A 57,671-nucleotide genomic window follows, 5' to 3' on the forward strand; every position below is an offset into this window, starting at 1 on the left:
CCGGATAGAGAACGGCGCCGGCCGAAAACGTAATGGTTACGGCTAGGGACAGAATCGCGGCGGTGCGCCCAGCTCGGCTTTGGTTTTTGGAGTAGTTGCGGATCGATTGCATGTAGTGCCTCATCATCAGAGCTCCTTTTACCGAATATTAGTATGTCTACCAGACTAGCAAAACGTGCCGGAGAATTCAAGAGGCTAGGCGGGCGATCAAGGCGGACTCCCGCTTATCTCGGCGCCCGCTCGTTTGCCCTGTGCTCCGCGCCTTACTGTATGTTACAATAGTCGTTAGAGGTGATCGTGAACGTATGTTTTTGAAACGGATCGAGCTAGCGGGTTTCAAATCATTCGCGGACAAGACGGAAATGGAATTCGTCCGCGGCATTACCGCTGTAGTAGGACCAAACGGCAGCGGTAAAAGCAATATTTCCGACGGTATCCGCTGGGTGCTCGGGGAACAAAGCGCCAAATCGCTTCGCGGCGGCAAGATGGAGGATATCATTTTTGCCGGCAGCGATGCGCGCAAGGCGGTGAACTACGGGGAGGTTTCGCTGACGCTGGACAACGGCGACCAGGCGCTGCCGCTCGATTTCAGCGAAGTGACGGTAACCCGGCGGGTCCACCGCAGCGGGGAAAGCGAATATTACATCAACAAGCAGGCCTGCCGCCTGAAGGATATTACCGAGCTGTTTATGGATACCGGGATCGGCAAAGAGGCGTATTCGATCATCGGACAAGGCCGGATCGAGGAGATTTTGAGCACGCGTTCGGAGGATCGCCGCGGTATCTTTGAAGAGGCTTCGGGAATCGTGAAGTACAAGAGCCGCAAGCGAGACGCCCGCCGCAAGCTGGATGACACGGAACAGAACCTGCTGCGGATTCACGATCTGATCAGCGAGTTGGAGGATCAAGTCGGACCGTTGAAGGAGCAATCGGAAAAAGCGCTGAAATACAAGGAACTGCGCGAGCAGCTGAAAAATAAAGAGATTTCGCTGTACGTCCATCAGATCGAGCAAATTCATGAGTCCTGGAGCGAGGCCAACGCTAAACTCACCAAGCTGCAGGAAGAACAGCTCGCTTTGTCCACGGTCGTATCCGCCCATGACGCCAAGCTGGAAAGCGACCGCTTGGCGCTGCGTCAGGTCGAAGACCGGATCGAACAGCTGCAGGCGCAACTGCTAGAGTACAGCGAAAGCTACGAAAAAAGCGAAGGCTACGGCGAGGTGCTCAAGGAACGGGCCAAAAACCTGGCCCAGAACCGGGAGCAGCTGCGGCAGTCTTTAGCGGTCAGCGAGGAGCGCTACGCTCAGCGTTCGCAGGAGCTGGAGCAGCTTACGGCCAAATTCGCCGCCGCCGAGCAGCAGCTTCAGGAGCTGCGCCGCGAGCTGGCGGATGAAGAGGCGAAGCTGATCGGGGTAACCGGCGGCATCAGCCAGGCCCAGGAGGAAGGCCTGAAGGGCCAGCTGCTGGAGATCATGAATCAGATGGCGCAGGCGCGCAACGAAATCCATTATGCCGAGCAGCAGAAGGAAAGCGTAAAGCGGCGGATGGATCGGGCCGAAGAGGAAGGCGTCAAGTGGACCGAGGAGCAGCAGCGCCTGAAAGCGCGCAAAAGCGAGCTGGAAGCGGCGCTGGAGAAGCTGGGCAAAGAGATTTCCGATTTGCGCAGCAAATATATCCAGGAAAGCGAACGCCACCAATCGCTGCAGAAGCTCGTGGAGGAAAGCCAGGGCGGCATCCGCAAATGGGAGCAGAAGCGCGAAGGCTTGGTGTCGCGCCGCGATACGATGAAGGAAATGGAAGAGGATTACGACGGCTTTATGCTTGGCGTCAAGGAAGTGCTGAAAGCCGCCAAGAAATCGATGCTGCCCGGGGTGCACGGGGCCGTGGCCGAGCTGATCCGCGTTCCCGAAAAGCTGGAAATCGCGGTGGAAACGGCGCTCGGCGGGGCGATGCAGCACATCGTCATGGAGAACGAAGCCGTATCCCGGCAGGCGATCGCCTTTCTGAAGCAGCGGCAGCTTGGGCGGGCTACGTTCCTGCCGCTCGACGTCATCCGCCCGCGGCAAATTTCTCCGGCGGACAAGCGGCTCATGGAGGACGCCGAAGGCTTCGTCGGCATCGGCGCCGAACTGGTCGGCTATGAACCGCGTTACGCCGATATCGTCGGCAGCTTGCTGGGCAACGTCGTGTTTGCCACCGATTTGGAAAAAGCGAACAAAATGGCGGCCCGCTGCCAATACCGCTTCCGGATCGTTACGCTCGAAGGCGATGTCGTTAACGCCGGCGGTTCGATGACCGGGGGCAGCCAGCACCGCAAGAACAGCAACCTGCTGGGCCGCAAGCGCCAGTTGGACCAATTGGCCGCCGACATCCGCGAAAGCGAGGAAATGCTGGATAAGCTGCGCAAAGGCCTGGCCGATGTCCGCAGCCAGGTCGCCAAGTCGGAGAGCGACCTGAACCGGCTGCGCGAGGCGGGCGACGCCAAGCGGGCGGAGGAACAAGCCGTCGCCGGCGATTTGAAGCAGGCTCAGCACGAATGGCGGCATGTATCGGAGCAGTTCGAGCTCTACGGCCAGGAAAAAGGCCATTACCAGAAAGAGCTGGAGGAGCTGGAGGCGACGAAAAAAGCGGCCGAGGAACGCCTCGCGGAGCTGGAAAAAGAGGAGCAGTCCGTGCAGCAGTCTATCCGCGCGGCCGAATTTGCCCGCAAAGCGAGCGAATCGGCCAAGGAAGAGCTGCAGGACTTGCTGACCGGACTCAAGGTCCGCGAAGGCAAGCTGGACCAGGAGTGCTCCTCGCTTCGCGAACAGCTGCGGCGCGCCGAGGAAGAATACAAAATCCAGCAGCGCGAACTGGAGCAAAACCGCACGATCCTGCAGTCGATCGAAGCGGATTTGCAGCAGAACGAAGAGCAGAGCGTGCGGCAGCGTGAAGAGCTCAACGATTTCAAGCTGAAGAAGGAGCGCGCCGGCGAGCAGTTGGAAATGGAGCGGGCTTCGCGGACCGTGCTCGTGAAGAAGCTGGAGGAAGGCGAAAGCGAGACGAAAGAGCAGCGGATCGGTCTGAAGGCCGTGGAAGAGCAGCTGCGGCAAACGGAAATCCAGGCCAACCGGCTCGACGTGGAGCTGGACAATATTTTGCGCAAGCTGTCGGAAGACTATGAGCTGAGCTACGAATTGGCCAAGCAGCGCTACGCGGTGCCGGAGGACGTGCCGCAGACCCAGGCCGAGGTGAAGGAACTGAAGCGGCAGATCACGCTGCTCGGAGAGGTGAACCTCGGCGCGATCGAGGAATACAACCGCGTCAACGAGCGGTATCAATTCCTGACCGAGCAGAAGGACGACCTGGTGGAAGCGAAAACGACGTTGTACCAGGTCATCCGCGAGATGGACGAAGAAATGTCCAAACGGTTCAAGGTCACGTTTGACGCCATCCGGCGCGAGTTCGTCATCGTCTTCTCCAAGCTGTTTGGCGGCGGCCGCGCCGATTTGGTGCTGCTCGATCCGGACAACCTGCTGGAGACGGGGATCGATGTGGTCGCCCAGCCGCCGGGCAAAAAGCTGCAGAACCTGCAGCTGCTCTCCGGGGGAGAGCGCGCATTGACGGCGATGGCGCTGCTGTTTGCCATTCTGCAGGTGAAGCCGGTGCCGTTTTGCGTGCTCGACGAAGTCGAGGCGGCGCTGGACGAAGCGAACGTGTCGCGGTTTGCCCAATATTTGCGGGAGTTTTCCGAGCAGACGCAGTTTATCGTCGTGACGCACCGCAAAGGCACGATGGAGGAGGCCGACGTGCTGTACGGCGTGACCATGGAGGAAGGCGGCGTTTCCAAGCTCGTTTCGGTCAAGCTGGACGACGAGGATACGATGGAAATCGCTTGATCCGGGGATGCAAGGCCCCTGAAGCAACTGGCGCAAAATTGCCTGGCGGCAAGCATTGTGCGATAATGAAGAGGGCCGCCCGAAGCGAATTAACGGCATTTTATGGCCTTATTTCAGGGCAACCGAGCGTCTTTTCAAAATTAACGGTAATCCATGGCGCTATTTTGGAGACAAGCGTGAATAAAGCGGATTTTGCGTAGGTTTTCCAGGGATAGCGCCATATTATTGCGCTATGTTGCGGGGGACGTCCGAATGGATTTAAATAACGCCCTTTTTTCCTTTAAGTTGTGATAGGATCGCTACATATACATACCCGGACAGACCAAAGGAGGATATAGCTTGTATGAGTTTCTTTAAGAAACTGCGGGAAAGCATCGCGGCAAAAACGGAATCGGTAACGAAACAGTTCAGGGACGGTCTGGAAAAAAGCCGCAAGGGCTTTGTTGAGAAGGTTGCGGAGCTGGTTACCCGCCGCAAAAAAATAGATGAAGAATTTTTCGAGGAGCTGGAGGAAATCCTTATCGGCGCCGACGTGGGCGTGAATACGGTGCTGAAGCTGATCGACGATCTGCGCAAAGAAGTCAAGCAGCGCCGGATCGAAAACCCGGCCGAGCTGCAGCCGCTGCTGTCCGAGAAGCTGACCGGGCTATTGCGCGGCGATGAGGACAACGAAATACATCTGAGCCAAGACGGGATCAGCGTTATTTTGTTCGTCGGCGTCAACGGCGTCGGCAAAACGACGACGATCGGCAAGCTGGCGCATTACTACAAGCAGCAGGGCAAAAAAGTAATTCTGGCGGCGGGCGATACGTTCCGGGCCGGGGCGATCGAACAGCTTGAGGTGTGGGGCCAGCGGGTTGGCGTCGATGTGATCAAGCAGCAGGCCGGGTCCGATCCGGCGGCGGTCATGTTTGACGCGGTGCAGGCGGCCAAGCAGCGGGGAGCGGACATTCTGCTCTGCGATACGGCGGGCCGGCTGCAGAACAAGTCCAACCTGATGGAGGAGTTGAACAAGATTTACCGCGTCATCCAGCGGGAAATTCCCGGCGCGCCGCATGAGGTGCTGATGGTGTTGGATGCGACGACCGGCCAAAACGCTCTGAATCAGGCCAAGCTGTTCGGGGAAAAAAGCGGCGTCACCGGGCTTGTGCTCACTAAGCTGGACGGCACGGCCAAGGGCGGGATCGTTGTCGCGATTCGCCAGGAGCTGAGCCTGCCGGTGAAATTCGTCGGCCTCGGCGAGAAGATCGGCGACCTGCAGAAGTTCGATTCCGAGCAGTTCGTACACGGACTGTTCGCCGGGCTGATCAATGACGAAGAGGCTTCGGCGGAAGCCTGATTCGGAGATGGGCGAAGCTCATGCACCGTATGAAGGCCGATAACGTAGAATGGTAATAGCCCAGATTTTTTAGCAAGGCAAAAATAAGGAGGTGGCAGGGATGGCGAGTACGCATACTTTTGACCGCAGGGAGGAAATCGCCAACGCCGTGACGCACGGGATCGGAGCGCTGTTGAGCGTGGCCGCCCTGGTGCTGCTGATCGTGTTTTCCAGCATCAAGGGCACGGCTTGGCATGTTGTGAGCTTTACGATCTACGGGGCCAGCATGCTGCTGCTCTACCTGTGCTCGACGCTGGTGCACAGCTTTAAAGAAGGCAAAGCGAAGGATTTGTTCGAGTTTTTGGACCACTCCTCCATTTACATCTTCATTGCCGGGACGTATACACCTTTTTTGCTGGTGGTGCTGCGCGGCCCGCTCGGGTGGAGCCTGTTCGGGACGGTGTGGGGGATTGCCCTGCTCGGCGTCGTGTTTAAAGCTTTTTTCGTAAAAAGATTCCTGTTTTTGTCGACGGTATTTTACCTCATTATGGGTTGGCTGATCGTGATTGCGTGGGGGCCGTTAACGGCGGCTGTCGCGTCCCAGGGCATCGTTTTGCTCGTTACGGGCGGCGTTTTGTACACGCTGGGCACCGTGTTTTACGTCTGGCGGGGATTTCCGTACCACCATGCGATCTGGCATCTGTTCGTGCTGGGCGGGAGCGTTACTCATTTTTTTGCGATCCTGCTGTATTTGCTTCCCCATCACTGAGTTTACATCTTTGACAGCCGCTTTGCGCCCCGTTCGCAAGGCGGCTTTATTGTTGTTTTCGGGATGTTTATTACTGCGTAAGCGGCGGTGTACCGGGCTTTTCAACATGTTAAGGGAAAATGCTTGACATCTTATCCGGCACTGAGGTATCATAGGAAAAGTTGATGCGCTGTAAAGTGTTTTTCCTTGACGGAGGGGGAGTGCCCAAATGAGTCAAGAGAATAGACTTGAGAAGACGAACCGGATCAACCTTTTGTTTGATTTTTACGAAGCGCTGCTGACGGAAAAGCAGCAGACTTTTTTACGATATTATTTTCTGGACGACTTTTCGCTCGGCGAAATCGCCGCGGAGTTTGAAATTAGCCGCCAAGCGGTGTTCGAGCACATTAAACGGGCCGAAGGCATGCTGGAAACGTATGAAGAGAAGCTTGGGCTGCTTAAGAAGCACGAGGCGCGCAGCGGCGTATTGTCCCGCCTGGAGAAGCTGGTGGAAGGCAGCGCGATGTCGGCGCCCGATAAAGAAGAAGCGAAAAATTTGCTTCGCCGGGCGGAGCAATTGTAATATGGCGTTAGGAAACAAATTTTAGCGAATGGAGGTGACGGCAACATGGCATTCGAAGGATTGACGAGCCGGCTGCAGAGCGTGTTCAGCAAGCTGCGGGGCAAGGGCAAGGTTTCGGAAGACGACGTCAACGAAGCGATGCGCGAGGTCCGGCTGGCCCTGCTGGAGGCCGACGTCAACTTTAAAGTCGTCAAGGAATTCATCGCCAAAGTCAAGGAGAAGGCCGTCGGCAAGGAAGTGATGGAGAGCTTCACGCCGGGCATGGTCATCATCGACATCGTCAACAAGGAACTGACCGAGCTGATGGGCGGCAGTCAGGCAAGGCTAGCCAAGAGCAACCGTCCTCCGACCGTTATCATGATGGCGGGCTTGCAGGGGGCCGGGAAGACGACGACATCGGCCAAGCTGGCGAAGCTGCTGCTGAAAGAAAACCACCGGCCGCTCCTGGTGGCCGGAGACATATATCGTCCGGCGGCGATCAAGCAGCTGCAGGTGCTGGGCGAACAGATCAAGGTGCCGGTGTTTACGCTGCCGGAAGGCAACAGCCCGGTGGAGATCGCCCGTCAGGCGCTGCAGCATGCAAAGGACAACGGCAACGATTATTTGCTGATCGACACCGCGGGCCGGCTGCATATCGATGAGGAGCTGATGGAAGAGCTGCGGCAAATCCATGAGGTGACGAAGCCGGACGAAGTGCTCCTGGTCGTCGATGCGATGACCGGTCAGGACGCCGTCAACGTCGCCGAAAGCTTTAACCAGCAGCTTACTTTGACGGGGGTCGTGTTGACGAAGCTGGACGGCGATACCCGGGGCGGGGCCGCGCTGTCGGTTAAAGCGGTCACCGGCTGCCCGATCAAGTTCGCCGCGCTTGGCGAGAAGATCGATGCTCTTGAACCGTTTCATCCTGAGCGGATGGCTTCGCGGATTTTGGGCATGGGCGACATGCTGTCGCTGATCGAGAAAGCCCAGGCCAACATCGACGCCGAAAAAGCGAAGGAAATGGAACGGAAAATGCGCAACGCGGAATTTACGTTCGACGATTTCCTCGAGCAGATGGATCAGGTGAAGAAGCTGGGTCCGCTGGATCAGCTTATGGACATGATTCCGGGCATGGGCAAGATGAAGCAGATGAAGGACATCAAGGTCGACGAGAAGCAAATGGGCCGGGTGGAAGCCATCGTTCATTCGATGACCAAAGCGGAGAAGCAAAATCCGGAAATGATCAATCATAGCCGCCGCAAGCGGATCGCCGCCGGAAGCGGGACGACGCTGGCCGACGTCAACCGCCTGATCAAGCAGTTTGACGAGATGCGCCGGATGATGAAGCAGTTCTCAGACATGATGGGACCGAAAGGCAAAGGCAATAAAATGATGAAGCAGCTGAGCAAAGCCGGCAAAGGCATGCGCTTCCCGTTCCGTTAATGCGGCGGATCGCGCTTAAGTGGAGTTCAAAAAGTCAGACTTTTTGAACTACCTCTATCATTGATTTTTTGAAGGAGGTGAATTTCGTGGCAGTTCGTATTCGTTTGAAACGTATTGGTGCTCATAAAGCTCCTTTTTACCGCGTCGTGGTATCGAATTCCCGTTCCCCGCGTGACGGCCGTTTTATCGAGGAGATCGGTTACTACAACCCGGTTGCACAGCCGGCTGTAGTTAACATCGACGAAGAGAAGGCGCTCAAATGGCTCCAAAACGGCGCGCAAGCATCCGATACCGTTCGCAATCTGCTGAGCAAAGCAGGCGTAATGAAGAAGTTTCATGAGCTCAGACAGCAGAAATAATTGCTGATTCGGAGGGTCGTAAGTGGAACAATTAGTCAGCGTTATCGCGAAGGCTCTTGTTGACCATCCGGACGATGTTCGTGTGGAGGTTGTGGAGAAGGATCACCTGATTGTCTATGAGCTGTCCGTGCATCCCGACGATGTGGGGAAAGTGATCGGCAAGCAGGGGAGAATCGCCAAAGCGCTCCGCACGGTCGTAACATCGGCAGCGGTCAAGATGGATAAGCGGGTTTCCGTGGACATCATGTCTTAAACAACCTCTTATAGATGTACGAAAGCGGGTTAGGATGTTTGTCCTAGCCCTTTTTCGTACATGCTGAAGCGTAAAGGACACGGTGTTAAGGATACTATGGCTATTATACTTGAAATAAGGCTTTTAAAGCGGCTGGATGGTTTCCCTGGGTTTCAGCCTCAGCCGTTTATAATACTGGGAGGTTGTTATGTCGAATTCATTGTTGACGGTTGGTAAAATCGTAAATACGCACGGGATCCGCGGTGAGTTGAAGGTGCTGCTGCAAACGGATTTTCCGGATGTCCGGTTTGCACCGAAAAACCGTCTTCTGATCATTCACCCGGAGAGCGGGGAACAGTTGGCGGTCACGGTGCAATCGTCAAGACCGTACAAACAGATGTATATTGTAAAATTCAATGAATTTTCCGATATTAATGAAGTTGAAAAATTTAAAGGCCGGGATTTAAAGGTAACGAAAGCGGAGTCGGTGGAATTGCCGGAAAACGAGTATTATTTCCATGAAATCATCGGCTGCCGCGTCGTCAGCGACGAAGGCGAGGACCTCGGCGTGATCGAGGAGATTTTGCGTCCGGGAGCGAACGATGTGTGGGTCGCCAAGCTGCCTTCCGGCAAACAGCTGCTGCTGCCCGTTATCGACGACGTCGTGCTGGACGTAAACGTTCAGGACAAGCTGGTCAAAGTTCATCTGATGGAAGGGCTGTTGTAGGATGCGCGTGGATGTGCTGACGCTTTTTCCGGAAATGTTTGCAGGCGTGTTCGGCAGCAGCATTCTCGGCAAAGCGCAGGAAAAAGGAATCGTTGCGCTAAATGCGATCAATTTCCGGGAATATTCGGGCAATAAGCATGGGACCGTAGACGATACGCCGTATGGCGGCGGAGGCGGGATGGTACTGAAGCCGGAACCGATCTTCGCGGCGGTGGAAGCTGTATTGGAAGGGAAGCATGGTGATGCCGGGGCGAAGACCCGCTCACCGCGGGTTATTTTGATGTGTCCGCAGGGCGAGGCTTTTACGCAGAAGAAGGCCGAGGAGCTTGCCGCCGAGGAACATCTGATCTTTATTTGCGGCCACTACGAAGGATACGATGAACGGATTCGCGAACATCTCGTAACCGACGAAATATCGATCGGCGATTATGTACTGACCGGCGGCGAGCTGCCGGCGATGGTCGTGATCGACAGCGTGACCCGGCTTCTCCCGGGCGTGCTGGGGAATGAAATGAGTGCGGTCACCGACTCCTTCAGCACCGGAATGCTGGAGTATCCCCATTACACGAGACCTGCGGAGTTTCGCGGCTGGAAGGTGCCCGATATTCTGCTCAGCGGACATCATGCCAATGTGGAGGAATGGCGGCGAAAAGAAGCGCTTCGGCGCACCCTTTTGCGCCGCCCGGACCTGCTTGAGAAGCTGGAATTATCGCCTCAGGATTTGAAATGGCTGGAGCAAATGAAAGCTCATCCTCCGGAAATTAAGGATTGAGCAATTTATCTATGTCTGTGTCCGATGTGACCGTCAATCTCTTCAAGGTCATTAGCCGATCCCCGGGTTTTACGAAGCCCTGGTAGACGGTGAAGGCCATTCGATAACCGTTTTCCTGGAGATAGTAAATCATCTGCCGGGTCTTTTCTCCGAATGGGTAGGCGAAGTAAGGAGAGTCGACCACCTTTTCTTTCATCAAGGCAATATCTTTTTCCACTAACGAAGGGTCTTGTCCCGCAGCTTTCATTACCCCGCATTTCTCAAAGCCTTTGCGATGCAGATCGTAAGTATGGCTGTGAAACTCGAACACATCTCGAGCAGACTCCATTTCTTCCTTCGATAAAAACGTTTTTTTGGCGGGGTCAAAGGTTTGAGTCTGCTCTTTCAACTTACTGCCGATGACAAAAATGGCTGCTTTATATCCGTATTTTTTGAGGATCGGGTAGGCATATATATAGTTGTTTTGATATCCGTCATCAAACGTAATGACAACGGTTTTGGCCGGGAGGGAGATCTGCCCCCTGACGTATTGTTCCAGTTCGCTTAGCGAAGCCGTATAGTACCCGTGGTCATGTAGATAAGCCATATCTTGTTCGAAAGCCTCCAAATTGATGACGGATTCGTTGCCCGGATACTTATTGTATTTCTTTGGCGTGATGTAGTGATACATGAGTACGGCAACTTGCTCGGCGGTGCCGGGTTTGACGGAAAAACCTTCGGGCAGCTTAGGGTATACTTCATGCTTTTTGTGGGTCAAGGTAAACATTGTATTTTTGACCATGCCCCATGAGGTGCAAGCCTTTCGCGATAATACGTTGCTCGGATGGGTCACCGCCACCGCATAGATCAGCACCAGAATGGCCAGCGAGAATAATGCATACTGTGAGATTCTTTTTCTCATTCCTTGATAAACTCCTATCCTGTCTAATTGTCCAACATATCTATTCTATATGGTCTTAAAAAAAATGGGTTACGATTTGTTTGCAATTTGGGGTGAAATGGAGAATCGGCGATCAACGCACGTTTAAACGTTATTTTATTGGGAAAATTTTCGCAGTTATGCGCGTCTAACTCTTGCAAGGGTGCGTGTCTATAGCGTATAATAACATATGTCGCTATTCATAAGCGTTGGGCCAACGGTACGGAAACGTTGATACAATGCTTAGTATCATCGGGGTATGGCGCAGTCAGGTAGCGCGCACCCTTGGGGTGGGTGAGGCCGTGGGTTCGAATCCCGCTACTCCGATTTAAACCGATAATATCAGGGGTTTTCACTGCTTTCTGATGAACAAAAAAGAATGCGGTCGATAGCAGAAACGGTTTTGCAAAAAAAGGCCACACCTTATACCAGATTAACATCTGTTATAGGGGGTGGTCTTTTTTGTAGTTAAAACATTTGTCCAAGATCGGCAGATGAACAACATTTCGTGAAAGAAGTGACAACTCCAACGCTCAAAATACCTTCTTTATTGCCAAAATGATATGGGATTGAGGATAGTAGGGGAAGATGGGGAATAATGGAGAAAGAAACAACCGTGATGATGGTCTCAGTTTGGGGATGTCCATTCAGGCCAGGAAAAGCGGTAAGTGTATGTGTAATAAAATTAAATATAACAAAGGCTAAACCTCATAATAAGCGCTTCACAGGGAGGTCCGGTAACCGATTATGGCAAGAAATATCGGCAGATCAATATCGGCTGTCCGGACGCTTTGCACGATTATGCCGTTTGATCCGGAAGCAGAGAGGAAGATAAATTCAGGAGAAGAAAATAGGTTTGGAGCAGCAGACATGTTCGAGATCATTAGTTCGAGATGGTTAGACAGGTTTGTGAGAAGGAGATTTAGAGAAGTGAAGCAGACCCGAAGGGAGGAATGGGGCAAGACACCGGAAAAAATGAAAGGGCCGTGATTAGCCCCATCCTCTCCCCCCTGAACAAGAGGGATAATCGTGCAAAGCAGCATAGCATGCAGGGATACCATTTTGTAAAAATAGGCTGCATACCTTTGTCGGGGGCAGTCTATTTTTTCTTATGGAAATATAGACTAATTCTGTAGACCTATTTTGCCGATAATGATAATAAGGTGGAAAAATATAGGTTTGGGGGAATGTTTGGGTGAAATTGAATACTGCAACAAAAATTCTGATGGTTGGATCTCTCATTTTTTTATTTGGCATCTTCTATAATTCCTTTTTTAGTTTAGGAATCATTGAACTTAATGTTGGCAATTATCAAGTACATAATTTTCTGCTGAGTCTGGCCAATGGTATTTTTGCTGTCACAGTTCTTATATTCTCCGTCTCTTTCCTAAAAGCCCAAAATAAGAGAGGAAAATAATCATGAATTCATTGCTTGATGAAATCATTGAAGAACAAGATGAAAAAAATAAATCTAATGATAACTCAAACTCCAGTTCAATAGGCTCAGCATTACATTATGTTGGGATTGCTTTTATAGGATTAGGTTTACTAGCGGGAGTAATTGTAATCGCCTTATTGAAAGACCCGGATTCAGGTGCTTATTTTCCTGACCCTCATCCATTAAGATGGTTATATGGCAGTGGAATAATTATTTCTACATCAATAAGCGGGCTTTTATTTATGGGGTTTTCTGAAGTTATCAAATTGTTAATCAGTATTAGGGACAATACTAAAAGTAAATAATTTTCCAACCGCCAACTTTGACGGTTTTTTCACTCAATCGCATTTTACGACTAGAATATTAATATGAATGGGGATATTTTCCTGCAATGTTATTAGCGATTCAAGCTGGTAATGGTACAAATGACAGTAAGGACAGATTGGATGCAAATTTAGAGTTTGAACAATTACTTGAGTCTATTGATGAAATATCAAAAACCGCACAGTTTAATTCAACTCCTTTATTAGAATTGAAGAAAAGCCGGCCCATCCGGTGAGACGGGCATTTTTTTTATGAAAAAGGGATATGATTAGAATGACGAGGTACAAGTTAACCCCTTTAAAAAATTAGATTTTCCTTGCTATGCCTATGGAATTATGATAAAATTCTCCTTGTTGTGAATTCGGTGGTCCGCTGCGGATGATGAAGGAGAACATGGGGTTCTCCGGAAGAGGCATGAACACCTGAGTGGAAGGAGGGAGTCATAGATGAATATCGTACAAGCGATTACGCAAGAACAACTTCGCAAAGATATTCCGAGCTTTCGTCCTGGTGACACTTTGAAAGTGTTCGTTAAGGTTATCGAGGGATCTCGTGAACGTGTCCAATTGTTCGAAGGTGTTGTTATCAAGCGTCGCGGCGGCGGAATCAGCGAAACTTTTACGGTTCGTAAAATTTCCAACGGTGTAGGCGTGGAAAGAACTTTCCCGCTTCATTCCCCGAAAATCGATAAAATCGAAGTGGCTCGCCGTGGTAAAGTGCGTCGTGCGAAGTTGTACTATCTTCGTGCATTGCGCGGTAAAGCAGCGAGAATTAAAGAAGTGCGTCGTTAATTTTTTAACGAACAGGGGGCTTGTATCCATTCAAGCCCTTTTGCTGTTTTTAACGGAGGAATTTCCGTTTACATATTCCAAAACAAAGTGAGGTCGCGGTCCATGGAAAAGCATGAGCAACCAAACCATCCGGACGATCGGGAAGTGCCGGGGCAGTTGAATGATCACGAATCAAGCCCAGCGGAAACGGCACCCGCCCCTGCTTCGGGCAAAAAACAATCGAGCGAGGCCATGGAGTGGCTTAAAGCGATCGTCATCGCGGTCGTGCTCGTTCTTGTGATTCGTTGGCTTTTCTTTGCGCCGTTTATTGTAGATGGTCCCTCGATGCAGCCGAATTTTCATACGGGCGAAAGAATTATCGTAAACAAAATCATTTACGATATCCGTCAGCCGAAGCATGGGGAAGTCATCGTGTTCCACGTCCCGTCCGAAGGGCGCGACTTCATCAAGCGGGTGATCGGCGTTCCGGGCGATACCGTAAAGGTCGAAGGCGATACCGTCACGGTCAACGGGCAGGTCGTGGATGAAACTTACATTAAAGAAGCGGTAAATGCGAAGCATAACAACAATGAGCTTTATAATACGGAAGCGGATTTCCCGAATGAGCGGGTTTCCGATGGAACCGTGCCTGAAGGATATGTTTTCGTGCTTGGGGATAACCGCTCCAACAGCACGGACAGCCGGAGCATCGGCTATGTGCCGTTTGGCGACATCGTAGGAAGGGCCGATCTGGTGTTCTGGCCGCTACAGGAGCTCCATTTCATTAAGCATTAAAATCTGCGGCTAGAGGGCCATTCTCGGAAGCTAGAGGTGAAAGAACATGACAATACAATGGTTTCCCGGGCATATGACCAGGGCCCGCCGGCAAATTCAGGAGAAGCTGAAGCTGATTGACGTGGTGATCGAATTGCTCGACGCCCGGCTTCCCTTATCGAGCCGGAACCCGATGATCGACGAGATCCTGCAGGGAAAACCGCGGCTGATCGTTTTAAATAAAGCGGATTTGGCCGATCCCGCGGTGACCAGGCAGTGGATCGCGTTTTTTAAGCAGGAAGGGCACACCGCCGTCGAGGCGGACGCTTCCAGCGGCCGAGGGATCAAGGAGATCCCGCAGCTGGCCAAAGAGCTGCTCAAGGATAAAATCGAAAAACAGCTCGCCAAAGGCATTAATCCGCGCGCAGTGCGGGCCCTGATCGTCGGCATTCCCAATGTCGGCAAGTCGACGCTCATTAACCGGCTGGCCGGGAAGAGCATTGCGGCGACCGGAGACCGCCCTGGCGTCACCAAAGGGCAGCAGTGGATCAAAGTCGGCACCGAAATGGAGCTGCTGGACACGCCGGGGATTTTGTGGCCGAAATTCGAGGATCAAAACGTCGGTTACCGCCTTGCCGTAACGGGGGCGATCCGGGAAGAGATTTTGAATGCCGAGGATATCGCTTTTTTTGCCGTAAAATATTTGGCCAGATATTACTGGGAGCCGTTTAAAGAGAGATTCGAGCTTGACCAGCCTCCCCGCGACTTTGAAGACCCGGATGAAATCGTCGCCATCATGGAAGCGGTTGGCCGTAAACGCGGCTCCTTGCAAAGCGGCGGCCGGGTTGACCTTGAAAAAGCTTCAAAAATTCTGCTTCGCGAGCTGCGCGCCGGAAAAATGGGCCGATATTCGCTGGAGGAGCCGAACGTATAAGTCCGAGCGGTAAGGACATATTGCGGCGGAAGAAACGTAATAAGCGCAAGTCCCGGACACTTGGTTCGGGGCTTGCGCTTTTTAAGTTTACTTATTGTTCTAAAAGATCTATAATTGATACATATGGCATATTTTTCCAACTGTAGCCTCTCATCAGCTCTTCTTTTACATCCAATCAAAGCCAAAGGAGATGGAAAGTATGAGTACGCGTCGCTTAATCAAGAACGGTTGCGTGTTGACTATGGACAGCTCTTTAGGAACCCTTCGGAAAGCCGACATCCTGATCGAGGATTCTTTGATCGTAACGATTCAAGCTGACCTTGACGTATCGGATAGTGAGGTCATTGACGCCACGGACATGATTGTCATGCCGGGATTCGTGGACACCCATCGTCATGTCTGGGAGTCTTTATTGCGGACTATCGGCGCGGATTGGTCACTGCCGGCTTATCTGCAAAGCATTTATTATGGCGGACTCGGCAGCAGAATGCGGCCCGCGGACAGTTATGCCGCCAATTTGCTGGGAGCATTGGAAGCGCTTAACGCCGGGGTGACAACCGTTTTGGACTGGACGATGATTTATTCGCCCGATCATGCTGACGAACTGATTCGCGGCTTGCGGGATTCCGGCATGCGCGCCGTATTCGCCTATGGTGTCTCCGGTGAAACCGATTATTGGAGCCGTGACAGTCAAAAGATTTTCCCGGAAGACGTGTACCGTGTCAAAAAGGAATATTTTGCTTCCGATGATCAATTGTTGACGATGGGGCTGGCGATTAGAGGGCCTGAGTTTAGCAGTTGGGAGGCAACGGTCCGAGAAATCGGGCTTGCCCGGGAGCTGGGGGCGTTATGCTCCATGCATGTTGGTTTCGGCAGTTGGGGAGCGGACGACCGCTCTGTTGAGAAGCTTTATAAAGCCGGCTTGCTCGGTCCGGATTTGAATATGGTGCACGCCAACACGATGGGCTTTGACGAATACAAGCTGCTGGCGGATGCAGGGGCGTCGCTATCCGTTACGCCGGAAGTGGAAATGATGATGGGGCACGGCTATCCCGCCACCGGGCACTTCCTTGAGAATGGCGGTACGCCCGCGCTTGGCGTGGACGTCGTGACCTCAACCGGAGGGGACATGTTCACGCAAATGAAATTCGCGCTGCAGGCGGAACGGGCAAGAGTGAACCAGGATATTTTGGCCTCGAAAAACATGCCCGGCGAATTGAATTTGCAGGCCGGACAAGTGTTGCATTTTGCTACCGCTGCAGGAGCCAAAGCTTTGAGATTGGACCATAAAATCGGCACCTTGGCTCCGGGGAAAGAAGCCGACCTTATTTTGATTCGGACGACAGATTTGAACCTATTTCCCGTATCTGATCCTATAGGCGCTGTCGTGCAATTTGCCAACCCGGGCAACGTAGACGCCGTATTAGTGGCCGGTCGTCCGGTGAAACGGCACGGGCAGCTTCTCAATGTCGACTTGAACCATATTCGCAAACTTGCCAATGAAAGCAGACAACATCTCTTGGCCTCGTCTGCCGGTGAAAATTAGAAACCTTAAAAGCGATTAAACAAACTCTAAAAAATTAAAAGAACTCTATATTTTTCAAGCGTGTTAACCGATAAAAGATTTAGCGTCCGTAGGGCAAGGACCAAACGCTTGATAAAATGTCCGGTACCCCTTAAGCTTAGAACAGGGTTAAATCGTGAAGGAGGCACTATGGACGATCTGCTATCCTATGAAAGAGAGTATTGGTCCTCGTACCGCTGCATAGCCGGAATCGACGAGGTTGGCCGGGGATGCCTGTTCGGCGACGTAGTAGCCGCGGCGGTGATTTTGCCGCAGGATTTGCAGCTTGAGGACGTAAATGATTCAAAAAAGTTAAGCCCGAAAAAGCGGGAAAAGTTATATGATCTCATTATGGAAAAAGCGGTAGCGGTCGGGATCGGGTATGCCGATGCGGCGACGATCGACCGGATCAATATTAAGCAGGCCAGCCGGCTGGCTATGAAGCGGGCGGTGGAGCAACTTGCCGTGGCCCCGGAATTTTTACTGGTGGATGCCGAAAAGGTCGATGTCGACATTCCGCAGCTGGCGGTCATTAAAGGAGATGCGACAAGCCAGTCGATCGCGGCGGCCTCCATTATCGCCAAGGTAACGCGCGATCGGCTTTGCCAGGGCGAGTGGGATGCGCGTTATCCCGAATACGGCATCGCGGTACATAAAGGGTACGCTACCAAGCTGCATCGAGAGCAACTCCTGGCCCTTGGGCCGACGCCGATGCATCGGAAAAGTTTTCTGGGCAATTTGTTTGCCGAGGAGCAAACGTTGTTTTAAGAGGTAGTTTAAAAAGCTGGAAACTTGACTTTTTGTACTTGCACTTTAACCAACCCGCCGAAGCGATGGCGGGTTTTCCAATATGTTTTGAGGCAAGGGGGGAGTTTCATGAATATCGGGCCGTTGCTGCGCAGTATGATGGGAAATGCCCAGGCGGGGGAACCCAAAACTCTGGGACTGAAAACAGGGCAGGTGGTCCGCGGAACGGTTTTGTCCGTATCCGAAAACGGTCAGGAAGCCGTCATTCAGGTGCAGGGCGTGAAGCTGCACGCCGCGTTGGAAACACCGATGCGCCCGGGGGAAACGACTTTGCTGCAGGTTCAGCCGGAATCCAAAGACGGGCTGGCGGTGCTGAGGCCGATGAGTTCCCTTCCGGGAGCCGAGCTGTCGGCGGCTTCCCTGGCCAAAGCGTTGCAATCTTTAGGACTGGAAGATACGGCGACGAACCGCGAGCTGCTGCAGTTGATGCAAAAAAGCGGTATGCCGTTGACGAAGGAGAACGTATCGCAGATCTTGCAGGTGTCCGGGCAAAAGCCGGGCGGCGTACCGCTGTCGGAGTGGATTCAGGCGGCCGGCATCGCTTTTAGCCGGGGGCTGCCGCTGACCGGGGAGACGGTGGCGGGACTGCATCAGGCGGTGTTTGGGCCGCCGCTGCACGCGTTATTGTCTGCGCTGGACGAGCAGATTGCAAACTATCTTAGCCAGACGGCTGGGAACTTGGACGGGACGGCCACGCCCGGATCAGGGACAAGCGGCAGAAGCGCCGGAGGAGCGGCGGCGCTGGGGCAGCAGGCTCAAGCTGGGTCAAATGCTGCCACATTGACGGATACGGCATCCTCGGGTTCGGGAGCGGCCGCGATGAGCGCTGCGGCAGGTGGTGCCGGGGCGGCGGGAGCTTCCGCCCAGCCGAATCAAGCGGCCGGACTCGTGCAGATGGCGCTGCGGGGAGCGCTTGCCGAAGCTGCAGAGGGGCAAACGCCGCAGCCGGGAACTCCGGGCGGCAGCGCTGCGGCCAGCCTGTCCGGCGGCGCTTTGGTGGCGAAGCTGCAGGCGGTGCTGGCGGTGCTGGATGCGGCCATGCTGCAGGAGGGCATGGCCGAGGCGGCGCCCGGGCGTGGGACGGGCGCCGGCGGGGCTGCTCCCAGCGCGGGAACGCTGGGAGGGAGCGGCGCCGCCGCCGGAGGCGCGGCGGCAGCGCCGCAGGCGCAGGGCGAAGGGGCCGCTGGCCCTTCGCCGGCGGGCACGCGCCCCACCCCCGCGGCGGAGCCGTGGGTGGGGCGCGTGCTGAAGCTGCTCGGTGCGGAGCACGAGCAGCAGGTGCGCGCGGCCGCGCCTAGCGCAGCGGCGGCGTCGGCGCAGCGCAAGAAGCGCGCCCGCGGCGGGCGCTCGGCGAGGCACGCCGGGGGCGCGGAGCTCCCCGGCGGGCAGGCGCCCGGCAGCGCGCCTGCGGCCGCGCCGGGCGGGGACACAGGCAGCGCCGCGCCGCCTGTGGAAAGCCGCGCCGCGCAGGCGGACGCCCGCGCGGCAGGCGGCGCTGCGCCGGCCTCGACCCCGGCCCCAGCGAGCGCCGGGGAGGCGGCTGCCATGCGCAGCTCCGCCTTCGGCGTCTCCAGCGCATCAGCCGCCCCTAATGCCGCCGGCGGGGCCGTGCAGGACACGCTCAAAGGCCTGCTGCTGCAGATAGTGGCGGCCGACGATCTGCCCGCGCCGCTCCAAGAGGCGGCGCGGCAGCTGGTGCAGCAGCTGACCGGCCAGCAGCTGCTGCTCAATACCGACCGCACCGCGCCGTTTGCGCAGGTGACCATGTTCCTGCCTTTTTTCGGACCGGACGGCAAGCAAACTGCCTCGGTGCATATCGAATCGCGCCGCGGGCGCAAAGGCGAGCTGGATCCCGCCAACTGCCGCCTGTGGTTTGACCTGCAGATGAAGACGCTCGGCCAGATTATGGTCGACGTGCAGGTCGCCGACAAAAAGGTGCTGCTGAAAATATTCAGCGAGCAGGAAGCGACCGGCGCGTTCCTTGAATCCCGGCAGGAGGAGATCAGCGAAGCGTTGTCCAGCGCCGGTTACCGTCTGCTGTCCTTGAAGTCGGAGCCGTTGATCCCAAAGGAGAGCGAGGAAGGCGGCGCAGCGGACTTCAGCCTGCCGCTGACTTATGCCCCGAGCCCGTATAAAGGGGTGGATTACCGCGTATGAGCGAACAGCCGAAGCAGCCAAACCTTGCGTTTAAAAAAGCGGTTGCCCTCAAGTACGATCCCGGGCAGGGGGAGGCTCCGGTCGTCGCCGCCAAAGGAAGCGGCCTGCTGGCCGAGCGCATTTTGGAGACGGCGAAGGAGCATGGCATTCCCGTGCAGGAGGATGCGGCGCTGGTCGAGGTGCTTTCCAAGCTCGATCTGGACCAGCAGATCCCTGCGGAATTATACGATCTGGTGGCGGAAATTCTTACCTTTATATACCGGTCCGACAAAATGGCGGAAAGAAGGATGTTCCTTGAATAACCGGGAGTTAAAACCTATGCGCGGGGATGAGCGGAAAGCGCGGGGCCGCAAGGCGGAACAAGCCGCAGGCGATTATTTGAATACTCTTGGCTACACCATCCTGAAACGAAACTGGCGCTGCCGGTCCGGCGAACTTGACCTGATCGCCAAAGACGGGCACACGATCGTAATCGTGGAGGTGCGCAGCCGCAGCCATCGGGCTGCGGCTTTCGGCACGCCGGCCGAATCGATCACCCCTCGCAAAATCAAGCAGGTCCGCGACACGGCCGCCGTATACCTTCACCAAACCGGCCAAACTTTGGCCGACGTCCGCTTCGACGTCGTCGCCGTCACGTATGGCCCTGAAGACAAGCCGACAGTAGAACATATCAAAAACGCTTTTTAAGAGGCTGCTCGAAAGTCATTTTTCGAAGATGTAAGAATGCTGGTGGCACCGGAGTTCCTATATTTCCAATAATTCGGACCAGCAGGGCTGAATATGGGCGATTTGAGCACTAGCGTTACTTTAGCTTTTGAACAAGACAACTTGTAGCTCTGAAACTCCGAATTTCCCACAAAAGTTCAAGTCATCGAATCGAAACTATCGTCCGCCGGAACTCTAACGGTTGCAGCAGCCGCTATTTTGCCAAAAAATCCCCTTTCCAAATTCTAACGGTTGTGAGCGCCGTTATTTGCCTGAATCTAAGCAAAAATAGCTGGTTTTAAGTGAAATAAGCGCCAGGGCAACCGTTAGAAATTGAAATCAACGTTTTTGGAACAAATAGCGCTTGTGGCAACCGTTAGAATATTTGTGCGGATAGAAAATGTATCTTGTCAGATTCATTGCAACGTTTGTGCGATTTGAGTGAAATCGATTGGATATTTGTAATCAGGGCTCCCAATTGCGTGCGATTCCCGGCGATCCATTGGATTTTTCCTCTATTGAATTTTTCCAATGAAAAGCGGGTGATGAATGAGAGGCGGTGGAAGCTGTGCCATTACCCTCTCACATCCAACAGCCTCCGATCCAGCTGGCGGTATTGGATCGCTTCCGCGATATGCTCCGCCTGAATGGCTTGCTGGCCTTCGAGGTCGGCGATCGTGCGCGCCAGCTTGATAATACGGTCGTAAGCCCGCATGCTAAGGCCCAGCGACTCAAAGGAAGACTGCAGCAGCTTTCCGGCTTCCGGAGCAAGCGGTGCGAACCGCCGCAGCAGGCTGCCGGACAATTCGCTATTGCGGGAGATTCCGCAATTTTTATAACGTTTCGCCTGAATCTGCTCCGCCTTGAGCACCTGCCCGCGCATTTCCTCCGAGCTGAGCGGCTGCTTGTCTTCCTGCCAGCCGCTAGGCGGCGGTACTTCGATATGCATGTCGATCCGGTCCAGCAGCGGGCCGGAGATTCGCTCGCGGTATTGGGCGACGCGCCGTGGGCTGCACGTGCAGCGGGGCAAAGGCGGTTCGGCCCCGAAAAAGCCGCAGGGGCACGGATTTAACGAACCTGCCAGCAAAAACCGGGCCGGAAACGTAAACGACGCGCGCGAGCGGCTGATGGTTACTTGCCGTTCCTCCAGCGGTTGGCGCAGCACCTCCAGCACGTTGCGGGAGAACTCCGGCAATTCGTCGAGAAATAAAACCCCGTGGTGAGCCAGGCTCACTTCGCCCGGCTTGGGGATGGCGCCGCCGCCGATGAGGCCGCCCGCCGAGATCGTATGATGCGGCGAGCGAAACGGGCGCCGGGTGATTAACCCCTGCTCCGTATCGCTTAATTTGCCGGCGGCGCTGTAGATTTTGGTGACTTCGAGCGCTTCCTCCGGGGAAAGCGGCGGCAGAATGGAAGGCAGCCTGCGGATGAGCATCGTTTTGCCGGTCCCGGGCGGGCCGATCAGAACGATATTGTGAAAACCGGCGGCGGCGATCGTAAGCGCCCGTTTAATGTGGCGTTGGCCGAGTACGTCGCTGTAGTTTTCCGGCGCTTCATAAGGTGTGCGGGCGGTTGCCGGCTGCGGTTCTATTTCCAGGTGATCCAGCGATGTCAATCGCAGGGGTGCCCTTTTAGCGTCCTTGGCCCCTGCTTCTGCTGTTCTCTCTTCGGGAAAAAGCTCGTTTAAATGGCGGAGTCCATATACCCGGATTCCTTCCAGAAGGAGCGCCTCGGCGGCATTTTCCCTGGGCAGCAGAACGGAGCCAAACCCTTTCCGGCGCGCGCGGTCAACCATCGACAGCACGCCGGGAACGGGGCGCAGCGTACCGTCGAGTGAAAGCTCGCCGATAATCAGCAGCTTTTCCTGCGACGGCAGGGCGATTTGCCCGCTGGCCGTAAGTAGCGCAAGCGCGATCGCCAGATCGAAGGCGGCCCCCTCCTTGCGCAGGTCGGCAGGCGCCAAATTGATCGTCACCCGCTGCAGCGGAAAACTATAGCCGCAATTTTTGACCGCCGCCCGAACCCGTTCCACCGCCTCGCGGACTGCGGAATCCGGCAGACCAACGATGTTGGTTTGGGGGATTCCGCTGGACAAATCCACCTCCACTTCAATCATCATACCGTCGATCCCGTACAAACAAGCGCTGTACAATTTTCCATACATAACAAAAACACCCCTAATCCTGTATTTTCCGGCTTACAACAAAAACCGCCTTCAGGATAAAAGGTGCTTCCTTATTATCGCTTAAATATTATTCGCTTAGCCATTGCCAAACTTTGCTTAACAGATTATACCATAATCTATTCACCCAAGGAAAGCTCCGCTTGACATCCCGATAAATATAGTTTAGTTTTGGGACAAATTCATGCGATCATTTCGGCAAATATCATAAAGTAAGCTTTTCTAACATAACGGGAGAGAAAACGCTTGATTTTGCCTGTTTTTTATTCTCCCGGGACAATAAACCGGCGGGCCTTTTGGTAGAGGAGAACATTGTGGCCGTTCTTTTGCCTGGGTTACCATTAATGAAACTGATTGACATCAGGAGCATTGGGAGGTAACTAATAATGGCATTGAAACAGACATTGACGGTCATCGACGCGCTGGACAGCGCTCATGTAAACGGTGGAGCGGTAAAACGGTTGTTCGCCTCATTTCCCGGCGTTTCCGTTACGGTTCAAACGGTAACAGGGGAAAAAGGGAGCACGGATTTCATTAAAGTGATGATCCCGGGCGCTAACGGCAAAAGCAGCGGCGGCAGCGCGCCGACGTTGGGCATTGTAGGGCGGCTTGGGGGAATTGGCGCAAGACCAAGCCGGATCGGGATTGTTTCCGACGCGGACGGCGCGGTGGCGGCTATCGCTTCGGCTTTGAAGCTGGCGGACATGCAATTGAAGGGCGATACCCTGCCCGGAGATGTGATCGTGACGACGCACATTTGTCCCGATGCCCCAACCTTGCCGCATGAACCGGTTGATTTCATGGATTCGCCGATCGACATTCTCACCATGAACCGCCATGAAATCGTGCCGGAGATGGACGCGATTTTATCGATCGACACCACGAAAGGGAACCGCGTGATCAATCACAAAGGAATCGCCATCTCCCCGACGGTGAAGGAAGGGTATATTCTCCGCATCAGCGAGGATTTGCTGCGCATCATGGAAATGACGACCGGGCAGCTGCCGGTCACTTTTCCGGTGACGATGCAGGACATTACGCCTTACGGGAACGATTTGTATCATATCAACTCGATTCTGCAGCCTGCCGTGGCGACGGATGCCCCGGTGGTCGGCGTTGCGATTACGGCGCAATCGGCTGTTCCCGGCTGCGGGACGGGGGCCAGCCATGAAGTAGATATCGCCCAAGCGGTACGCTTTGCGGTGGAAACGGCCAAGGAAGTGGGCGGCGGGACCTGCCGTTTCTATAGTGCCGAAGAGTTTGCCCACATCACCAAACTCTACGGTTCGATGAAAGTGCTGCAAACGATGGGGAAAGAGACGGCGGTCCGGCAATGATCCGGACGGGCCTGGAACTCGTTCCTAAATTAGGCATGATTACGATCGGCCAGGCCCCGCGCACTGATGTGGCCCCGTTCTTGCTGAAGCAGCTTGAAGGACGGGCCGAACTGGTGCAGGCGGGGGTGCTTGACGGCTGGGGGCTTGAGGCAATCGAAGCCGAGTTGTCTCCAACAGGCAGCAGTTACATGTTGACCTCGCGGCTGGCCGACGGCCAGGCGGTAGTCGTGGCCCGCGACAAAATCTTGCCCCTGCTGCAGCGCAAAATCGCCGAATTGGAAGCGCAGGGGATCCGCCATATCCTGCTTTTGTGCACGGGCGTGTTTCCGGGGCTGCAGGCAGCATCGGCCCATTTGATCGAGCCGGACCGCGTTCTGACTCCTGCCGTGGCGGCGCTGGCGGGGAACCGCCGGCTTGGTGTGATCTGTCCGCTTCCCGGGCAAGCCGCTGCCCTTCAGGCGAAATTCGCGGAATACGGCATCAAACCCGTTTTCGCCGCGGCATCGCCTTATACCGGAAACTGGCAGGATTTTGCCGCTGCGGCCAAAGAACTGAAGGGGCGGGCGGATGTTTTGCTGCTGGATTGCATGGGTTATACCGAAGGGCACAGAAACTGGGTCACCGCGCTGTCCGGGCTGCCGACGATTTTGTCCAGCTCGCTGATGAGCAAACTGGTATCCGAAGTGATCGCCTGAACGAAGTAAGGCGGCTTTGCCTACGCAAAGCGCGCCAATGAAAGGTGACGACCATGAACGAGAGAATTGTGAAGTCCAGCAAAAAGCTGCTGGCTGAATGCCTGGCGCTTAAGGCCGGGGAAAACTTTTTGGTGGTGGCGGACGGACCCAAACAAACGTTGGGCGAGCTGCTGCAAAAAGCCGGCCGTGAACTCGGCGCGGAATCCGTGCTGATGGTCATGGAAGAGCGCTCCCGGTCAGGGGAAGAGCCCCCGGCGGCGGTGGCCGCGGCCATGGAGGCCGCCCAGGCCGTCGTATGCGTCACGGAGCACTCGCTGACGCATACGAACGCGCGGAAACGAGCGGCGGCTGCGGGGGCCAGGGTAGCCACGATGCCGGGGATTACGGAAGATATGTTTCTAAACGGAGCGGTGACGGCCGATTATTTGCAGGTCAAGGAACTGACCGAGCAATTAACCGCCAGACTGACCCAGGCGCGTCATGTGCGGGTTGAGAAAGCGGGCCGGGCGTTGGAATTTTCGATTGAGAACCGGGACGGGGTGCCGAGCACGGGCATGTTTGTGGAACCGGGGCAGTCGGGCAATCTCCCTTCCGGCGAGGCTTATATCGCTCCGGTAGAGGGGAGCGCGTCGGGGCAGCTGCTGGCGGACGGTTCCGTGGCCGGTTACGGCGTTCTTGCCGCCCCGCTTTTGTTGACGGTGGAGCAGGGAAGACTTGTCCAAGCGGAAGGCGACGGAGCCAAGGAACTGCTGGAAATGCTGGGCGATGGCGACGGACGCTGGCTTGGCGAGTTTGGCATCGGCACCAACGACAAAGCGCGCATTACCGGCGTTGTGCTGGAGGACGAAAAAGTATTCGGCACGATTCACGTCGCTTTTGGCAGCAACAACACGTTTGGCGGCCAAATCGCGGCCGGGGTGCATATCGATATCGTTGTGAAGGAGCCGGACGTGTATTTGGACGGCCAGTTGATCATGTCGCAAGGAAAACTTGTCTAAATGAAGTCAAGTTGTGCGAAGGGGAGGCCAGGTTCAAATGCTGGGAATAATTCGAGTCATCACTTTGCAAGACCGCCGGGACGCGGAATTGCATGGGGAACTGATCCGTCAAAAATTCGGACTTGACGTCAGGAGCGCCTGCATTCCGGACCAGCCAAGCGGGGTTTATGACGAGCGGACCGAGCGGCTGGCCGTGCCTAAGATTGTCGCCTTGGCCAAGCGGCTGGCGGATGAAGGATGCACGGCCATCGGCATCAGCTGCGCGGCCGATCCGGCCCTGGAAGAATGCCGGCAAGCGCTTTCGGTTCCGGTGCTGGGGGCGGGCTCTTGTGCGGCCCACCTAAGCCTTACCCAAAGCACCCGCGTCGGCGTGTTGACCATTTTGCAGGAGACTCCGCCGCTCATCCGTTCCATTCTCGGAGAGGCTTACGTTGGAATGGACCGCCCCGAGGGGGTCACGACCACCCTGGATTTGCGGACAGACCGGGGGCGGGAAGCGGCTTTCGAAGCGGCGCAAAGATTGGCGCGGCGGGGAGCGGCCGGCATTGTGCTGGCTTGCACCGGATTTGCGACGATCGGCTTTGCCGCGGAACTGAAGGCGCAGCTTGGGCTGACTGCGTTTGATCCGATTGATTCGCTGGGGGCCGCGGCCGTTATGGCCGAGCGGCACAACAACGGTTCTAGTAGTTTTCAACACTAGTGAACAGCGAAGGCTGATGGGTTGGCCGGAAGATCAACATCCCCTATCCGGGCGCTTTTGCACGATTATCCCATTTGATCAGGAAGCAGGGAAGAAGATCAATTCAGGTGAAGAAGATCAATTCAGGGGAAGAAGATCAACTCAGGAGAAGAAGATCAATTCAGGGGAAGAAGATATGGTTGGGAGAAGCAGACAAGTTCGAGATCATTAGACAGATTTATGAGAAAGAACCTGCAACCCTTTCCCCTGAACGAAAGGAATAATCGTGCAAAGCAGTATGCAGGAGACACCGAGACACGAATGCTATAGAGCCGCTTTAGCCGCTTACCTCAACCACCTCAGTCTGGCATCCTGGTTGTAAATTGCCACTGCTGTCGCCGGACATGCACGTTACGCACAGTAACATGAACATCCTCCATATGATCGATCCTATAACCCTGCGGGCCTTCTGAAAGTAAATAACGCGTCTTATAATTCATAACAAGCGTTCGATTGTGCTGATGGTACAAGTTGGACGCTTATTTTTTCGACATTTTTTGCCATTTTGATTTTTTTAAAAGCCGTCTTCTGGTAAACTAGCATGAAATATTATTTTCTGTGCCGGCACAAGGGGGGCGAAGATGTGGAAAAAAATACAGGAACCACCGTCAAGGAAGTGCTTAATCTTCCGATCTTGCGGCAGGCCAAAGTGCTTAGCGGGTACAAAGGCTTGGATCGCGTCATCCAGTTCATCGATATTATGGAGGTGCCCGAACTTAAGGGATGGGTTAAGGAAGGCGTGCTTATTTTGACTACGGCGTACGCGATCCGCAACGAACCGCTGCAGTTGACCGAGCTTGTCCGGATTTTGCACGCTTCCGGCGGAGCGGCGCTGGCGATCAAGCCGACCCGTTTTTTGCAGGGGATTCCGCAGCAGACCTTGGATGTCAGCAACGAAATCGAGCTGCCGATCATTGAAATACCGGCGGAAATTCCGTATACGGACATCACCCGGCCGATCATGGAGCTGATTTTGGACCGTCAGGCCGCTTTGCTTCGCCGTTCCGAAGAAGTATACCGCACGCTCACCGCCATGGTGCTGGAGAACAGCGGGATTCAGGCCGTCAGCGACAGCGTGTCCGGCTTGCTGCGCGCTCCCGTCAAGGTGGTGGACACGGAAGGAAAAACGATTGTGTCTTCGCCGGCGGATCTGTACTGGGGAGAGGCGGATTCGCCTTTGCAATGGGGGATCACGGTGGACCGCCGCCAGGTGGCCAAGCTGCTTGTAGCGAAGGACAGGCTGGATGAAATGGAAAAGGTCTGTATTGAACAAGCCCGGATTGTGCTGGCGCTGGAAATCATGCGCGGGAAAATCGTCGCGGATACGGAGCACCGGCTGCGCGGAAATTTCATCGATGAATTGCTTACCCCGCCCGTTCCTTCCCGGCATGAAGTGGAGCAGCGGGGCCGCAAGCTCGGCATGCATGTGGAACATCTGTGGGAAGTCGCCGTGATCGAAGGGGATCAGGCTCCCGCTGAGGAAGCGCTGCTGAAACGGCTTGGGGAGGAAGCCAGACTGCGGCGGGTCAGCCCGCATGTCGAGTTTCGCTCGAACCGCGCCGTCCTGTTCCTACCCAGCATGGACGTAAAAAGAGCCGAGGATTTGCGCAACCTGCCGAAGCCATGGGCGGATACTTTGCTCGAATGGGTTGGCGATAAAGCGTTGGGGGCAACGGGCAGCCTGGTTGGGGTTGGAAGCAAAAAATATTTGTGGGAGATTTACGACAGCTATATCGAAGCGCGCAAAGCGATGGCCGTCGCCCGCCGCATGCCCCGGGAAACGCCGGTCATCCGCTACGAAGAGGTGGAGATCTATCATTTGCTGGGAGAGGCGATGCAAAAGACCGATTTCAGCCAGCTGTTTGAGCGGAAACTGGGCGCTTTGCGCCGCTATGACGAAGAGCATAACGGAGATTTAATGCGCACCTTCCTTTGCTATTTGGAGACGCGCGGAAGCTTGATCGAAACCGCAAGCCGGCTGTACATTCACCGCAATTCCGTGAAATACCGGATGGAGAGGATCAAGGACATCACGGGATTTGATCTAAGCGATGCGCGGGAACAGCTCGTCTGCCATTTGTGTTTAATCTATTTTTATTTGCATGATAACGCACCCGCCGACCTATAACTTCCATTTGCAGTGTTATATATTCTAACTTTTAAAGACATATTCGTCCTAAGGATACAAACGGGGCGGGCATTTTTTAGTTGGAGGGGACGTAGTGAGCCGCTCGGAAACTATGTAGAATGAGCACAATTCAGTAAAACCTTTTTCGCAGGACACCTAACCTGACATGGACTGAACTGAAGGTGAGAGAGAGGGGGTGAGAGGTTGTTCACTTATACGATCCGGAGACTCGGACAGATGATCCCGGCGCTGATCGGCATCGTGCTGATTACGTTTATCCTGTCCCGCGTGCTGCCGGGCGATCCGGCGGTGATGGTGGCCGGCGAACAGGCGCCTCCGGAGGTCATCGAGAAAATCAGGCACGACATGGGGTTGAACAAGCCTCTGTTTGCCCAATTTTTCGACTACCTGGGGCAATTGCTGCGCGGGGATTTGGGCTTTGCGTACCACACCGGGCATACGGTGGCAAGCGATTTTGCTTCGCGATTCCCGGCCACGGTGGAGCTTACGCTGGCGAGTATCTTGATCGCCGTGATCGTGGCCATCCCGGTAGGCATCGTTGCCGCAACCCGCAAAGAATCGATCATCGACCACATATCGCGCGTATTTTCGCTGGTGGGCGCGTGCATGCCGATTTTTTGGCTCGGACTGATTTTGATTTACGTGTTCTACTCCAAGCTCGGCTGGGCGCCGGCGCCGATGGGGAGAATCAGCGGCGATCTGAATCCGCCGACGGACATTACCGGTTTGTACGTTTTGGACAGTTTGCTGTCCGCGGACTTTGTTGCTTTAAAGAGCAGCATTGTCCATCTGATTTTGCCGGCCATCTGCCTTAGCACCGGCACGATGGCGATCGTGGCCCGGATGACGCGCTCCAGCATGCTTGAGACCATCGGCCAGGATTTCGTCCGTACGGCGCGGGCCAAGGGCCTCGGCGAAGCGGTCGTGATCGGAAAGCACGCGCTAATCAACGCGCTGATTCCGACGCTTACGGTGCTTGGACTGCAGTTCGGTTATCTGCTGGGCGGCGCGGTCATTACGGAAACGATCTTTTCCTGGCCGGGGGTGGGCGGTTATATCACCGATTCCATTCTAGCGGCGGATTACGCGCCGATTCAAGCTTTTACGCTGGTCAGCGCCGTGTTGTACTGCTTGATTAATTTGCTGGTGGACTTGCTGTATGGCCTCCTGGATCCGCGTATTCGCTACGAATAGGCCAACGAAGCTCACTAGATTAGAGAAAGGGGGAAATGCCATGTCTGCCGGGTCGACGATGACGGCGGAATCTCCGGTTCAGCCGGCCAAAGCACGCAAAGCTACGTTCCTGCGGCTGCTGCTGCGCAACCGGCTGGCGACCATCGGTTTGACGTTTATCCTCTTGTGGACGATCGCCGCGATCATTGCGCCGTGGGTCGCTCCGTACGATCCTTACGTACCGGATACCGCCGCCAAATTGCAGCCGCCGAACGCCGCCCACTGGCTGGGTACGGACAACTTCGGGAGAGATATTTTCAGCCGCGTTCTTTACGGGGCGCGAATCAGCATTTGGACGGGCCTGATCGCGGTGGGAATCTCTTTTGTGATCGGAGTTCCGCTGGGCGGGTTTGCCGCTTATTACAGAGGAAAAACCGAAACGGTGATTATGCGCGTGATGGATGTGCTGCTTTCTTTTCCATCGCTCGTTCTGTCGATGGCGATCGCCGCTTCCATGGGGGCCGGTTTATCCGGGGCCATGATCGCGGTCGGTATCGTGGGGATTCCCGAATTCGCCAGGCTGATGTATGGACAAACCGTTTCGCTGCGCGAAAAGGAGTTCGTGGAAGCCAGCCGGTCGATCGGGGTCAAGGATCGCGTCATTTTGTTTAAGCATATTCTCCCGAACGCCCTTGCTCCGCTTTTGGTACAGGCAACTTTGGGCATGGGGTTTGCGATATTGACCGCGGCCAGCTTAAGCTTTCTCGGCCTTGGGGTGAAACCGCCGATCGCCGAATGGGGCGCCATGATTTCGGAGGGCCGGGAATATATCATTTCGGGCGAATGGTGGCTTGTCACTTTCCCCGGCTTGGCCATCGCCACGGCGATTCTCGGCTTTAACCTGCTGGGGGACGGATTCCGCGATATTTTGGACCCGCGCTTGCGGTCCGGTAAATAGGGGTTATTTTCTATACCATATAAAACAAAAACAAAAGGGGAGATCGAGTGATGAAGACAGGAATGAAGTATTTTCTGGCGCTGGTATCGTTATGTGTAGTATTGGCCGGCTGTGCTCCCAAAGCCAATCCGCCGGCAGCCGAAGGAAACTCCAAGGGTCAAAATGAAACGTCCGGACAAGCGGCAGGCGGCTCCAGCACGCTGACCGTCGCTTTTTCCGAAGGGGGAACGACCCTCGATCCGGCGGAAGCGAGCGACCTTACATCCGACACGTTCGTCATCGCCGCTTACGACCAGCTTGTCACCTACGGGGTGAAAAACGTCGATGGCGCGGATGTAGCCGACACCGACAATATTAAGCCGATGCTGGCCAAGGAATGGGAAGTGTCCGACGATCAATTGACCTATACGTTTAAACTGCAGGAAGGCGTGAAATTCCACAGCGGCAATCCGCTCACCGCAAAATCGGTCGTTTATACGTTTGATCGCGTGAAAAATTCCAACTCCGGCAGCTTCCTGTACGGAATGGCGGATATCAAATCGGTAACCGCGCTTGACGATTCCACCGTGCAAATGGTGCTGAACAAACCGAATCATATGTTTTTGCAAATCATCGCTTTGTACAACTTCTCCATCGTTGACGACGTGGCCATGGAAGGCAAACCTGCCGACTATTTGAACACGAACACGGCCGGTTCCGGTCCGTTCCTGCTGGAGAAATGGGATCCGGCCAGCGAAGCGGTGCTGACGGCCAACAAAGACTACTGGCAAGGCGCTCCGAAACTGGACAAGGTCACGCTCAAATTCACCAAAGAAGCTTCGAACCGCGTGATGCTGCTGAACAAAGGGGACATCGACATGGCCATCGAAATTCCGGCCAAAGATGTGGCCAGCCTGGAAGCCAACAGCGCATTGACGGTTAAGTCGAATGCCAGCAACCGGATTTTGTACCTGGCTCTGAACAACAAGGTCAAACCTTTCGATAATGCGAAGGTGCGCCAGGCGATGGCCTATGCGGTGCCTTACGATCAGCTGATCAACGATGTTATGCACGGCCAGGCGAAAATCATGAAGAGCTCCGTGGCCAGCAATACGCCGGGATACACCGACAAAGGTTATGTTTACGAGCACAATCTGGAGAAAGCGAAGCAGCTGTTGGCGGAGGCCGGTTATCCGGACGGGTTCACATTTGACCTGACGCTGGGCTCGGGCTTCCAGGACTGGGAAGACGACGCGGTGCTCATTCAAGCGGAACTGGCCAAAATCGGCGTAACGATGAACATTAACAAAGTAGCGCGCGCTCAATTCCTGGAAATGCAAAAACAGAAAAACCTGGCCGCCTATATCTCGAAATGGACGTCTTTCGTCAACGATCCTTCCTATCACCTCGGCTTTTTGATGTACGGCAAAGGATCGTCCAACTACCATAACTACAGCAATGCTGAAGTGGACAAATTGTGGGAGCAGGCCAACCTGGAGTCGGATCTGGAAAAACGCAACGAACTGTACGCTAAAGCGCAGGAAATCATTACGACCGAATCGCCGTGGCTCTACTTGTACGAATACAACCGCATCGTGGGCATGAACAGCAAAGTTAGCGGCTATGTGTACTACCCGGATGAAGTCATTCGCTTCTATCCGTTGTCCAAGAACTGATTTAAACGGAGAAAAGGAGTGGCGGCTGTGACAGACTGGAAAACGAAAGTTTTGGAAGAAATCGACGCGCGGCAGGACGAGCTGCTTGAGCTTTGCTCGAAACTGATCCAGTTTCCGACGGAAAATCCGCCCGGCGACTCGCGTGAAATCAGCGCTTTTATCATTGACTACTTGCACCGGGCGGGAATATCGACGGACATTCACGCGGCGACGGAACAGATGCTGAACCTGGTGTCGAAATACAAACCGGCTTCGAGCAACGGCCGGAAAAAATTGATCTTTTGCGGGCATACCGATGTGGTGCCCGCAGGAGATCTGGATCGCTGGGACTTCGATCCGTTCAGCGGGGAAATTCGCGACGGCTACATGCTGGGGCGCGGCGCTTCGGACATGAAAGGCGGACTGGCCGGCCTTATTTTTGCCACCGCGCTGCTGGCCAAGCTGGGCGTGCCGCTGCAAGGCGATCTGTCGCTGCTCATTGTTCCAGACGAAGAAACGGGCGGCCATCTCGGCGTGCCGTGGGTTTTGGAACGCGGCTTGATCACAGGCACCGCGGCGGTGATCGCCGAGCCTTCGGGGCCGCTGAATCCGACGATCGGACAGAAAGGAAGCTGCTGGTTCGAGTTCACCGTGGAAGGGACGCCGGGCCACGGCAGCCTGTCGCCGATCGTCGGCGAGAGCGCGATCGTCAAAGCGGCCAAAGGCATCGAGGCGCTGCAGCGGCTGTGGGATATCGAGCCTAAAATACCGGACGAAGTGAAGGAAATCATCGAGATTTCCAAGGAGTACGCGAAAGAGCGGGAAGGTCAGGGCCTGGCTCATCAAGTTTTTGATCATGTTACGGTCAATATCGGAACGATTCAAGGCGGCACCAAGGTCAATGTCGTAGCCGACCGCTGCACCGTGCAGGTCGACTCCCGCGTGCCGTTCGGCGTGGATTACCGCGAGGTGATGGAACGGGCACATTCGCTGCTCCTCGGCGCAGGGATCGAAACGGAAATTAAACCGTTTGGTTTTCAGGGCAACGCCAACTGGACGCCGCCGGAGGAGCCGGTCGTCCGCCATCTGGTGGACAGCATCTCCGAGGTCAGCGGCGAGGAGGCTTACGGCGTATTGCAATGGGCTTCCAGCGACGCCCGCCATTTCCGCACCCATCAAATCCCGGTGCTGCAGTACGGTCCGGCAGAGCTGTCCACGATCCACAATTTCAATGAGAAGGCCCCGGTTTGGCAAATCATCCAATGCGCGAAAGTGTACGCGCTCACGGCCCTGAAATATTTGGGAGTCGATGAGGAATAGCAGGAAATAACGTGAAATAGCAGGACGGCGAACTTGAAGAGTTATCATTGAAGTTTTTTGGCAAAGGAGGGGACCAGGATGGCCAATTTGCTGGAGATCTCCGGCCTCCGCACGGAGTTTACGACGCCGGGAGGCGTCATCAAGGCGGTGGATGGCGTCAGCTTTACGGTGCGCAAAGGGGAAACGCTCGGGATCGTCGGCGAATCGGGATGCGGGAAGAGCATCACCTCGCTGTCGATCATGCAGCTCCTACCGAAGCGGGTAGGCCGCGTCGCGGCGGGGGAAATCCGCTTCGAGGGCAAAAACCTGCTGACCGCTTCGCGCAGGGAAATGCGCCAAATTCGCGGCAATCGCATTGCGATGATTTTCCAGGAGCCGATGACGTCCCTGAATCCGGTATTCAAAGTCGGCAAGCAAGTATCCGAAGCCGCGCGTTATCATTTGAAAATCGGCAAACAGGAAGCGCGTAAGCGCGTGGTGGATATGCTGGCCAAAGTCGGGATTCCCCGTCCCGAAAAAATATTCGACCAATATCCGCATCAACTGTCCGGCGGTATGCGTCAGCGGGTGATGATCGCCATGGCGATGGTGTGCAACCCGAGCCTGCTGATCGCGGACGAGCCGACCACGGCCCTCGATGTGACGATTCAGGCGCAGATCCTCGACCTGATGCGCGATTTGCAGAGCAAAGAAGGGACATCGATCATGATGATCACACACGACCTAGGGGTCGTGGCGGAAATGTGCGATCGCGTCGTAATTATGTATGCCGGGCAGGTCGTGGAAGAGACGGACGTCAAGACGCTGTTCCGGGAGCCGAGGCATCCTTATACCCGCGGGCTGTTGGCTTCGCTGCCGCAGCTGGCGGGGGACACCGACCGGCTTAAGTCGATTCCGGGACAGGTTCCGAATCCGCTCGAAATGCCTTCGGGCTGCCGCTTCGCTCCCCGCTGTCCGATGCGGGTCGAACGCTGCGAACAGTCGGACCCGGAACTTAAGGAAGTCGCTCCCGGACATCTGTGCCGGTGTCTGCTTGAACAGGAGGCCAGCCTATGAGTACGCTGCTTGAAGTGCGCAACCTGAAAAAGCATTACCCGATCCGCAAAGGGCTGCTGTCCAAGCAAGTCGGCTCGGTGAAGGCGGTCGACGGAGTCACGATGTCGGTGCAGCGGGGGGAAACGCTGGCCGTGGTCGGCGAGTCCGGCTGCGGCAAATCGACGACAGGGCGGGCGATTCTTCGCCTGATTGAGCCGACGGACGGCGAAATCTGGTTTGACGGCACCGATGTGCGGGCGCTGAACCCGGAAGGGTTGCGGCAGCTGCGCACACAGATGCAGATGGTGTTCCAGGACCCTTACGCTTCGCTTGATCCGCGCTGGACCGTACGGCAGACGCTGGAGGAGCCGCTGCGCACGCACAATCCCGGCAGCGCCGCCGCGCTGAAGGACCGGGTAGCCGAATTGATGGAGGTCGTCGGGTTATCGCCATATCACGCCGACCGCTATCCGCACGAGTTTTCAGGCGGTCAGCGGCAGCGGATCGGGATTGCCCGGGCGCTGGCGCTGAACCCGAAGTTTATCGTCTGCGACGAGCCGGTCTCCGCGCTGGATGTATCGATTCAGGCGCAGGTGCTGAATCTGATGCAGGACTTGCAGGACCGGTTTGGCTTGACCTATCTGTTTGTATCACATGACCTGTCCGTGGTGAAGTTTATCAGCGACCGCGTCGCGGTGATGTATTTGGGCAAAGTGGTGGAGCTGGCGCCGACGGCGGAGCTGTTCGCGGCCCCGCTGCACCCGTATACCAAGGCGCTGATGTCCGCCGTGCCCGTGCCGAACCCGGAGCAGCGGCCGGAAAGAATCGTTCTTACCGGCGATGTTCCGAATCCGGAGCATCCGCCGAGCGGCTGCGCATTCCATACGCGCTGCCCGCTAGCGACCGATCTCTGCCGCAAGGAGCCCCCCGCGTTAAGGGATGTGTCTTCCGGCCGGCAGGCCGCTTGCCATCTTGTGTAACTGATTCGGAGATGAACATATACAATAGTAGAGAAGCGGAATAGGCGTACGCCTGTAGGATGTTGCTTAAATGTTTGAACCGCCGGTTTTTTGTACCGGCGGTTTTTTTAGATTAAAGACTTATAACTCAACTTTCGCAGCAAAAAATCGGCAGACACGCCTTGATGTAGCTGGGTAAAGCAGCAATCCATTGGCCGGAGGAAGCGTCAACGATGCAGAGGCGTCACGATCCGGCGGGGTCAGCGTACCTACCTTTTGCTCCGTAGCCGTTTCGAGCCGTGTCAGAAATCGACGCCAGGTGAGGGGGCTGTCTAAAGGGTTCTGTCTTGGTGTTCGTGTCTTGGTGTTCCTGCCTGCCTGCTGCCTTTGCACGATTATCCCTTTCGTTCATGGAGCAGGGGTTGGGGGGAGAGAGCAAGGGTTCCGAAAAAGAGAGGAGAAATAAACAAAAAAGATGGGAAAAAATGAGGCGGTTCAAGTGAGATTTTTGGCTTGATAAGAGAACGTACGTTTGCTATAATGAAATAAATGGAACTGATGTTCGTACATTCTTGATTCGGGGGCGAGCGGGCATGGAATTCAATACGGAAACGGAACTTCAACCATTCTACAGCCGTTATAACAGCGAGCAGGATTGCATGGAGGCGCTAATCGCGATGAAGTGGCCAAACGGCTTCGTCTGCCCGCGCTGCGCTCACACCCGGTGCAGCCGTCTGACTTCCCGGCATATCCCCTTGTTCGAGTGCGGAAAGTGCAAGCATCAAACATCGCCTTTGGTCGGTACGATTTTTGAAGGAACGCATCTCCCCCTGGTGAAGTGGTTTCAGGCGCTGGAGTTGTTCCTGCTGGAGGGCGGCATCTCGGCGCTGCGGCTGCGCAAGGTGATCCGGGTCACCTACAAGACCGCCTGGTCGATGCTGCACAAAATACGCCATGCCGTGGGGGAGTTCGATGCCCGGGAGCTGCTCTCCGGAGACGTGAAGGTGAACAGCGATCAGTATGGGCGTAATCCGTCCCGGTGTCAGCTTTCGCATCCGTACGCCTCGGCGGTCGTAGCGGGATGCACGGTCACGGAGTCGGGCGAGCTGGAACAGGTCAAAATCCGCCTGGTGCCAAATAAGCGGGGAGGCGAAAAAAGGGCAAACCGTCACGATCTAACCGCGTTTATCAATGGGCATGTGGATGTCTGTACATCGGCGGTACAGTTGTTCCCTCAGGCCTTTCGGCTGTATGCGCCCTTGCGGAAAGTGGTGAGAGAGGCGTGGGAATCGCTGAAGAGTACGTATGGAGCCTTGGGACTGAAGCATCTGCAGGCGTACCTGAACGAATACACCGGACGCCGCCGGCTGCGCCTGTCCAGAGCGGAAGAAACGATGCGGCAGAAGTTGCTGGGCATGTGTGTGGCGATTCCGGCGATCCCTTACCGTAAGCTGATCGCGCGCCAACCGAACCAGTCCCTTGCGGCTGCGGCCTGATCGAGACGCTGGAACGGTGGGGGGAGCTTGATGCAGATCAACTTAATGGGTCCTTGATCTCCTGTCCGGTCTGTTTTACCTACCCTAAACCTGATTCCTTCTCCTAAGCCCGTCTAAATTATCTCGAACCTATCTGCTTCTTCACTAATATTTTTTTCTCCCGAGCTTGTCTGTTTCTCTGCTACCTGATCAAACGGGATAATCATGCAAAGTCTCCGGACATCGAGTGTCGATCTGCCTCACCCCCCTCCACTCCCCTGTCCTCAGACCCATGCCAAAAGCATGAATACAGCCCCGGAATTGCAAGCATATTTCTCACATTGAAACAATAGTGACAACGTTCGGGTTGTTGTTAAAAAAAAGTCGAGATTCATCTCGATGCGAGATGTGTGTTCCGACAAAAATCAGCTTTTTTATCGGATAGACAGTTAAAAATGATGAAATGTGTCTAGTAATGATTCATCTCAACTTGAGATGAAAACGATATAAAAAAGTTGTGTATAAATGATGAACTTTTTAAGGAAAGCGTTTTAAAAAAGTGGTACAATAATCTGGGTTTCAGCTGATGTTTCCATGATGAGGGCTTTTTAACCTCTAATACCGCCTGTTGATAGGAGGATTTTTACGCATGAATATCCATGAATATCAAGGAAAAGAAGTCCTGAAGCAGTACGGCGTTGCCGTTCCTGAAGGACGGGTGGCATTTACGGTCGATGAAGCCGTTGAAGCGGCGAAAGCGCTGGGGACTCCTGTAGTCGTTGTCAAAGCGCAGATCCACGCCGGGGGCCGGGGAAAAGCCGGCGGCGTCAAAGTCGCGAAAAATTTGGACGAAGTCAAAAGCTATGCGCAGGAGCTTCTCGGCAAAGTGCTGGTCACGCATCAGACGGGACCTGAAGGCAAGGAGGTTAAGCGACTCCTGATCGAGCAGGGCTGCGATATCAAGAAGGAATACTATGTCGGCGTTGTCGTCGACCGCGGCACGGGACGCGTTACGATGATGGCTTCCGAGGAAGGCGGCACGGAAATCGAAGAAGTGGCCGCGGCTACGCCGGAGAAAATTTTTAAAGAAGTGATCGATCCGGCAGTCGGACTTACGCCGTTTCAGGCGCGCCGTTTGGCTTTTGCGATTAACATTCCAAGCGAGCTTGTCGGAAAAGCCGCGCAGTTTATGCTGGCTTTGTACAATGCGTTTATTGACAAAGATTGCTCCATTGCGGAAATCAACCCGTTGGTTGTGACCGGTGACGGCAATGTGCTGGCACTCGACGCCAAGCTGAATTTTGATTCGAACGCTTTGTTCCGTCACAAGGACATTTTGGAGCTGCGCGATTTGGAAGAAGAGAACGAAAAGGAGATCGAAGCCTCCAAATTCGACCTTAGTTATATCGCCCTCGATGGGAACATCGGCTGCATGGTTAACGGGGCCGGCCTGGCGATGGCAACGATGGACATCATTAAATATTATGGCGGCGACCCGGCCAACTTCCTGGATGTAGGGGGCGGTGCGACGGCCGAGAAAGTCACGGAGGCGTTTAAAATCATTTTGTCCGACGCCAAGGTGAAGGGTATTTTCGTCAATATTTTTGGCGGCATCATGAAATGCGACGTCATTGCTTCCGGCATTGTTGAAGCGGCAAAGCAGGTCGGTCTGGACCGTCCGCTCGTCGTACGGCTGGAAGGCACGAACGTAGCTCTTGGAAAACAGATTTTGGCCGATTCGGGGCTGGCGATCGTATCCGCAGACTCCATGGCTGACGGCGCGCAAAAGATCGTTTCGCTTGTATCCTAAGTTTTACCTATCCATGAAGGGGAGGCTCGAAATATGAGTATTTTGGTCGATAAAAATACAAAGGTCATCACCCAGGGGATTACAGGCAAAACCGCCCTGTTTCACGCCAAAGGCGCCCTGGATTACGGCACCCAAATGGTGGGGGGGACTTCGCCGGGCAAAGGGGGAAGCCAGGTTGACATTGCCCTGGAAAACGGGAGCACGGTCAGCCTGCCCGTTTTCAACACGGTGAAGGAAGCGAAAGCCGCTACCGGTGCGACCGCCAGCGTGATTTACGTGCCGCCGGCGGCGGCGGCCGATTCCATTCTCGAAGCCGTAGAAGCGGAAATGGAGCTCGTCATCTGCATTACGGAAGGGATTCCGGTGCTCGATATGGTTAAAGTCAAACGTTATATGGAAGGAAAAAAGACCGTGCTGATCGGTCCGAACTGCCCTGGCGTAATCACACCGGGGGAATGTAAAATCGGCATTATGCCGGGATACATTCATCTTCCCGGTCATGTCGGCGTCGTCTCCCGCAGCGGTACGCTGACGTACGAAGCCGTGCATCAGCTTACGACCCGCGGCATCGGGCAATCCTCGGCCGTCGGCATCGGCGGCGACCCGGTAAAGGGATCGGAGTTTATCGATATTTTACGCCGGTTTAATGAAGACGAGAATACGCATGCCGTTATCATGATCGGGGAAATCGGCGGCACGGCGGAAGAGGAAGCGGCCGAATGGATCAAGGAAAACATGACGAAACCTGTCGTCGGTTTCATCGGCGGGGTTACGGCGCCTCCGGGAAAACGGATGGGTCATGCCGGCGCGATCATTTCCGGCGGGAAAGGCACGGCGAAGGAAAAAATCGCCAAGCTTGAGGCCTGCGGCATCAAAGTTGCGCCGACGCCTTCGGAAATGGGCGCTACGCTCGTCAGCGTGCTCGAAGAACGCGGTCTGCTCGACCTCTGCACGACACATTGATTTTTATTTGGTATAATATGCTAAAGTGCGAGTTCAAAAAGTCGGCTTTTCAGCACCGAGAAGGTTGGATGAAGCTAGGGACTGAGGAGCGGAGCGTACGTTTTGGGTACGTGAGCACCGGAAGGCCCGGCTGAATTCAAGATTCGACGTCGAATCCGCTTCTTGTCTTGCTTCGTGATCAAAAGTTGACTTTTTGAACTACCTTTGAAAGGTAAGCAACCTTCTTATGGCCCATTGCGGCGGGAAGGTTGCTTTTTTTGTTGTACTGGCATACATCTGAATGGAGGAATGGCGATGGAGAAAAAATGGATTCTGGTGGGGCTGCACGAAAGCCCCGGACTTGGCTGGAAAAGAATTCGGGGCATTCTGTCCCGGCCCGATTGGGGGGAGGCGCCGGACTTCACCTCCGCGGACTGGATGGAGCGGGGGCTCGGTTCCGAACTGGCCATGCAAATGTCCGAGCTTTTCACCTTGAACTGGATCGAGTCCCGGTTGGAGCTGATGAGGCGCAAAAGGATTCAAGCGATCACCCGGTTTGATGAGGAGTATCCCTTATTAATGAAGGAGACCGCCCGCCCGCCTTGGGTGTTGTACACGCTGGGCGAGCCCCGCTTGCTCTCCACGCTGTCGGTAGCCGTCGTAGGAACGCGTCTGCCTACCGCGTATGGACGCAAGGTTGCCGTTCAGCTGGCGGAGGAGCTGTGTGCCCACGGCATTACGGTCGTCAGCGGTTTGGCCCGCGGGATTGACGGGATCAGCCACGAGGCGGCGCTCCGGGCGGGCGGCTCGACAATCGCCGTGCTGGGTACGGCCATTGATGTCGCCTATCCGCCGGAAAACGCCTCTCTGTACCGCAGCATTGCGGAACAGGGGCTGATCGTCTCCGAATACCCGATCGGCACGCCGGGCCATCCCGGCATGTTTCCACGGCGCAACCGGATCATCGCCGGGATCAGCCGCGGCACGGTGGTCGTGGAAGCGGACGCCCGCAGCGGTTCGCTTATTACGGCGGATTGGGCGCTGGAAGCGAACCGGGACGTATTTGCCGTGCCCGGTCCGATCACCTCGCCCAAAAGCCGCGGTACGCTGGCGCTGCTAAAGCAGGGGGCGAAAATCGTGACCGATGCCCAGGATATTTGGGAGGAATATGGGGCTATCCTTCCCGTGCCCAAAATGCCTGTCCAAACCGGGAAAAACGCAAACAAGTTGACAGATGAGGAGCGGCGCATATACCATATGTTGGAGCAGGGAAACGCCAGTTTTGACGAATTGCTTGTAAAAACCGAATGGGATTTTGGACTTTTACATTCAGTTCTGTTATCTTTAATCATGAAAAAAACGGTGGTCCAGCTCCCTGGCTCCGTATATCAACTAATATAGTCCATTCCTAACCGAGAGTGGCTGAATATATGACTATATCAGATGGAAGTTTGTATGTTTGAGAGGAGGACGAACCTGTGGCGGATTCACTCGTCATCGTGGAATCGCCTGCCAAGGCGAAAACGATTGGCAAATACCTAGGCAGCAAATACATCGTGAAAGCCTCAATGGGCCATGTTCGCGATTTACCCAAAAGCCAAATTGGGGTTGAAGTTGAGAACGACTTCAGTCCGAAGTATATTACGATCCGTGGGAAGGGTTCCGTATTAAAAGAATTGAAGGATGCCAGTAAAAAGGTCAAAAAAATCTATCTGGCAGCCGACCCTGATCGCGAAGGAGAAGCGATAGCCTGGCATTTGGCCCATGTTTTGGACGTGGATGAAAAAGAAACGTGCCGCGTCGTATTTAATGAGATTACGAAGCAGGCCGTGAAGGATGCGTTTAAAAGCCCGCGCAAAATCAATATGGATTTGGTAAACGCGCAGCAGGCCAGACGCATTCTGGACCGGCTCGTCGGTTACAAGATCAGCCCGCTGCTGTGGAAAAAGGTCAAAAAGGGTTTGTCGGCCGGCCGTGTTCAGTCGGTTGCCGTCAAGATCATTTTGGACCGGGAAAACGAAATTTCCGCGTTTGTGCCCGAAGAATACTGGAGCATTACGGCGAGGCTAAAAACCGGAGAGTCTTCGTTTGAAGCGAAGTTTCATCAACTCCGCGGCGAAAAGCTTGAGCTGAAGAGCGAGCAGCAGGTTAAGGAGATTTTACAATCCATCGAAAAAGCTAAATTCAGCGTTGCCGAAGTCAAGGAGAAGGAACGTCTGCGCCATCCCGCCGCTCCGTTTACGACAAGCTCCCTGCAGCAGGAAGCGGCCCGCAAGCTGAATTTCCGCGCCGCCAAAACGATGTCCGTCGCCCAACAGCTGTATGAGGGCGTTGACCTCGGGAAAGAAGGCACCGTCGGCCTCATTACCTACATGCGTACCGACTCGACCCGGATTGCCGCGTCGGCGCAGGAGGAAGCGAAGGAATATATCCTGGGCAAGTACGGCAAAGACTACGTTCCCGAATCGCCGCGCCAGTATTCGAAGAAGGCGGCCGGCGCTCAGGATGCCCACGAAGCGATCCGCCCGACGTCGGCAATGCGCGACCCCGAATCGGTCAAGGAATTCACCAGCCGGGACCAGTATCGGCTGTATAAGCTGATTTGGGACCGCTTTATGGCCAGCCAAATGTCTTCGGCCGTACTGGATACGCTGTCCGTCGATATCGCTGCCGGCGAAGCAACGTTCCGCGCCGTCGGGTCGAAAATCCGCTTTCCGGGATTTATGAAGGTATATGTGGAGGGCAACGACGACGGAAGCGCCAACGACGATGACAAGTTTTTGCCGCCGCTGGCACAAGGGGATAAGCTGATCACGGAAGAGATCGAGCCGAAGCAGCACTTCACCCAGCCGCCACCACGGTATACGGAGGCCCGCCTCGTCAAAACGCTGGAGGAACTGGGCATTGGACGCCCAAGCACCTATGCGCCGACCCTGGAGACGATTCAAAAACGCGGATACGTCGCGATTGAGGAGAAGAAGTTTGTGCCGACCGAGCTGGGCGAGCTGGTCATCGAGCAAATGGAGCAATTTTTCCCGGAAATCCTCGATGTGGAGTTTACGGCCCATATGGAGGAAGATCTTGACCATGTGGAAGAGGGCGCCGAGGATTGGGTCCGGGTGCTCAGCGAGTTCTACGAATCGTTTGAGAAGCGGCTTAGCGTGGCCGAGGAAGAAATGAAGGAAATCGAGATCGAAGACGAGGTTTCCGATGAGCTTTGCGAAAAATGCGGCAAACCGATGGTGTATAAGCTGGGGCGGTTCGGCAAGTTTCTCGCTTGCTCGGGGTTCCCGGATTGCCGGAACACGAAGCCGATCGTCAAGGATATCGGCGTTACTTGCCCGAAATGCAAGGAAGGCCATGTGGTAGAACGGCGCAGCAAGAAAGGGCGGATTTTTTACGGCTGCGATCGTTATCCGGAGTGCGATTTCGTATCCTGGGATAAGCCGTCGCCCAAGCCCTGCCCGAAATGCGGCTCGCTGCTCGTGGAAAAGCGGAACAAGCAGGGCGGCAAGCTGCAGTGCACTTCCTGCGATTACGTGGAGGCCATCGAGGAAAACGACGACGGGGCCGACGAATAAACCGCGGCCTCCCGTTAGAACCACTACCGTACAAATCCATATTTGAAGCGGGAAATCATCTAAGATACCCAGCAGGAGACTTGGGGGGATTTTACTCTTATGAACAACAATAAAGTAACGGTTATCGGTGCGGGGCTGGCGGGCAGCGAAGCGGCTTGGCAAATCGCGAGCCGCGGCGTCCCCGTCGTGCTCTACGAAATGCGCCCGGTCGTAAAAACCCCGGCTCACCACACGGATAAATTCGCCGAGCTCGTATGCAGCAACTCGCTGCGGGCCAACGGTTTAACCAACGCCGTCGGCGTGCTCAAGGAAGAGATGCGGCTGCTGAATTCGCTCGTGCTCGGCGCCGCCGACCGCAATGCGGTTCCGGCGGGCGGGGCGCTGGCGGTGGACCGCGACGGCTTCTCCGGAGAAATTACGCGCACGCTGCGCGAGCATCCCCTGATCGAAGTGGTGAACGAGGAGATCCGGGAGCTTCCGCAGGAGGGGATCGTCGTGATTGCCACGGGTCCGCTTACGTCTCCCGCACTGTCGGAACAGATCAAGCGGCTGACCGGCGAGGACTACTTTTATTTCTATGACGCCGCCGCCCCGATCGTGGAGAAAGACTCGATCGATATGGGCAAAGTGTATCTCGCCTCCCGTTACGATAAAGGCGAAGCCGCTTATCTCAACTGTCCGATGACGGAGGAGGAGTTCGACGCTTTCTACGAAGCGCTGATTTCCGCCGAAGTGGCCCAACTCAAAGAATTCGAGAAAGAAGTGTATTTCGAAGGCTGCATGCCGATCGAAGTCATGATGCGGCGCGGCAAGCAGACCGCGCTGTTCGGGCCGATGAAGCCCGTGGGCCTCGTCAACCCGCATACCGGCACGCTCCCTTATGCCGTTGTGCAGCTTCGCCAGGATAACGCGGCGGGGACGCTGTACAACCTGGTGGGCTTCCAGACCCATTTGAAGTGGGGCGAGCAGAAGCGCGTCTTTTCGATGATCCCCGGCCTGGAAAACGCCGAATTCGTCCGTTACGGCGTCATGCACCGCAACACCTTCATCAATTCACCGAAGCTGCTTGACCCGACGTATCAGCTGAAGGCGAGGCCTACGCTCTTTTTTGCCGGCCAGATGACCGGCGTCGAAGGCTACGTCGAGTCCGCCGCCTCCGGCCTGATCGCCGGCATCAACGCCGCGCGCGCCGCCTCCGGCGCCGAAGGCATCGTCTTTCCCGCGGACACGACGCTCGGCAGCATGGCCCGTTACATCACGACCGCGGACTTCGAGCATTTCCAGCCGATGAACGCCAATTTCGGCCTGTTCCCGAAGCTGGATACCCGCTACCGCAAAAAAGCCGAAAAAAACGAAGCGCTCGCCCAGCGTGCGCTGCAAAGCTTGAGAAACTTTATGACAGAAGAACGGTTGGGCTAACCACCGTTTTTTTGCACTCTACGTGACAAAAGGGAATCCAGCAAGCTCATTAAGTCATAACATAGAACTAGCGTTAAAAAAAGCGCCAGTTGCAGCTCGTAGTCAAGCGAATCCCGAAGGGAGAGCGCTAGGAGCGCCTCAGTAACTCCCACGTTATTTCAAAAGCAGGTAACCCAGGAACATCAAAAGTAAGACGTACCCCGAAGGGGAGAAAAGCGTTCCAAGTACGAAGTCAAGCGAATCCCGAAGGGAGAGCGCCTAAGGAGCGCCTCACTCCCTCCTACGTTAGTCCCCTTTGCGGGTATCCAAAGGGCAGCAGGCCCTTGGAGCCCTCCCTTACGGTAAGGGAGGGTTTGGGAGGGTTGAGATAAGAAGAAAGGAAGGCGATACACATGATTCCGACTTTTCACGCTACAACGATCTGCGCCGTTCGTCATAACGGCAAGGGGGCGATTGCGGGCGACGGACAGGTTACTTTTGGAGAGAACGTTGTAATGAAGCAGACCGCCAAAAAAGTCCGCCGCTTATACCGCGGGCAAGTGCTCGCCGGGTTTGCGGGCTCGGTTGCTGACGCGATAACGTTGTTTGAGAAATTTGAAGGCAAGCTGGAAGAACACCACGGCAATTTGCAAAGGGCTGCCGTCGAGCTGGCCAAAGATTGGCGTCAGGATCGGGTGCTGCGCAAGCTGGAGGCGCTGATGATCGTGATGGACCATTCGGGAATGCTGCTCATTTCCGGGGGAGGAGAAATCATCGAGCCTGATGACGACGTGTTGGCCATTGGCTCTGGCGGCAACTTTGCGCTTTCGGCGGCCCGGGCGCTCAAACGGCATGCCGGCGCAATGGAGGCCAAAGACATCGTACGGGAGTCCCTGCAGATCGCCTCGGAAATTTGCGTGTATACGAACAGCAACATTATCGTGGAAGAGCTTTAAAGCGGCCTAGGCCACACTATTTTCTCAGGAGGGACGTATCGTGAGCGAGAAAAATTTAACGCCAAGACAAATCGTCGCAGAGCTGGACAAATATATCGTAGGCCAAAAACAAGCGAAAAAATCCGTGGCCGTAGCCTTGCGGAACCGCTACCGGCGAAGCCTGCTCCACGAAGAGGTACAGGATGAAATCGTGCCGAAGAACATTTTGATGATCGGTCCGACAGGGGTTGGTAAAACGGAAATCGCCCGCCGTCTCGCCAAGCTGGTAGGAGCGCCTTTTGTGAAAGTGGAGGCTACCAAATTTACCGAGGTTGGTTATGTCGGCAGGGATGTTGAATCCATGGTCCGGGATCTCGTTGAAACGGCCATCCGCACCGTAAAGCTGGAGCGTACCGAAAAGGTCAAAGACAAGGCGGAAGAGCTTGCCAACGAACGGCTCGTCCATATACTGGTTCCTTCCGAAAACAAGGCCAAGAGCGGGCGAAATCCGTTCGAAATGCTGTTTGGTGGCGGAAACCAGGGCAGCGTTCCGAGCCAGGAGCAGAACGAGGAGGACACCAGCCTGACCGAACGCCGCCGCCAGGTCCGCTTCAAGCTGCTTGCCGGCCAACTGGAAAACGATATTGTCGAAGTCGAGGTGGAGGACAATACGCCTACGATGATGGACATGTTTGCCGGACAAGGCAATGACCAGCTCGGGATCAACATGCAGGAAATGTTCGGAAACCTTTTGCCGAAACGCACAAAAAAAAGAAAATTGACCGTAAAAGAAGCGCGCAAAGTGCTGACGCAGGAAGAAGCCTCCAAGCTGATCGACCATGATGATCTTATTCAAGAGGCGATCACGAGAGCGGAGCAAAGCGGGATCATTTTTATCGATGAAATCGATAAAGTGGCCAGCCGGGGGCAAGGCTCCGGACCGGACGTTTCCCGCGAAGGCGTGCAGCGCGATATTTTGCCGATCGTTGAAGGTTCGACGGTTATGACGAAATACGGCCCAATCAAAACCGACTATATTTTGTTTATCGCTGCGGGGGCTTTCCATATCGCCAAACCGTCGGATTTGATTCCCGAATTGCAGGGCCGGTTTCCGATCCGCGTAGAGCTTAGCAGTTTGTCGCTGGACGATTTTGTTTCGATTTTGACGGAGCCGCAAAACGCACTCACCAAACAGTACATTGAACTGCTGCGCACCGAGAACCTGGAGATCGAGTTTTCCGACGAAGCCATTCGGGAAATTGCCAGAATCGCCGCGTCCGTAAATGCCAACACCGAAAATATCGGGGCAAGAAGACTGCACACTATTCTGGAAAAATTGCTGGAGGACTTATCCTTTGAAGCGCCGGAGCTGACGTTGGAAAAAATGCTGATCACTCCGGAATACGTAAGGGAAAAATTAGGAGAAATTGCCCAGGATCGTGATTTGAGCCAGTTCATTTTGTAAGCATTTCGACGTTTTTTTGTCGAAATCGGCTTTTTTACCCAGGACCTGACACTCTTTTCACAAATTCTTCAAGAAAGGCCGCCTGCCTATGAAAATAGGGGCGGTTTTTTTGTTATTCCGACAAAATTGATAAATTTTGGTTTGATTGAAAATTGTCGAATCTTGGCTGTTTTATAGAAAATGCTTCAAATAATGAAAATGATAACTAATTAGGTCCTAAAGATAGGGCTTTTTTCTTATTGTAATAATGTCGAATCTCCATGAAACTTAGGATATATGACATCATGGAAAATTTTCTGTAACTAGGACATAAGAAAGACAGCGAGAAAGACAATAATTAGCAAAAATTTGTCGAAAAAAAGAGGATTTATTAGTTGTTTGTTGAATTATGAAAATTAAATACTCAATAAGACTTAAGGGGGGAAATAAGGTGCAATTGTTGAATGGGTTGGGATTTAACAGACTGGAGACCGCATTGCAGGCCGCCAATCTTCGGCAGGGGGTTATTGCCAATAATATCGCAAATGAAGACACCCCCTACTATAAGCGTTCAAGCGTCTCTTTTGAAAGTATGCTGCAGGCCGAAATGAACGGCGACATGCCTGCCTTGCAGGGCAAAAGGACCGATTCCAGGCATTTCGTTATAGGTCCGTCGACGGGCACTCCGGAGCCGAAAGTCCTAACGGATGAGAGTACGATCATGAACAACAACCAGAACAACGTGGACATCGACAGCGAGATGGCCCAACTCGCGGAAAATCAGCTTCGGTACAATTCTTACATCGAACAGCTGAGTTACATGATCAAAATGAAACGCACGGCTATAGAAGGGAGATAAGCCAAATGACGATCAGCAATAGTTTCAGTATTAGTTCTTCCGCACTAACTGCGCAGCGTCTGCGGATGGACGTCATTTCCTCAAACATCGCCAACGCCGAGACGACAAGAGCCAGAATCGAGAACGGCCAAGCGGTTCCTTACCGCAGAAAAACCGTCGTCATGGCTCCCAAGGAAGCGGACTTTGGCAGCGCGTTGAGTTCCGCTCTGGAGGGCGGCTTCAACGGCCAAGGGGTTAAAATTACGAAGATTCAGGAAGACCCCGCTCCTTTTAAACCGGTGTACAATCCGACGCATCCCGATGCGGACAGCGAAGGGTACGTGTACATGCCGAACGTGGACATTTTGAAAGAAATGGTGGACATGATTTCGGCAACCCGGTCCTATGAGGCCAACGTAACGGTGCTGAACGCCAGTAAGGCAATGATCACCAAAGCGCTGCAAATCGGCAAATAAACATAAGGCAAGCTAGAAATCAAGCAGTTAGGAGTGTTGACCTTTGATTGAAAGAATGAGCTTTGACGCCGTCAAATCGCTAGTGGGGCCGCAGCTGCCAAGCAAGCCGCAGGTGCCGACTCCCGCCGAATCCATTAAAAGTTTCAGTTCTTATTTGAGCGACGCGTTGGACGGAGTGGCTGCGCAAGAAGCGAACGCGCAGACAGTCAACGATCAATTTATGCTAGGAAATGCAAGCGCCGACCAGATGATGATCGCCTCAGAGCAAGCTTTGTTAAGTTTGCAATTGACGACACAAGTACGCAACAAAGTGATAGAAGCTTATCAAGAAATTATGCGTACGCAAATTTAACGATTTTAGATGCTTCGGATGAGGTGACATTGTGAATGAGAGAATCGCTCAGTACCGGGACCGATTAACCGGGTACTGGAACCAATTCAGCAAAAAACAGAAGACATTATTGATAGCTACCATCGCATTCGTACTGCTCGCCGTGATCCTGATGACGATCCAATTCTCCAAAACGGAGTATGAAGTAGCTTTTACGGACCTGGATTCGACCGATGCTGCCGGAATTATCAAATATTTGGAATCCGGGGGCATCCCTTACAAGTTGAATCCGGACGGAACGGCGATTTCGGTTCCGAGCAAAAACGCGTCCCGCGTCAAGGTGGACGTTGGGTCGCAAGGAATCGTTAAAAGCGGCTCTATCGGGCTGGAAGCTTTTAACGAGAGCACTTCACTGATCGGCATGACGGATAATGAATTCAACGTTAAGTACAAAAACGCTTTGAACGGCGAAGTTGAACAACTGCTGAAACAGATGCAGGGTGTCAAGGACGCCAAGGTATTGATCAATCTTCCCGCGGAAAACGTGTTTGCCAGTCCGGACGAACAGCAAAAAGCGACGGCTTCCGTCGTCCTTACCTTCAATCCCGGATATCGCGCAAACCAGGAAGCTATCGACGGATACTTCAATCTGGTGAAGACGTCGGTGCCGAATTTGCCGGTTGAAAACATCTCCATGTCATCCAGCGACGATACCGTACTATTGCCCAGCGGCCAAGGCGGGACCAGCGGTACTCTATCGGCGGCGGTTCAGGAAAACATGGCCTTGCAGAAAAAATTCGAAAGCGATGTTCGCCAGAGTGTGAAACAGTTCCTTTCCAGATTGACGGGGCCGGACAAAATTGAGGTGTTGGTCGCATCCAAACTCAATTTTGACCAAGTGACGCAAAAAGACAATCTGGTGACGCCGGTCGATACCGACAACATGAAAGGGATCGAAATCAGCGCGCAAAAGGTGCAAAAGAGCTACACGGGCAATGCAAGTCCGGACAGCGGAGTCCCGGGAACCGGCCAGCAGGATGTCGTCAACTATCCTTCGGCTCAGGCTAACGGCGGCTCATCTTCGGAGGAATCGTCCTCGACGATCAATTACGAAGTGAACCGGATTACGAAGGATATCGTAGCCAGCCCTTATGTCATTAAAGATTTAACCATCAACGTTGCCGTTGAACCACCGGATGGACAGCAAACCTTGGACGATACGACCCGTTTGGCCATCGAAAATATTTTGACTAACATCGTCGGTTCCTATCTTGCCGATTCCGGTACTACATATACAGACGCAGAACTGCAGCGAAAAGTTTCAGTCGTCTCGCAACCATTTCATAATGAAGCGCAGCAAAATACAGGTCTGAGCCTCTCAAACCCGGTAGTATGGGGCGTAGGCGCGGCTGCACTGCTGGCACTGGCAGGCATAGGATTCGTCTTGTTCCGCCGCCGCCGCAACCAACAACTGGCAGAAGAGGAAGAAGATATTTCGATGCCTCTTACTCCGGAATTTCCGTCCATTAATTTGGATTCGGTCACGAATGAGAACCAAGTGCGCAAACAACTGGAGACGCTGGCCAAGAAGAAGCCGGAGGAATTCGTTAACTTGCTTCGCACATGGCTAGCTGACGATTAGAGGTGAACGCATTGTCAAAAACAACGAGCACAGTGTTAACCGGGAGACAGAAAGCGGCTATATTGTTGATCACGCTCGGGCCTGAGGTATCGGCGGAAATTTTCAAGCATTTGCGCGATGATGAAATCGAGCAATTGACGCTGGAAATCGCCAATGTCCGCAAAGTGGACAGCGCGGAAAAAGAGATGATCATGGCCGAGTTTCACCAGATTTGTCTGGCCCAAGAGTATATTACGCAGGGCGGGATCACTTACGCCAAAGAGATTTTGGAGAAGGCGCTTGGACAGTCCAAGGCGCTGGATATCATTAACCGGCTGACGGCGACCTTGCAGGTGAGACCTTTTGATTTTGCTCGCAAGGCCGATCCGAACCAAATTTTGAACTTTATTCAGAACGAGAATGCCCAGACGATTGCCCTTGTTTTGTCTTATCTGCAATTTGAACAGGCGGCGGCGATCCTCTCCTCTTTGCCGCAGGAGAAGCAGGCGGAGGTTGCCAGAAGAATCGCCGTGATGGACAGCACGTCTCCGGAAGTGATTTCTCAAGTGGAACGGGTGTTGGAACAAAAGCTTTCCGCTACCGTAACCCAGGACTACACCAGCGCGGGCGGCATCGAGTCGATCGTGCAGATTTTGAACGGGGTCGACCGGGGGACGGAAAGGACGATTCTCGATTCGCTGGAAATTCAAGATCCGGAGCTGGCCGAGGAAATCAAAAAGCGGATGTTTGTTTTCGAAGATATCGTCAACATCGACAACCGCTCGATCCAACGGATTATTCGCGATATCGAAAACGCCGATCTGCAGCTTGCCCTCAAAGTGGCCAGCGAAGAAGTCCGGGAAGCCGTTTTCCGCAACATGTCGAAACGGATGTCCGAGACGTTCAAGGAAGAAATGGAATACATGGGACCTGTGCGGCTGCGTGATGTCGAAGAAGCGCAGACCCGCATCGTAGCTACGATCCGCAGATTGGAAGAAGCTGGTGAGATCATCATCGCCCGCGGCGGAGGAGATGACATCATTGTCTAATGTGATTAAGGTGTCGCAGTACGTTCCGGTGGATGTGTTGAAACAGCTCAATTTGGCGAAGCCGCTTGGGGCTCCGGAGGAGCACCATGATATAGCGGCGTCCCCTGTGGTTGAAGAAGACGTTCCGTCGCCGGAGGATATCGCCGCGGAACAGACACGCAAGCAAATGCTTGAAGATGCCAAGGAGTTTGCCGAACGCCAGGTAAGGGAAGCGTCGGAACAAGCCGAGCAGCTGCTTGCCGAAGCCCGCAAGCAGATTGAAGCTTGGTGGCAAGAGCGCCGGGAGCAGGATGAGCATTTGATTGAGGCGGTTAAATCGGAAGGCTTCAGCCAAGGGTTTGAGGAAGGGAAAATTCAGGCGGAGTTGGCGACGAAGGCCAAGGTCGACGAAATGATGCGGGAAGCGGGAGCCGTGCTGCAGCAGGCTTACGTTGAGAAAGAACGGATTATTCAGGAGGCTGAACCGTTTCTCGTGGAGCTTAGCTGTGCGATTGCCGAAAAAGTTATCGATAAGCAGCTGAACGTCGATCCGGATTATACGCTGGAGCTGATCAAGAAGAGCCTGGCGCGCAAACGGGAGCAAGGCGTTATTACATTGTGCGTTTCGCCCGCTCACTTTGCTTTCGTGCAGGCGGCAAGGGAGGAGCTTGGCCTGGCGATCGATTCGCAAGCGGAGCTGCAAATTTTGCCGGACCCTACCGTAAAAGACCGGGGCTGCGTGATTCGTTCCGCTTTCGGCAGCGTGGATGCCCGTATCGATACGCAGCTGGCCGAAATCAAAAAAGAGCTGGTGCGCATCGCGATGCAGGCGGAAGAGCGGGGGCAGACGAACGATGAGCATGAACGCTGAGCGTTATATCGATCATCTTAGGCAGCTTGATCCGGTCCGGATTAACGGAAAGGTGACTCAGGTCATAGGTCTTATGGTGGAATCCGAAGGTCCCGATGCCAGCATCGGCGACGTGTGCTACATCTATCCGACGAAAGCGTCGCAGCCGCTGCAGGCCGAAGTCGTCGGCTTTCGGGACAACAAAGTGCTGCTGATGCCGCTGGGAGAACTCCAGTCCATCGGTCCCGGATGCGATGTGGTCGGAACCGGAAAACCGCTCACCGTGCAAGTGGGGTCCGAGCTTTTGGGCAAAGTGCTGGATGGTTTGGGCCAGCCGCTCGACGGTTCGCTTCTGCCTTCGCGGATGGGCCACTACTCGACCTTCAACAAGCCGATGAACCCGCTGAATCGTCCGCGTGTAGCCGAACCGATCAGCATCGGGGTCCGAGCGATCGACGGATTGCTGACGATTGGCAAAGGGCAGCGGGTAGGTATTTTCGCCGGCTCCGGGGTAGGTAAGAGCACCTTGATGGGAATGATTGCCCGCAATACGGCGGCCGATGTCAACGTTATCGCTTTGGTCGGGGAACGCGGCCGGGAGGTGCTGGATTTCATTGAACGGGATCTTGGCCCTGAAGGCCTGGAACGATCCGTCGTTATTGTGGCCACCTCGGACCAGCCCGCTTTGATTCGGATGAAAGGCGCGCTCATCGCTACGACGATTGCCGAATATTTTCGCGATCGCGGTTTGAACGTCATGCTGATGATGGATTCGGTGACGCGCTACGCGATGGCGCTCCGCGAAGTGGGGCTTGCCGTCGGAGAGCCGCCGGCGATGAGAGGGTACACGCCTTCGGTATTCGCCGCGCTGCCCAAGCTGATGGAAAGGGCGGGTACCGGGCCGGCCGGATCGATAACCGCTTTCTATACCGTGCTGGTTGACGGTGACGACATGAATGAGCCGATCGCCGACGCGGTGAGGGGGATTTTGGACGGACATATTGTGCTGAACCGGGGCATAGCGAACAAGGGACATTTCCCGGCCATCGACATTTTGGCGAGCATAAGCCGGGTTATGAAAGATATTGTGCCCGAGGAGCAAAACGAGGCGGCCGAAAATTACAAAAGGCTGCTGGCGGTATACAAAGATTCCGAGGATCTGATCAACATCGGCGCTTACCAGCGGGGGTCCAATGCCGATATCGACGAAGCGATCGAATACATACAGGGCATTTGGGCTTTCTCGAAACAGAAAGTAAGCGAAAAGGTAACGCTCGCCGAAGCGCAAGAACGCTTAATTTCCGAATTTGCAAGGAGATGACCCTTAAAGGATGAAATTCCGTTACGTCTATCAGAAAGTTTTGGATTTGAAATCAAACGAGAAGACGCAAGCTGAATGGATGTTGTCCGCCGCCGTCGGGGAACTGCAGTCGGAACAGCGTTCCTTGGAGCAATTGTTCGAGGAACAGGCCAGAACCGCTTCGGCCATTCAAGACGAGATGGAAAACAGCGCTTCAATGCTGAAGCTCCAGGAACTTCAACGGTACATGGAATATATCGAGCAATCCATCGCCCGGAAGCTGGGGGATGTCAAACGCGCCGAATTGAACGTGGAGCAAAAGAAGTCGATTTTAAACGGAAAGATGCTCGACGAAAAAGTTTGGTTGAAAGCGAAAGAAAAAGCGAAAGAAAAATTTCAGCACGAAATGCTTCTTCGGGAACAAAACGAGCTGGATGAGATGGCCACCGTCCGGTTTGCCATGAGGGCCCGTTAAATTTTGTGCGGGCGAAAATTATGGGTTTTTCGAAGGAGGAAAGAAAATGGCTAAGACGGAGCTGAAGCTGGAGGAAGAACTGGAGGAATCGGGCGGCGGGTTCTCGCGTTTTCTGTTTTTCATGACGCCGATCTTGTTTACGGTCGTTCTTTTTGCGGTGCTATTGTATCTGTTTAACACGAACTTTCGGAATACGCTGCTGGATATCGGGAACAAAGTGCCGTTTATTAACAACTTCGTGCCCGATCCCGAGCTGACCGATGAAGAGAAGGCCGCTGTGCCGGCGGATGAGAAGAAGCAGCAAGAAAGCACGGACGCTACGGTTAAGGAATTGAAGGAACAGGTCGCCCGTCAACAGGCACAGTTGCAGGCGGCGAACCAGCAAGCTGCGGAGCAGCAGGACAAGGTGAAGCAGCTTGAGCAAGAGCTGGCCGCGGCAGAGCAGAAATCCGCCGAGGAACAGCAGGCCGCCGAAACCGAGGCTTATCAAAAGGAAGTAAAAAAGCTGGCTCAGTTGTATGCGGAAATGAGCCCCAGTAAAGCGGCGGCCATTTTCGGCAATTTAACGACGGATGAAACGCTGCAGATGCTTAACGCGATGAGCAATGAGAGCAAAGTGGCGATTCTCGAAAAAATGGATCCGCAAAAAGCGGCGGCCATTTCGATCAAGCTCAAGGACGTAAAGACCTCGGATGATTTGGCGATCGCCGCGCTGCAGTCGCGGCTGAAGAAGGACGCGGCTACGGGAGCCACGGGTTCGGCCAAAGGACTGGACGATGCCCAGCTTAGCCAGACGTTCGCTTCCATGTCGGCCGACGCCGCTTCCCAGTTGATTTTGCAAACTTACAAAGTCAGCCCGGACAAAGGCTTGAAAATTTTAAAGGCCGTCGATGACAACACCCGGTCAAAAATTTTGGAAATCATGACGAAAACCGACGAAAAAACTTCGGTGAAAATTTTGAATCAGCTTTTAGCCAAATGATGTCAAAACAACGGGCAACCGCCCATGAAAGGAGGTGAATATAAATGGGTCAATCGGTATCGATAAATTCGGGAACGGCGGCCGGCGCGCTGGTTTACACCGTCGGCGGAAATGGCGTCAGTGCGGTGGCTGGCCAAGGAAACGGGCAGTCTTTTGATCAAAAGCTGGTTTCAATGCTGCTTGGAAATGCGGGGCTGGGAACAGGACAAGCCAATGCCCAACTGCTCAATTTGGCAGGTCTGCAAAGCGGCGGCAGCACGCAAGAAGAAAATGCGAACGACAGCCTTCTGTCGATGATCGAAGGGTTGCTGCAGCAGCTTCCGAAGCTGGACGATGCGCTTGAGGACAACCCGTCGCTGCTTGAGGCGCTCCAGGGTTGGCTGCAAAGCTTTCAGAGCTTGATCATGCCTCAGGCGGAGAAATCCGGGGGGGATGGCAACGCGGAAATCCTGGTCTTGGCGCAGCAACCGGAAACGGTGCGCTTTGCCGTGCAGGATGCGCTGGTTCAACTGCTGACCGCCCAAGCTGATGCGCAGCAAGTTGCAGGCGCGTCGAACGTGACGGCACCTCCCCAAATCCAAGCATTGCTGGATTCGCTGCAAAACGTGCTGGACAGTGTTCCGGATTCCTCCGAACCGGCGCAAACCAGTGGCAAAACCGCCGAGCTTCCAAGTGTACATAACTTGGTTTCGGGGAACAAACCTGCGGAAACAAACAGCCAAGGGAATATGGGTCAACATGGAAATGACGGCTCCCTGAAGGGCGAAAACCCGCAGGCCGCTGCGGTAAGCCAGCCTAAAGCGGAGTCGGGGAAATCCCAATTTTCCGTTGCCGCCGGAGTCGCTGAAGCTGCCGGAGAGATCAGCGTGGTTGAGACTGAACCAACGGACAATGCGGATGCGGATAGTCCGCTGCAACCGGGCAGTGTCGTTACGGCCGGACAGCTTGCGCTGCGGGATGCCGGTGTTGCTGCCGTTAAGCATACGCCGCGCCCGGTGCCTGTGGAGAATTTCGCTAAGGAAATGAGCGGCTTTCTCGTAAACAAACTGGAGATCGTTAAGCTGCAAGGCGTGTCCGAAGCTAAAATTTCGCTTTACCCTGAACATTTAGGCCAGGTTGATGTGAGGATTACGATGCAGGGCGGCCAATTAACGGCGCATTTTATGACCGAGCACGCATTTGCCAAGGAATCGTTGGAACAGCAGATGTCGCAGCTTCGTTCGGCGCTGCAATCCCAGGGCCTGCAGGTGAACAAGCTGGAAGTGACGCAAAATACGGCGTTGTCTTCGCATATGTACCATGACGGACAACAATCCGGCAGCGGGGCGGGACAGCAGCAGCAAAGCGAAAGACGCCGTACGCAAGTCGAGGAAGATGCTTTGGCAACCCGTGATTTGAGTGAAGAGTGGAACGCGTGGATTGCCGAGGTAAGGGAGAAAGAGCAAGGTTTTGGAAGCTCCTTTAGTGCCAGAGCATAGAAGAAAGGAGGCGGCTTTGTGGCTGATGCATATACGGGCAATATTTCGTGGCCGGGATACTCGCAAACCAATACGAAAAAGTCCAGTACGAAGACTAGCGAGCTAGGCAAGGACGATTTTCTGAAATTGATGATCACTCAGCTGCAATATCAGGATCCTTTATCTCCAATGGACAACGCCCAATTTGTCGCACAAACGGCGCAGTTCACTTCGTTGGAGCAGCTTGTGAACATATCGGACCAACTCGCCGCCATGAAAGAATCTTTGGGAAATGAATCCGGCTTGATCGGCAAGAAAGTCACCTGGGTCGTAGAGACGAAAACCGGTAATTATGATGTGAAAACGGGAAAAGGCGAAGTTATCGTCGAGAACGAAAGCGGGGTCGTCGACTCCATTATCGTCCGGGATGGAGTGCATTATGTGAAAGTCGGGGACAAGGAAATCAAAATCTCCGATGTACAACAGGTCGGGAATCCTGCTACAGAGCCGGATGAAACAAATGAGCCTGAGCAAGGAACTGATGGATCATGAGTGATCCGGTAAAAATCGGGCATCTTTATCCGGCAAGAATCCCGCCAAGCTCATTAGCACCAGGGAAAGGCGCACAAACGGGCGCTCCGGGAGAGACGTCCTTCAAGGACATGCTCGCGGACCAGCTGATTCATTTCAGCAATCACGCCGTAAAACGTTTGGAGCAGCGGGGAATCGAGATCAAGCCGGAGCAGCTTCATCAGATTAAATCGGCGATCGACAGCGCGGCCGCAAAAGGCGCCAAGGATTCGCTGATCTTAATGAAGGATATGGCGCTGATCGTAAACATCAGCAATCGTACGGTTGTGACGGCCATGGACGGCAGCAGCATGAAGGACAACGTTTTTACGCAGATCGACAGCGCCGTCATTATTTCTTGATTGGCTGGACCGGATACGGAAAGCCAAATAGCCGCGGATCGACTGATGCGGCTGCCAAGCGAACGATTTTATGACTGGGAGGAATGGGAACAGATGTTAAGATCAATGTATTCGGGCGTATCGGGGATGCGCGGATTTCAAACTAAGCTTGACGTTATCGGCAACAATATCGCGAATGTCAACACC

General features: G+C 54.5%; 56 protein-coding genes and 1 tRNA gene (2 of these 57 only partly in view). 54 read left to right on the plus strand and 3 right to left on the minus strand.

Annotation, left to right across the window (positions count from 1 at the left end; genetic code table 11):
* Positions 1 to 124: the beginning of a serine hydrolase gene (locus tag NYE74_RS17015; protein WP_341004996.1), read on the minus strand. It extends 1,310 nt beyond the left edge of the window; only the first 124 of its 1,434 coding nucleotides appear in the window; it begins with the start codon at positions 122 to 124; its stop codon lies beyond the left edge, outside the window.
* A 181-nt stretch (positions 125 to 305) separates the two neighbouring features.
* Between NYE74_RS17015 and smc the strand changes: the two genes are divergently transcribed.
* The 9 genes from smc (at position 306) to trmD (ending at position 10,039) form a co-directional block, all read left to right on the plus strand.
* Entirely contained in the window at positions 306 to 3,878 is a 3,573-nt protein-coding gene (smc, locus tag NYE74_RS17020) for a chromosome segregation protein SMC (RefSeq protein ID WP_036622175.1), read from the plus strand.
* A 343-nt stretch (positions 3,879 to 4,221) separates the two neighbouring features.
* Positions 4,222 to 5,217, plus strand: a complete 996-nt coding sequence (ftsY, locus tag NYE74_RS17025; RefSeq protein WP_341004998.1) for a signal recognition particle-docking protein FtsY — start codon at positions 4,222 to 4,224, stop codon at positions 5,215 to 5,217.
* A 100-nt stretch (positions 5,218 to 5,317) separates the two neighbouring features.
* The gene (trhA, locus tag NYE74_RS17030) at positions 5,318 to 5,965 is read left to right on the plus strand and encodes a PAQR family membrane homeostasis protein TrhA (protein ID WP_036622178.1); all 648 of its coding nucleotides are present in this window, start codon (positions 5,318 to 5,320) and stop codon (positions 5,963 to 5,965) included.
* A gap of 208 nt (positions 5,966 to 6,173) precedes the next feature.
* A complete protein-coding gene (locus tag NYE74_RS17035; protein WP_328272116.1) occupies positions 6,174 to 6,527 on the plus strand; it encodes a putative DNA-binding protein in 354 nt (117 codons plus the stop codon).
* Between the two features lie 45 nt (positions 6,528 to 6,572).
* On the plus strand, positions 6,573 to 7,949 hold the full coding sequence (gene ffh, locus NYE74_RS17040) for a signal recognition particle protein (protein WP_328272115.1): 1,377 nt from the start codon (positions 6,573 to 6,575) through the stop codon (positions 7,947 to 7,949).
* Between the two features lie 86 nt (positions 7,950 to 8,035).
* Positions 8,036 to 8,308: a 30S ribosomal protein S16 gene (gene rpsP / locus NYE74_RS17045; protein WP_036622182.1), complete on the plus strand. Its 273-nt coding sequence runs from the start codon at positions 8,036 to 8,038 to the stop codon at positions 8,306 to 8,308.
* Positions 8,309 to 8,330: 22 nt separating this feature from the next.
* A complete protein-coding gene (locus NYE74_RS17050) occupies positions 8,331 to 8,561 on the plus strand; it encodes a KH domain-containing protein (protein WP_328272114.1) in 231 nt (76 codons plus the stop codon).
* Positions 8,562 to 8,748: 187 nt separating this feature from the next.
* Positions 8,749 to 9,267 carry a ribosome maturation factor RimM gene (gene rimM, locus NYE74_RS17055; protein ID WP_036622186.1) on the plus strand — a complete coding sequence of 173 codons (519 nt, stop codon included), beginning with the start codon at positions 8,749 to 8,751 and terminating at the stop codon, positions 9,265 to 9,267.
* Between the two features lies 1 nt (position 9,268).
* On the plus strand, positions 9,269 to 10,039 hold the full coding sequence (gene trmD / locus NYE74_RS17060; protein ID WP_036622188.1) for a tRNA (guanosine(37)-N1)-methyltransferase TrmD: 771 nt from the start codon (positions 9,269 to 9,271) through the stop codon (positions 10,037 to 10,039).
* Here the strand turns inward: trmD and NYE74_RS17065 are convergent.
* Positions 10,029 to 10,940 carry a polysaccharide deacetylase family protein gene (locus tag NYE74_RS17065; RefSeq protein WP_036622189.1) on the minus strand — a complete coding sequence of 304 codons (912 nt, stop codon included), beginning with the start codon at positions 10,938 to 10,940 and terminating at the stop codon, positions 10,029 to 10,031. The genes trmD and NYE74_RS17065 overlap by 11 nt on opposite strands.
* A gap of 271 nt (positions 10,941 to 11,211) precedes the next feature.
* Here NYE74_RS17065 and NYE74_RS17070 point away from each other — a divergent pair.
* From NYE74_RS17070 to NYE74_RS17125, 12 genes are all read left to right on the plus strand, one after another.
* Positions 11,212 to 11,285, plus strand: a tRNA-Pro gene (locus NYE74_RS17070).
* A gap of 420 nt (positions 11,286 to 11,705) precedes the next feature.
* Complete coding sequence (locus tag NYE74_RS17075) at positions 11,706 to 11,948, plus strand: hypothetical protein (protein WP_341004999.1); 243 nt, start codon at positions 11,706 to 11,708, stop codon at positions 11,946 to 11,948.
* Positions 11,949 to 12,377: 429 nt separating this feature from the next.
* Entirely contained in the window at positions 12,378 to 12,701 is a 324-nt protein-coding gene (locus NYE74_RS17080) for a hypothetical protein (RefSeq protein WP_328272113.1), read from the plus strand.
* A gap of 86 nt (positions 12,702 to 12,787) precedes the next feature.
* On the plus strand, positions 12,788 to 12,955 hold the full coding sequence (locus NYE74_RS17085) for a flagellin N-terminal helical domain-containing protein (protein WP_328272112.1): 168 nt from the start codon (positions 12,788 to 12,790) through the stop codon (positions 12,953 to 12,955).
* A gap of 211 nt (positions 12,956 to 13,166) precedes the next feature.
* The gene (gene rplS / locus NYE74_RS17090; protein WP_036622198.1) at positions 13,167 to 13,511 is read left to right on the plus strand and encodes a 50S ribosomal protein L19; all 345 of its coding nucleotides are present in this window, start codon (positions 13,167 to 13,169) and stop codon (positions 13,509 to 13,511) included.
* Positions 13,512 to 13,742: 231 nt separating this feature from the next.
* On the plus strand, positions 13,743 to 14,285 hold the full coding sequence (gene lepB, locus NYE74_RS17095) for a signal peptidase I (RefSeq protein WP_227872864.1): 543 nt from the start codon (positions 13,743 to 13,745) through the stop codon (positions 14,283 to 14,285).
* A 46-nt stretch (positions 14,286 to 14,331) separates the two neighbouring features.
* Entirely contained in the window at positions 14,332 to 15,198 is an 867-nt protein-coding gene (gene ylqF, locus NYE74_RS17100) for a ribosome biogenesis GTPase YlqF (RefSeq protein WP_328272111.1), read from the plus strand.
* Between the two features lie 199 nt (positions 15,199 to 15,397).
* Entirely contained in the window at positions 15,398 to 16,744 is a 1,347-nt protein-coding gene (locus tag NYE74_RS17105) for an amidohydrolase family protein (RefSeq protein WP_341005000.1), read from the plus strand.
* Between the two features lie 111 nt (positions 16,745 to 16,855).
* Entirely contained in the window at positions 16,856 to 17,530 is a 675-nt protein-coding gene (locus tag NYE74_RS17110) for a ribonuclease HII (RefSeq protein WP_341005317.1), read from the plus strand.
* Between the two features lie 108 nt (positions 17,531 to 17,638).
* Positions 17,639 to 19,726, plus strand: coding sequence for a flagellar hook-length control protein FliK (locus NYE74_RS17115; protein WP_341005001.1), 2,088 nt, complete (start codon positions 17,639 to 17,641; stop codon positions 19,724 to 19,726).
* The gene (locus tag NYE74_RS17120) at positions 19,723 to 20,028 is read left to right on the plus strand and encodes an EscU/YscU/HrcU family type III secretion system export apparatus switch protein (RefSeq protein ID WP_036622211.1); all 306 of its coding nucleotides are present in this window, start codon (positions 19,723 to 19,725) and stop codon (positions 20,026 to 20,028) included. Before NYE74_RS17115 ends, NYE74_RS17120 begins: the two co-directional genes overlap by 4 nt.
* 16 nt (positions 20,029 to 20,044) lie before the next feature.
* Positions 20,045 to 20,413 carry a YraN family protein gene (locus NYE74_RS17125; protein ID WP_328271513.1) on the plus strand — a complete coding sequence of 123 codons (369 nt, stop codon included), beginning with the start codon at positions 20,045 to 20,047 and terminating at the stop codon, positions 20,411 to 20,413.
* A gap of 592 nt (positions 20,414 to 21,005) precedes the next feature.
* Here NYE74_RS17125 and NYE74_RS17130 read toward each other — a convergent pair.
* Positions 21,006 to 22,595 (minus strand): YifB family Mg chelatase-like AAA ATPase, encoded by a 1,590-nt coding sequence (locus tag NYE74_RS17130; protein WP_341005003.1) that lies wholly within the window; start codon positions 22,593 to 22,595, stop codon positions 21,006 to 21,008.
* A 404-nt stretch (positions 22,596 to 22,999) separates the two neighbouring features.
* Here NYE74_RS17130 and NYE74_RS17135 point away from each other — a divergent pair, with 404 nt between their 5' ends.
* The 33 genes from NYE74_RS17135 to flgG all read left to right on the plus strand — a co-directional run.
* On the plus strand, positions 23,000 to 23,950 hold the full coding sequence (locus NYE74_RS17135) for a DUF1177 domain-containing protein (protein ID WP_124332712.1): 951 nt from the start codon (positions 23,000 to 23,002) through the stop codon (positions 23,948 to 23,950).
* Positions 23,947 to 24,645, plus strand: coding sequence for an AroM family protein (locus NYE74_RS17140; RefSeq protein WP_036622217.1), 699 nt, complete (start codon positions 23,947 to 23,949; stop codon positions 24,643 to 24,645). The genes NYE74_RS17135 and NYE74_RS17140 overlap by 4 nt, the downstream gene beginning before the upstream one ends.
* A 53-nt stretch (positions 24,646 to 24,698) precedes the next feature.
* On the plus strand, positions 24,699 to 25,643 hold the full coding sequence (locus NYE74_RS17145; RefSeq protein WP_036622218.1) for an aminopeptidase: 945 nt from the start codon (positions 24,699 to 24,701) through the stop codon (positions 25,641 to 25,643).
* 37 nt (positions 25,644 to 25,680) lie between these two features.
* The gene (locus NYE74_RS17150) at positions 25,681 to 26,343 is read left to right on the plus strand and encodes an aspartate/glutamate racemase family protein (RefSeq protein WP_036622219.1); all 663 of its coding nucleotides are present in this window, start codon (positions 25,681 to 25,683) and stop codon (positions 26,341 to 26,343) included.
* A gap of 107 nt (positions 26,344 to 26,450) precedes the next feature.
* A complete protein-coding gene (locus NYE74_RS17155) occupies positions 26,451 to 26,606 on the plus strand; it encodes a hypothetical protein (protein ID WP_155621576.1) in 156 nt (51 codons plus the stop codon).
* Between the two features lie 359 nt (positions 26,607 to 26,965).
* Positions 26,966 to 28,510, plus strand: a complete 1,545-nt coding sequence (locus NYE74_RS17160) for a PucR family transcriptional regulator ligand-binding domain-containing protein (RefSeq protein WP_341005006.1) — start codon at positions 26,966 to 26,968, stop codon at positions 28,508 to 28,510.
* 204 nt (positions 28,511 to 28,714) lie between these two features.
* Positions 28,715 to 29,725, plus strand: coding sequence for an ABC transporter permease (locus tag NYE74_RS17165; protein ID WP_172531692.1), 1,011 nt, complete (start codon positions 28,715 to 28,717; stop codon positions 29,723 to 29,725).
* A gap of 40 nt (positions 29,726 to 29,765) precedes the next feature.
* The gene (locus NYE74_RS17170) at positions 29,766 to 30,662 is read left to right on the plus strand and encodes an ABC transporter permease (RefSeq protein WP_326044662.1); all 897 of its coding nucleotides are present in this window, start codon (positions 29,766 to 29,768) and stop codon (positions 30,660 to 30,662) included.
* Between the two features lie 50 nt (positions 30,663 to 30,712).
* Positions 30,713 to 32,317, plus strand: coding sequence for an ABC transporter substrate-binding protein (locus NYE74_RS17175; protein WP_341005009.1), 1,605 nt, complete (start codon positions 30,713 to 30,715; stop codon positions 32,315 to 32,317).
* 27 nt (positions 32,318 to 32,344) lie between these two features.
* Positions 32,345 to 33,616: a M20 family metallopeptidase gene (locus NYE74_RS17180; protein WP_316561520.1), complete on the plus strand. Its 1,272-nt coding sequence runs from the start codon at positions 32,345 to 32,347 to the stop codon at positions 33,614 to 33,616.
* A 78-nt stretch (positions 33,617 to 33,694) separates the two neighbouring features.
* Positions 33,695 to 34,672, plus strand: coding sequence for an ABC transporter ATP-binding protein (locus tag NYE74_RS17185; protein WP_155621578.1), 978 nt, complete (start codon positions 33,695 to 33,697; stop codon positions 34,670 to 34,672).
* Positions 34,669 to 35,631, plus strand: coding sequence for an ABC transporter ATP-binding protein (locus tag NYE74_RS17190; protein WP_240751831.1), 963 nt, complete (start codon positions 34,669 to 34,671; stop codon positions 35,629 to 35,631). Before NYE74_RS17185 ends, NYE74_RS17190 begins: the two co-directional genes overlap by 4 nt.
* 572 nt (positions 35,632 to 36,203) lie before the next feature.
* Positions 36,204 to 37,106: a transposase gene (locus NYE74_RS17195; RefSeq protein WP_213509527.1), complete on the plus strand. Its 903-nt coding sequence runs from the start codon at positions 36,204 to 36,206 to the stop codon at positions 37,104 to 37,106.
* Between the two features lie 628 nt (positions 37,107 to 37,734).
* Positions 37,735 to 38,895: an ADP-forming succinate--CoA ligase subunit beta gene (gene sucC, locus NYE74_RS17200; RefSeq protein WP_036622233.1), complete on the plus strand. Its 1,161-nt coding sequence runs from the start codon at positions 37,735 to 37,737 to the stop codon at positions 38,893 to 38,895.
* 33 nt (positions 38,896 to 38,928) lie between these two features.
* Entirely contained in the window at positions 38,929 to 39,858 is a 930-nt protein-coding gene (sucD, locus tag NYE74_RS17205) for a succinate--CoA ligase subunit alpha (protein WP_036622235.1), read from the plus strand.
* 294 nt (positions 39,859 to 40,152) lie between these two features.
* Entirely contained in the window at positions 40,153 to 41,238 is a 1,086-nt protein-coding gene (gene dprA, locus NYE74_RS17210) for a DNA-processing protein DprA (RefSeq protein WP_036622236.1), read from the plus strand.
* Positions 41,239 to 41,315: 77 nt separating this feature from the next.
* A complete protein-coding gene (gene topA, locus NYE74_RS17215; protein WP_036622237.1) occupies positions 41,316 to 43,418 on the plus strand; it encodes a type I DNA topoisomerase in 2,103 nt (700 codons plus the stop codon).
* 99 nt (positions 43,419 to 43,517) lie between these two features.
* A complete protein-coding gene (gene trmFO, locus NYE74_RS17220; RefSeq protein ID WP_036622238.1) occupies positions 43,518 to 44,837 on the plus strand; it encodes a methylenetetrahydrofolate--tRNA-(uracil(54)-C(5))-methyltransferase (FADH(2)-oxidizing) TrmFO in 1,320 nt (439 codons plus the stop codon).
* 392 nt (positions 44,838 to 45,229) lie between these two features.
* A complete protein-coding gene (gene hslV, locus NYE74_RS17225) occupies positions 45,230 to 45,772 on the plus strand; it encodes an ATP-dependent protease subunit HslV (protein ID WP_036622240.1) in 543 nt (180 codons plus the stop codon).
* Positions 45,773 to 45,812: 40 nt separating this feature from the next.
* On the plus strand, positions 45,813 to 47,216 hold the full coding sequence (hslU, locus tag NYE74_RS17230; protein WP_213509526.1) for an ATP-dependent protease ATPase subunit HslU: 1,404 nt from the start codon (positions 45,813 to 45,815) through the stop codon (positions 47,214 to 47,216).
* A gap of 430 nt (positions 47,217 to 47,646) precedes the next feature.
* Positions 47,647 to 48,054: a flagellar basal body rod protein FlgB gene (gene flgB, locus NYE74_RS17235; RefSeq protein ID WP_124332718.1), complete on the plus strand. Its 408-nt coding sequence runs from the start codon at positions 47,647 to 47,649 to the stop codon at positions 48,052 to 48,054.
* 5 nt (positions 48,055 to 48,059) lie between these two features.
* A complete protein-coding gene (gene flgC, locus NYE74_RS17240; protein ID WP_124332719.1) occupies positions 48,060 to 48,509 on the plus strand; it encodes a flagellar basal body rod protein FlgC in 450 nt (149 codons plus the stop codon).
* A gap of 43 nt (positions 48,510 to 48,552) precedes the next feature.
* On the plus strand, positions 48,553 to 48,861 hold the full coding sequence (fliE, locus tag NYE74_RS17245; RefSeq protein WP_373872231.1) for a flagellar hook-basal body complex protein FliE: 309 nt from the start codon (positions 48,553 to 48,555) through the stop codon (positions 48,859 to 48,861).
* A 31-nt stretch (positions 48,862 to 48,892) separates the two neighbouring features.
* Positions 48,893 to 50,482 (plus strand): flagellar basal-body MS-ring/collar protein FliF, encoded by a 1,590-nt coding sequence (fliF, locus tag NYE74_RS17250; RefSeq protein ID WP_213509525.1) that lies wholly within the window; start codon positions 48,893 to 48,895, stop codon positions 50,480 to 50,482.
* Positions 50,483 to 50,493: 11 nt separating this feature from the next.
* On the plus strand, positions 50,494 to 51,510 hold the full coding sequence (gene fliG, locus NYE74_RS17255) for a flagellar motor switch protein FliG (protein WP_036622248.1): 1,017 nt from the start codon (positions 50,494 to 50,496) through the stop codon (positions 51,508 to 51,510).
* Positions 51,503 to 52,360 carry a FliH/SctL family protein gene (locus NYE74_RS17260; protein ID WP_155621509.1) on the plus strand — a complete coding sequence of 286 codons (858 nt, stop codon included), beginning with the start codon at positions 51,503 to 51,505 and terminating at the stop codon, positions 52,358 to 52,360. The genes fliG and NYE74_RS17260 overlap by 8 nt, the downstream gene beginning before the upstream one ends.
* Positions 52,344 to 53,660 carry a flagellar protein export ATPase FliI gene (gene fliI, locus NYE74_RS17265; RefSeq protein WP_155621508.1) on the plus strand — a complete coding sequence of 439 codons (1,317 nt, stop codon included), beginning with the start codon at positions 52,344 to 52,346 and terminating at the stop codon, positions 53,658 to 53,660. The genes NYE74_RS17260 and fliI overlap by 17 nt, the downstream gene beginning before the upstream one ends.
* Before the next feature lie 10 nt (positions 53,661 to 53,670).
* A complete protein-coding gene (fliJ, locus tag NYE74_RS17270; protein ID WP_155621507.1) occupies positions 53,671 to 54,114 on the plus strand; it encodes a flagellar export protein FliJ in 444 nt (147 codons plus the stop codon).
* Positions 54,115 to 54,160: 46 nt separating this feature from the next.
* Positions 54,161 to 55,096, plus strand: a complete 936-nt coding sequence (locus tag NYE74_RS17275; protein ID WP_155621506.1) for a MotE family protein — start codon at positions 54,161 to 54,163, stop codon at positions 55,094 to 55,096.
* Positions 55,097 to 55,140: 44 nt separating this feature from the next.
* Positions 55,141 to 56,574: a flagellar hook-length control protein FliK gene (locus tag NYE74_RS17280; RefSeq protein WP_155621505.1), complete on the plus strand. Its 1,434-nt coding sequence runs from the start codon at positions 55,141 to 55,143 to the stop codon at positions 56,572 to 56,574.
* A gap of 18 nt (positions 56,575 to 56,592) precedes the next feature.
* Positions 56,593 to 57,105 carry a flagellar hook capping FlgD N-terminal domain-containing protein gene (locus NYE74_RS17285; RefSeq protein WP_330164944.1) on the plus strand — a complete coding sequence of 171 codons (513 nt, stop codon included), beginning with the start codon at positions 56,593 to 56,595 and terminating at the stop codon, positions 57,103 to 57,105.
* Complete coding sequence (locus NYE74_RS17290; RefSeq protein ID WP_155621504.1) at positions 57,102 to 57,485, plus strand: TIGR02530 family flagellar biosynthesis protein; 384 nt, start codon at positions 57,102 to 57,104, stop codon at positions 57,483 to 57,485. Before NYE74_RS17285 ends, NYE74_RS17290 begins: the two co-directional genes overlap by 4 nt.
* A gap of 93 nt (positions 57,486 to 57,578) precedes the next feature.
* Positions 57,579 to 57,671, plus strand: partial view of a flagellar basal body rod protein FlgG gene (gene flgG, locus NYE74_RS17295; RefSeq protein ID WP_036622260.1) — the beginning only. It continues 729 nt past the right edge of the window; 93 of the gene's 822 nt are visible here — the first part of the coding sequence; it begins with the start codon at positions 57,579 to 57,581; the stop codon falls past the right edge of the window.

The organism is Paenibacillus sp. FSL P4-0127, assembly GCF_038007325.1.
GTDB lineage: Bacteria > Bacillota > Bacilli > Paenibacillales > Paenibacillaceae > Fontibacillus > Fontibacillus macerans.

Excerpts from the sequence above, each read along its gene's own strand:
- smc (WP_036622175.1), top strand. The coding sequence starts at position 306 with ATGTTTTTGAAACGGATCGAGCTAGCGGGTTTCAAATCATTCGCGGAC.
- ftsY (WP_341004998.1), top strand. The coding sequence starts at position 4,222 with ATGAGTTTCTTTAAGAAACTGCGGGAAAGCATCGCGGCAAAAACGGAA.
- trhA (WP_036622178.1), top strand. The coding sequence starts at position 5,318 with ATGGCGAGTACGCATACTTTTGACCGCAGGGAGGAAATCGCCAACGCC.
- NYE74_RS17035 (WP_328272116.1), top strand. The coding sequence starts at position 6,174 with ATGAGTCAAGAGAATAGACTTGAGAAGACGAACCGGATCAACCTTTTG.
- ffh (WP_328272115.1), top strand. The coding sequence starts at position 6,573 with ATGGCATTCGAAGGATTGACGAGCCGGCTGCAGAGCGTGTTCAGCAAG.
- rimM (WP_036622186.1), top strand. The coding sequence starts at position 8,749 with ATGTCGAATTCATTGTTGACGGTTGGTAAAATCGTAAATACGCACGGG.
- trmD (WP_036622188.1), top strand. The coding sequence starts at position 9,269 with ATGCGCGTGGATGTGCTGACGCTTTTTCCGGAAATGTTTGCAGGCGTG.
- NYE74_RS17065 (WP_036622189.1), bottom strand. The coding sequence starts at position 10,940 with ATGAGAAAAAGAATCTCACAGTATGCATTATTCTCGCTGGCCATTCTG.
- NYE74_RS17075 (WP_341004999.1), top strand. The coding sequence starts at position 11,706 with ATGGCAAGAAATATCGGCAGATCAATATCGGCTGTCCGGACGCTTTGC.
- NYE74_RS17080 (WP_328272113.1), top strand. The coding sequence starts at position 12,378 with ATGAATTCATTGCTTGATGAAATCATTGAAGAACAAGATGAAAAAAAT.
- NYE74_RS17085 (WP_328272112.1), top strand. The coding sequence starts at position 12,788 with ATGTTATTAGCGATTCAAGCTGGTAATGGTACAAATGACAGTAAGGAC.
- rplS (WP_036622198.1), top strand. The coding sequence starts at position 13,167 with ATGAATATCGTACAAGCGATTACGCAAGAACAACTTCGCAAAGATATT.
- lepB (WP_227872864.1), top strand. The coding sequence starts at position 13,743 with ATGGAGTGGCTTAAAGCGATCGTCATCGCGGTCGTGCTCGTTCTTGTG.
- ylqF (WP_328272111.1), top strand. The coding sequence starts at position 14,332 with ATGACAATACAATGGTTTCCCGGGCATATGACCAGGGCCCGCCGGCAA.
- NYE74_RS17105 (WP_341005000.1), top strand. The coding sequence starts at position 15,398 with ATGAGTACGCGTCGCTTAATCAAGAACGGTTGCGTGTTGACTATGGAC.
- NYE74_RS17115 (WP_341005001.1), top strand. The coding sequence starts at position 17,639 with ATGAATATCGGGCCGTTGCTGCGCAGTATGATGGGAAATGCCCAGGCG.
- NYE74_RS17120 (WP_036622211.1), top strand. The coding sequence starts at position 19,723 with ATGAGCGAACAGCCGAAGCAGCCAAACCTTGCGTTTAAAAAAGCGGTT.
- NYE74_RS17125 (WP_328271513.1), top strand. The coding sequence starts at position 20,045 with ATGCGCGGGGATGAGCGGAAAGCGCGGGGCCGCAAGGCGGAACAAGCC.
- NYE74_RS17130 (WP_341005003.1), bottom strand. The coding sequence starts at position 22,595 with ATGTATGGAAAATTGTACAGCGCTTGTTTGTACGGGATCGACGGTATG.
- NYE74_RS17135 (WP_124332712.1), top strand. The coding sequence starts at position 23,000 with ATGGCATTGAAACAGACATTGACGGTCATCGACGCGCTGGACAGCGCT.
- NYE74_RS17140 (WP_036622217.1), top strand. The coding sequence starts at position 23,947 with ATGATCCGGACGGGCCTGGAACTCGTTCCTAAATTAGGCATGATTACG.
- NYE74_RS17145 (WP_036622218.1), top strand. The coding sequence starts at position 24,699 with ATGAACGAGAGAATTGTGAAGTCCAGCAAAAAGCTGCTGGCTGAATGC.
- NYE74_RS17150 (WP_036622219.1), top strand. The coding sequence starts at position 25,681 with ATGCTGGGAATAATTCGAGTCATCACTTTGCAAGACCGCCGGGACGCG.
- NYE74_RS17170 (WP_326044662.1), top strand. The coding sequence starts at position 29,766 with ATGTCTGCCGGGTCGACGATGACGGCGGAATCTCCGGTTCAGCCGGCC.
- NYE74_RS17175 (WP_341005009.1), top strand. The coding sequence starts at position 30,713 with ATGAAGACAGGAATGAAGTATTTTCTGGCGCTGGTATCGTTATGTGTA.
- NYE74_RS17185 (WP_155621578.1), top strand. The coding sequence starts at position 33,695 with ATGGCCAATTTGCTGGAGATCTCCGGCCTCCGCACGGAGTTTACGACG.
- NYE74_RS17190 (WP_240751831.1), top strand. The coding sequence starts at position 34,669 with ATGAGTACGCTGCTTGAAGTGCGCAACCTGAAAAAGCATTACCCGATC.
- NYE74_RS17195 (WP_213509527.1), top strand. The coding sequence starts at position 36,204 with ATGGAATTCAATACGGAAACGGAACTTCAACCATTCTACAGCCGTTAT.
- sucC (WP_036622233.1), top strand. The coding sequence starts at position 37,735 with ATGAATATCCATGAATATCAAGGAAAAGAAGTCCTGAAGCAGTACGGC.
- sucD (WP_036622235.1), top strand. The coding sequence starts at position 38,929 with ATGAGTATTTTGGTCGATAAAAATACAAAGGTCATCACCCAGGGGATT.
- dprA (WP_036622236.1), top strand. The coding sequence starts at position 40,153 with ATGGAGAAAAAATGGATTCTGGTGGGGCTGCACGAAAGCCCCGGACTT.
- trmFO (WP_036622238.1), top strand. The coding sequence starts at position 43,518 with ATGAACAACAATAAAGTAACGGTTATCGGTGCGGGGCTGGCGGGCAGC.
- hslV (WP_036622240.1), top strand. The coding sequence starts at position 45,230 with ATGATTCCGACTTTTCACGCTACAACGATCTGCGCCGTTCGTCATAAC.
- flgC (WP_124332719.1), top strand. The coding sequence starts at position 48,060 with ATGACGATCAGCAATAGTTTCAGTATTAGTTCTTCCGCACTAACTGCG.
- fliI (WP_155621508.1), top strand. The coding sequence starts at position 52,344 with ATGAGCATGAACGCTGAGCGTTATATCGATCATCTTAGGCAGCTTGAT.
- fliJ (WP_155621507.1), top strand. The coding sequence starts at position 53,671 with ATGAAATTCCGTTACGTCTATCAGAAAGTTTTGGATTTGAAATCAAAC.
- NYE74_RS17275 (WP_155621506.1), top strand. The coding sequence starts at position 54,161 with ATGGCTAAGACGGAGCTGAAGCTGGAGGAAGAACTGGAGGAATCGGGC.
- NYE74_RS17280 (WP_155621505.1), top strand. The coding sequence starts at position 55,141 with ATGGGTCAATCGGTATCGATAAATTCGGGAACGGCGGCCGGCGCGCTG.
- NYE74_RS17290 (WP_155621504.1), top strand. The coding sequence starts at position 57,102 with ATGAGTGATCCGGTAAAAATCGGGCATCTTTATCCGGCAAGAATCCCG.